The following is a 57015-nucleotide window of genomic DNA, read 5'->3' as shown; positions in this document are numbered from 1 at the left end:
ACGGAAAAATCCCTCGGCGGGTAGAGGTCGGAGGTGGGCTCGCCGGGGGGTACGCTGCTGGCGAACGGCGCTGAGCCGACCAGGTAGGCCAAGGTGTTGAACTGGTGAGCGCGGATGGCTTGCATCACGCCATCCAGCGGCGCCAATTGCAGCTGGTTTTCTTCGGGTTCGATCATCGCCCAGTGGATCGTCAGGCGCACCCAGTCCAGCCCCAGCTCATCGAGGCGCTGCATCTGCTTTTCATACACCGGCTGCGGGAAGTACTGAAACTGCGCGTTGACCCCCAAAAAGTCTTTCCATTCCACCGGGCGTGGCCCGCGCAAGGTCGTGCCCTGGGCTTCAACGGGCGGGCTCCATGGCAACAGGCTGACCCCGATCACGGCGATCAGCAGCGCGGGCAGCCAGAACACAGGTTTACGCCACATGGGTGCGCCCCCAGCAGGCGGATTTGAACATCTGGTGAAAACGCTCGGCGGTTTCGCTCCAGACGCGTTCTTGGCCAATCTGTTGGGCGTGCTCGGCCCAGCGCACCGCCATCATCGGGTCGGCACATAAATGGCCCAGCTCCGCGGCCAGCGCGGCGACGTTGCCTTGGGGGTAAATCACCCCGTTGCCGTGGTCGACTTCCTCGGCAAATGAACGGGCGTCCGAGGTAATCACCCCGCGCCCGCAGGCCGCGGCCCATGACAGCGCCCCGCTGGTGCCGCGCAATTGGCCCAACAGCTTGAGCTTGCTTGACTCGCGGTAGGGCAGGACCATCACGTGATGCTCCTGAATGACCGTCGCAATGTCGCTGGCTGGCAGGTCGAGGCGCCAGGCGATACTGTTTTCCAGGCCCAATTGCTCGATGCGCTGGCGCAACAGGTGCAGGTAACTGCCGCCCGACTCGAAGGCCATTTCGGGTTCACTGCCCCCGGCCAGGGTCAGGGTCAGTTGTTGCTTGAGTTCGGGCTTGTGCATGAAGGTCATGGCCAGGGCTTCGAGCAAATCCTCAATGCCCTTGCCGCGATAAATAAAGCCGAAATACAACAGCTTCAGCGGGTTGAGATCAGGCAGTGGCGCAGGCGGGATCAGCAAGTTGCCATGGGCAATGACCACCATTTGCTCGTTGCGCAGGCCCATGCGCTGTTTCAGGCAGTCGCTGCCCGACTGCGTGAGGGTGACCAGGCGCGTCAGGCTGCGGGCCAGTTGCCGTTCTTCATACAGGCACAACGGGTCGGCCAGTACGGTGGCCATTTGCGGCAGCGGTGACGGCAGGCGGCTGGCCAGTGATAACGGCCATGGCAGCCGGGCGCGACGCCAGACCAGACGCTCCGGGTCATGCACGGTGGCCGTCAGCGGCAGTTTGGGGAAGCGTTCGCGCAAGGCACGCAGGGCGTGGAACTCTGCCAGGCGCCCGCCACCCAGCTCGGCATGTACCAGATCGATGCCGCGCCAGTCAGTGCTGGCCACCCGTTGCAGGGCGCGTTCGGGGTCGTTGCCGATCCCGGCCAGCGGCGTGCTCACTTCAACGCCTTGACTCAACAGGGCGGCCTTGAGGTGCCCTGCGTAGTCGGCAATACCGTTTTGTTCGGGCGCCAAAGGCGCCAGCAGGGCGATGTGCATCAGGCTTTACCCCGTATCCGCGCCAGAAAGTTCAACACCTTTTCCGGGATGTCGAAACGACGGCGGTTGATGATGATGCCGTCCACGCGCTTGAACGCGGTGTTCAAGGTGTTGAGCGCGGTTTGCAGGATCGGCACGGTGGTTTTTTCGGCCTCCACGATCAGGCAAATCAAATCGGCCTGGCGCAGAATCACGAAGGCTTCCTGATTGGAGAAGAACCCCGACGCGTTGAGCAGCAGGATTTCCCCCGGCGCCGCAGGGCCGGTGCCTTCGACGCGCACCTGATGGCCGCGCTCTTGCAGCAACTGGCGCAGGTGCTCAATCACAAAGCTCACGCCTTCGCCCCGGCGCGCCGAGGTCAGGCCGATGCTGAGCCCGCGCTCGGCCACTTGCTCCAGCGGCAGCACGCCATACAGCCGGTACATGCTGGCGGTGAAGGCGCTGCGGCGCTGGGGCTGGTTGTCGCTGAGGTCTTGCAGGCTGGTCCAGACCTTGACCCCGAAGCGCTCTTCGATGTGGTCGCCGTCGTGAATGCGTTGATCCAGCAGGTAGAAGAAATACAGCGCCAGCAGGCCGACCGCGAGGCTGATCGGGAGGGCCAGAAACAGCATCAAGAGGCTCTTGGGAAAGACACGGTTGGGGTTGAGCGTGGCTTGTTCGATCACGGCGATGTTGCTGATGCGGCTTTTGTCCAGTTCACGGTCAATGCGTGCTTTTTCAGTGCTGTCGCTGTAGAGCGCGAAACTTTTTTCGGCGGCGGCCAGCTCGCGTTGCAAGCGCGACAGCTCAGGCTCAAGCGCCAGCGCTTCGCGGCGGTCCTGTTCCAGTTTTTCAAGCTGCACTTTTTGCTGGGCCGCCTGGGTTTTAAGGCGGCTCAGGCTGGCCTGCTGATCGGCGAAGCTGTTTTGCAAGCGCGTAAAGACCGGGTTGGGAGCGAGGTTTTCACTGCGTTGCACCACCGCTTTTTCTTTGTTGAGCAGTGCTTGCAGGTTGGCGATGGCCGCGTCCAGCGCTTTGACCGGCGGGGCAGTCTCCTTGAAGGTGCGGGTCATTTCCTGGCGTTCGATCAGCTTGGCGTTGATGCGTTGGGCCAGGTCCTGGCGGTCCGGGTTAATGCTGATTTGCCGGCCGATGCTGATCTCTTTTTTCATGCTGTCGAGCTGCGCCTGAATCGTCTCCAGGCCGCTTTGGGTAGAGGCCACGGCGCGGGTGGTGTTGAGGTGTTCGCCCTTGAGGTTATTGAGGTTGCGGGCGATGTCGCTCAGGCGTTCATCGATGCTGACGGCGCCCAGTTGGTTAAGGATTTTTTCGATCTGGCGTTGGTAATCGAGAATGCGCGCCTGGGTGGCGGCCGCTTCGGTTTCATAGAAGCCGTAGAGGCTCTTGCGGCCCATGGTCGAGGTGCGTTCCTGCTCGTATTGGTCGATCCACGATTTCACCACCTGCTGGGCGACCTTGGGGTCATTCCAGGTAAAGCTGACCTCCATGACCGACGAGCCGGGGGCGTGGGTGACGCTGAAATTTTTGCTCAACTGGTCCGCCAGACGCTCGACCGGGGTTTGCTTTTCCACCAGCCCGAGCATTTGCAGAAAACCGCGACCGATGTCGACCAGCCCTTGCACAGTGGCTTTCAGGGCGTTTTTGATCGTCGCCATGGGGCCGGTGGGCTGTGGCTGCCGTGAGAGGTCATCGAGGTACTTTTCGGCCACCATCCGCACGATCGGGCGGCCGGTAAGGATGCGTTCTTCGTCGATGATCGGGTCGCGCATGGCGCTGGGGATGACCACCGCCTGGCGGTCGGCAATTTCGATCGGCAGGGTGCTGGTGTCGCGGCCGGGTTTGACCAGCAGTAAAGCCGTGGACTCAAAGCGGTTGGGCAACAGGAACGCGCCGAGCACGATGATGATGAAGGTCACCAGCACGGTGATTTTGACTTCGCGTTTGAAGATGAAGAACAGGCGCAACACATCGCGGAAGGAACGGATATTGATCATGTCTGCAGTCCTTTGGCGATTAGTTATTGTCGTTTTTACGCAGTTCGTAGGACGCCCCGATGCCAATTGACTTGGTGAACGGAATCAATTGGTTGAGGTAAAGGTCGACCCACTCGATGCCATTGCCCACTGACGACTTGGGCACAAACACAACGTCGCCGCGCTGCAGCAAAACCGGTGCCTGCATGCTGTTGCCCCGCGCGATGGAGTTTTTGTAATCGAAGAAATACGTGTTGTAGCGCCCGTCGTCTTCCTGACGCAGCAGCGCCACGTTGTTGCTGTCGCCCACGGGCAGCACGCCCCCGGCGCCGACGATGGCCTGTTCCAGGGTGGTGGCGATGTTGACTTGCAGGGTGGCCGGGTTTTGCACCGCGCCGCCCACGTACACGGTGTTGCTCGGGGTTTGCGAGAAGTTGATGGTCAGCGACGGGTCTTGATAGACGTGGGTCAGCTTCTTCTCCAGCACGGCGGTCAGTTGGTCGGGGGTCAAGCCCGCTGCCTTGACGCTGCCGATGTAGGGGTAAGAAAACGTGCCGTCGGTGCGCACGTTGAACAGGGTCAGTTCGTAGATCGAGTTGGCGGTGAATGCCGAGATCGACGGCGCTTCACCGGTGTTGCGCACAATGCGCAAGGTGTCGCCTGCCCGGATGCGTTCAAGGGGTAGGGGTTTTCCGGCCAGGGCTTGCCCGGCGCGGTGGCCTTCGCGCAGGACGTCATCGTCCGGCAGTGTCACTTTGGACGGCAAGCCGCACGCACTCAACAACACGGCACTCAACAGCAACAGGATTTTTTTCATTGTTCGCGCTTCCTGGCATGCATGATCACAGCTCCCTTGCGGGTGTTGGGCAAATGGAAAACCTGAGTCAGTTTTTGCTGGCGTCGACCGGCACACGTCCGTAGATGTCAGTAAAGCGCACGATGTCGTCTTCCCCCAGGTATTCGCCGCTCTGCACTTCGATCATCACCAGGTCAACCACCCCGGGGTTGACCAGACGGTGGGTCTTGCCGGGTTTGATGAAGGTGGATTCGTTGGTGTCGAGCAGAAATTCATCGTCGCCATTGGTGACCCTGGCCATGCCGCTGACCACGATCCAGTGTTCGCTGCGGTGGTGGTGCATTTGCAGGGACAACGTGCCCTGCGGCTTGACCACGATGCGTTTGATTTTGAAGCGGCGGCCTTCTTCGAGCACGGTGTAGGTGCCCCACGGCCGGGTGACGGTGCGGTGCAAGCGATAAGCGTCATGGCCTTGGCGCTTGAGGGTCTGGGCGATGTATTTCACGTCCTGGCTGCGCTTGGCGTCAGCGATCAGCAGGGCGTCCGGGGTGTCAATGATGATCAGGTCATTGAGCCCGACCCCGCCCACCAGACGCTTGGGCGAATCGATGTAGCAGTTGTGTACGTCATGCAGCACGTTTTCGCCGTTGCACTGATTGCCATTGGCGTCAGCCGGGCTGAGTTCTCGCACCGCTTCCCACGAGCCGATGTCACTCCAGCCCAAATTGCAGGGCACCACGGCGACCTTTTTCGAGCGCTCCATCAACGCGTAATCGATGGAAATGTCCGGCGCTAGGGCGAAGGTGGTGCTGTCCAGTTCGAGGTGGATTTCCTGTTTGCCCTGAAACACCTGGCTGTGTTCCAGGCAATGGCTGACCGCCGCCAGTACGTCGGGGGCGTAGGCTTTGAACTCGCGCAGCACACTGTCGACGCGCATGCAGAACATGCCGCCATTCCACAGGTGCAAACCGCCGTCCAGATACTGCTGTGCGGTGGCGGCATCGGGTTTCTCCACGAAGCGGGCCACTTCATAGGCTTCGCTGCTCAGCGCAGGGCCTTTTTCGATGTAGCCGAAGCCGGTTTCTGCCTTGGTTGGCACGATGCCAAACGTTACCAGCCAGCCTTCATCGGCCAATTGGCGGGCATTGTCGACGGCCTTGGCGAACGCCTCGATGTCTTTAATCAGGTGGTCGGCAGGCAGTACCAGCAACTGCGCGTCTTCGCCATAGCGCTGCGCCACGTGCAGGGCTGCGGCGGCAATGGCGGGGGCGGTGTTGCGGCCAAAGGGTTCGAGGATGAAGTCCAGTTCGACGCCTCCTTTGTTCAGTTGCCGGTAGTCGTCGAGGGTGCGAAAAAACACCTCGCGGTTGGTCACGGTCAGCAGTTGGCCCACATCGCGCAAGCCAGTGGCGCGCCGGAAGGTCTTTTGCAGCAGGCTTTCACCGTCCGGCAGGCGCATAAACGGCTTGGGCATGGCCTCCCGTGAAACAGGCCACAGTCGTGTGCCAGCACCGCCGGCGATAATGCACGGAATGAGTGTGCTCATTCAAAACGCCTCTTTTGTCAGGATGACCGCCGGAACCGTGCGGAACAGAATGTACAGGTCGAACCAGACCGACCAGTTTTCGATGTATTCGAGGTCGAACTCGACACGTTTTTCGATTTTTTCCAGGGTGTCGGTCTCGCCGCGATACCCGTTGATCTGCGCCCAGCCGGTGATGCCGGGCTTGACCCGATGGCGCGCGGTGTATTCCTGCACCGCTTCTTCGAACAAAATGCCGGCGGCCTTGGTGGCCGTGGCGTGCGGGCGCGGACCCACCATGGACATGCTGCCGGCGAAGACGTTGAACAGTTGCGGGAGTTCATCAAGGCTGGTCTTGCGGATGAAACGCCCGACCCGGGTCACGCGCGGGTCGCCCCGGGTGGTTTGTTTGTCGGCGGTGAAGTCTGACTGGTTCTGGTACATCGAGCGAAACTTGAACACTTCGATCAACCGGTTGTTGTAGCCATAACGCTTTTGCCGGAACAGCACCGGGCCCGGAGAATCGAGTTTGATCGCCAGCGCCACCAGCAGCATGACCGGCGACAGCAGGATCAGTGCGACGCTCGACAGCACCATGTCTTCAATGCGCTTGAACACTGGCGACCAACCGCGCAAGGGCACTTCGGAGGCGTTGAACATCGGCAGGTTGGCCACTTCGCTGATGCGGTTGTGGGCATGCCGAAAGGCGATCATGTCCGGCACCAGCAGTACGTTCACCGGGAACTTGCGCAGGTTGCGGATGATGTAATCCAGACGGTTTTCAGCCGACCAGGGCAGCGCCACCAGAATCTGCGTGACGCGCTCTTCGCGGATCATTTTTTCGAGATCCTGGGTATTGCCGAGCACCGGCAGGTGGGCCACGGTGTCGGGCAGGCGGGCCATGCGGTCATCGATAAAACCGATCACCCCGCTGCGGATGTCCTGATGCTGGGCCAGGTATTCGGCCAGGCGCACGCCGTTTTCGGTGGCACCCAAAATGACGGCCTGTTGCAAGAAGATCCCGCGGCTCATCAGGCGTTTGAACAGGGTCAGCAAAATCATCCGCTCGACCCCGAACAGCAGCAGGCTGCCGAGGTACCACACCAGTAATTCGGCGTTGCTGATGTAGTTGAACAGGTCCAGCGCGCGGTGCATGAACAACAGCAGGCAAAACGCCGCCGACCAGGCGAACAAGGTGAGTTGCAGGCGCCAGCGGTTGCTGAAGATGTTTTCGGCGTAGACCCCCAGCGCCTGGAAAAACAGCACGCTCACCACCCCGAAAAATATCAGTACGGCGAAATAGCTTTTGGTGGTTTCCGGGTGCTGCTCACGCAAATAAAACAGCAGTAACAGGCCGGGCAGGATGGCGGTGAGGCCGTGCACCACGCGAATGGCGAACAAGAAGTACTCGACCATGCTCGGGCGGGTGAGGGACAAACTGTCAACGGGCTGCAAGCGCATAAGGATCCCTTCTTAATCGCGCCCCCTGTCGACGGCGCGGACTGCAAAGCAATGCCATTCATCCATGCTGCTTTACGTCAGATAGTCAGCAGACGCTGAATCTGCGGTGGTTTTTTTGATCACTCTTTACTTGGCGTTTTGCGTTTGATCAGGAGTGTAGACGCGATTGTTTTTTGTGTGACAACAAAGCTGAAACCCTTGTATTCCGGCGTTTGGCAGGCGTCCGGCGGGGCTTTATCAGCGAATGAAGAGTAGTAAAGAACATGAAACAGATTGTCGCGAATACAAATTTTTGGATCCGTTTTTTCAATCGTGTTTTGAGCCGTGTAGACCGGGCGGATGCGCTTTTAAAAAAACAACAGGCCGTTTTCATCTGGCTGTTGTCCAACCCACCAGACTCACTGTTTGAGGGACGATGAATGAGCGCAGCAAAGGCTTTTTTAATCTTGCATGGCAAGCAGGCACTCAACGAAGACGTGCGGGCTGCTGTTGAACACCAGCGGGCGCAAGGCTGGGAGCTGGCCGTGCGGCTGACCTGGGAAGCGGGGGATGCGCAGCGTCTGGTGCACGAAGCGCTCGATGCGGGGTATACCCACCTGATTGCCGGAGGGGGAGACGGCACCCTGCGCGATATTGCCGAGGCGATGGCCAAAGCGGATGCGCAGGCGAGTCTGGTGCTGCTGCCCTTGGGCACGGCCAACGATTTTGCGCGGGCTGCCGGAGTACCGCTGGAACCACTGCACGCGCTGGCATTGCTGGATGCCCCGACCCGGCGCATTGACCTGGGCGATGCTGACGGCGAACTGTTCTTGAACATGGCCACGGGCGGCTTTGGCAGTCAGGTGACGGCCAATACGTCCGAGGACTTGAAAAAGGTGCTGGGCGGGGCGGCTTATCTGTTTACCGGCCTGTCACGCTTCAGTGAGTTGCACGCGGCCTACGCTGAATTGCAAGGCCCCGATTTTCACTGGAAAGGCGATCTGCTGGCGCTGGGCATTGGCAACGGTCGTCAGGCCGGGGGCGGCCATGAGTTGTGCCCCTCGGCGGTGGCCGATGATGGCTTGCTGGACATCAGCATCTTGCCTGCACCGCAGGAAGTGGTCGGCACCCTCAAGGGCCTGATGGAAGGGGGCTGGGGCATGGACAACCTGTTTGTCCGGGCACGCCTGCCATGGGTGAAAATCACGTCGGCGCAAGGGCTGTCGATTAACCTCGACGGCGAGCCGATGGCGCAGGAAGCGAGCCGGTTCTCAGTGCGTCAGGGCGCTTTGCAGGTGCATTTGCCCGACGATTCGCCGCTGGTCAGTCATCAAGGCTGATGATTTGCTCGCGTACGGCAAACAGCACCAGCCCGGCCACGTCATGGATCTGCAAACGCTTCATGACCTGGGCGCGGTGGGTTTCGACGGTTTTGATGCTCAGGCCGAGGCCGCAGGCAATTTCGCGGGTGGATTTGCCGCGCACGATCAGGCGCAGGATCTCCAGTTGACGCTCTGTCAGGTTGTGCTGCCGGGCCTGGGTCGCACACGGGTCAGGGCCGCGGTTGAGCGCCTGATTGATCACGGTATGGGCAATGGCCGGGCTCAGGTAGCGCTCATTGTTGCGCAGCGCGCCCAGCGCCTGTTCGAGTTCCACGGCACTGGTGTCCTTGAGCAGGTAGCCGTGGGCGCCGCTTTCCAGGGTTTGCATGATCAGGTGCGGGTCGGTGTGCATCGACAGGATCAGCACGCTGCTGTGTGGCAGAACCGCCTTGAGTTGACGCAGGGCTTCGAGGCCGCCGGTATGGCGCATCGACAAGTCCAGCAGAATGATGTCCGGCTGAAGTCGCTCGGCGGCCTCCACCAGTTGCCCGCCATCCTCGACTTCGCCAATCACCGCGTAGCCCGGCAAGTCGTTGACCAGCGCCTTGACCCCGGCGCGAATCAACAGGTGGTCATCCACCAGCAGCAGATTGCAGGTCATGAGGTTGGGCCCAGCTGTGCCCGTTGCCGCGTGCGCCGGGGCCAGGGCAATAACACGTCAATGTGGGCGCCCGCGCCGGGTTCGCTGATCACGCGCAGGGTGCCACCGAGTTGCTCGACCCGTTCCAGCATCCCGGCCATGCCGCGTTGCCCGGCCGCTGCGGGGTTGCTGGCGGGGACAAAGCCGACGCCATCATCGCGCACGCTCAACTGCAGGCCGTCAGCCTGGCGCCGCAGTTGCACCAGCAGGTTGCTGGCCCTGGCATGGCGCAGCACATTGGTGACGGACTCCTGGGTGACGCGAAAGATGACCACCGCCATCTCCTCCTGAATATCGCTTAAACGCGGGTGGCACTCGAAGGTCCAGCCCAGCGAAGCGTTTTCGAGGGTCTTGATCAAATGTGCCCGCAGGCTGACTTCGATACCGAGACTGGCAATCTGGCGTGGATTGAACGCCGCGGAGACATCGCGCACCTTTGCCAGGGTTTCTTCCAGCAACGTGCACAGGCTCAGGCAGTGCGCTTGCAAGTCGTCGGGAACCCGGCGTTGCAGCCAGCGGGTTTGCAGGGTGGCGGCGGTCAGCAATTGGCCAATGTCGTCATGCAGTTCGCGGCTCAAGTGCTGGCGTTCGTTTTCCTGCACTTCAATCATGCGGGCCGCCAGTTCTTTGGGTTGCAGCTGGATGGCGTTGCGCGAGTCCCGCAGCAGCCACCCGACGCTGGCCAGGGCGGTCAGGTCGAGCAGCATCAACGGGGTGGGCAATGCGTCGCAGGTCCAGTAGACGATGAGGCTTGAAAGTGCAGAGCAAAGACAAAGCGCTGCCGTCAGCCGGCGAGCGGTTTTACCCGTTGGGCACAAAGGCTTGAATGACTTGAGACTGGCGTGCATAGCGTGTGGAGCCAAAGGTGTTCGCTGAAGGACCTGGCAGATGGCTGGCAGGTAAAGAGTTAACGGGATCAACGTTCATGGCTGATGCGAAGCCTGAACGGATCTGCGACACAGACGTCCGGCTCAACGATCGGCGCGCATGGTATCACTTCATTTAAAGCGGGTCGCCTTTGACGCAATTTAAATGGCGCCCTGCGCAGCGGTGTTAGTTGGCGTATTACAGGTTTTGCGTGCGCGCTTAAATAGGAAATAAGTCGATAGCTTAGTTGGCGATTAACTGCAAACACCTGAGCGGCGCCTATAGTCTGATATGCGAATTAACTTACAAGATGATCGACATATGATGTATTCGCCGCACGCTGTCTTTGAACCGGGCATTGAATAAATGGACCGGGAGAAGGCGGGCGGACGAGGCTAGCCGAGGGGCGGCGGAGCCGTTTGCATGGCTTCGATCTGTTCGGTGAAAGAGGTAATCAGCAGCTTTTGTTCACTGTCATCGAGGGTCAGTTGGCCCGTGTGGGGGTCTATCAACTCAACCTGCCAGGCCAGCAGGCTAAAGCAATCCTTCAGGATTTCGACCGCCGGTTCGTGCAGGGCGCCCAGGTTTCTTGCCTGCCTGAGCAAGTTGCGCAGGGTCTGGCAAAAGCCTGCAATGGGCGCGATGGTTAACGCTTTGGCACGCCTCTCCAGCTTGGAGAGGGTCTTGACTATGCAGTCGATCGCGTCTTCGTCGTGGTGAATCAGTCGCAAGTGAGTCAGGCATTCTTCTGCGGTGGTCAATAACACCTGAGCTTCGATTAAAAAGTCGGCTAGCGCTAATGGCCGGTCATTGCCATTGAACATGCTTATTCTCACTCTTCTGGAACGCCTTTTAAGTAAATGTCCGGGCTCATCGTGCAAAAGCCACCCGTGAGCATGGCAACTGGATCAGCGTTTTGGGTGACTTTAAGTGCAACTTTTTGGGTGTAAGCAGTGGATGTGTTCGCTTCGGAAGTTTTAAAAATCACGGTGCGCAGATATGCACCTCACGGCACAAGACAGCGCTGTTTCAGTAATAAAAAGTTCCTGCCGTGATTCATATAATGCGAAGGGGGTCACAATAATGGCAATCGAATAGCACGAATATCAGGGCCTTCCTGAGTGCTGCTCAGGGAATCCCTTAGGAGGGGCCCGCTAGGGAGAAAGGTGAGGGGGCTCGGGTCAAGCGCAGGCAGCAATAATGGCACTAGATGATGTTAAAGTGCCATCACTTTGTGTGGCCGTTTGGCGCAGGGGGTCAAGGTCCTGATTTTGCTGCCGATAAGGCTAGGGTCTGTTCCTGTTTCAATGTAAGCCAGCGTTGCTGGGTCACATTTAGCCAGGCAAGGCGCAGGGCGGGTGTTCGTCGCCGCTGCGAACAAATGCGAACAGACCCTACACACTCAGCCCCCACGCCCAGGAGTTATTCATGGCCGGCATTCTCGACACGGTAGACCAGCGCACCCAGTTGGTCGGTGAAAACCGACTGGAAATTCTCATGTTCCGTCTGGCGGGTCGGCAGCTGTTCGCGATCAACGTGTTCAAGGTGCAAGAGGTTCTGCAATTACCCAAATTGACCCTGATGCCGCAGCGACACCCGTTTGTGTGTGGTGTCGTGAATCTGCGTGGCCAGACCCTGCCCGTGATTGATTTGTCGCAGGCCATCGGCATGCGGCCTCTGGTGCCCGGCCCTGACAGTACGATCATCGTGACCGAGTACAACCGCTCGGTTCAGGCGTTTCTGGTGGGCGGGGTCGACCGCATCGTCAACATGAACTGGGAAGCCATCCTGCCTCCGCCCACCAGCGCCGGGCGTCAGCATTACCTGACCGCCATCAGCAAGGTCGATGAGCAACTGGTCGAGATTATCGACGTTGAAAAAGTGCTGGCCGAAATCGTGCCCTACAGCGCCAAGGTCTCGCGTGAGAAGCTCGAAGACCCGATCCTGGAACATGCGCGGGGCCGCGAAGTGCTGCTGGTCGATGACTCCAAAGTCGCCCTGTCTCAATTGCGCGAAACCCTTTCGCAGTTGGGGGTCAAGATGCACGTGGCCAGCGATGGTCTCAAGGCACTGAACATGCTCAAGGGCTGGGCAGATGCCGGGCAGGTCATGACCGACAAGCTGTTGATGATCTTCACCGATGCGGAAATGCCCGAGATGGATGGCTATCGCCTGACCACTGAAATTCGTAACGATCCGCGCCTGCGCGGTCTATACGTGGTGCTGCACACCTCGCTGTCGGGCAGCTTCAACGAATCCATGGTCAAGAAGGTGGGCTGTGACAATTTCCTGTCCAAATTCCAGCCGGACAAACTGGTGGATGTGGTCCGTCAGCGTCTGATGCTGGATCAAGTGCCCGCCTGATTCTTTGCACGCAGGATCGGCTCGTATACTGTGGCGTTTTTAATCCGCAGGGAGCTGATTCATGCTGCAGCTAAGTTCGATATACCGATTCCCGCTCAAGTCCGGCAAAGGCGAAAGCTTGTCTCAGGTGCGCCTGGACCCGTTGGGCGTAGAGGGTGATCGACGCTGGATGCTGGTGGATGAAGCCTCCGGGCGCTTTTTGACCCAGCGCACCCACCCGCACATGAGCCAGCTGTCTGCCCTGTGGAATGCAAATGGCGGCCTGACCTTGAAGGCCGATGGCTTTGAGGCGCTGGACGTGCCCGTGCCTCAGGCCGACAGCGACCTGCGAGGCGTGACCATTTGGCGCGACACTTTGCGCGTGCCGGACGCGGGGGATGAAGCTGCCGGGTGGTTGAGCCGTTTTATAGACCAGCGCGTGCGCCTGGTGCATGTGCCGTTGGCGCGGGCGCGGACCACTGAGTCCGGTTATGGCCGCGATGACGACAAAGTGGCGTTCGCCGATGGTTACCCGTTGTTGCTCATTGGTCAGGCATCGCTCGACGACATTTCAGACAAGGTCGGTCGACCTTTGGAGATGCTGCGATTTCGTCCCAACCTCGTGGTCTCCGGCAGTGCAGCGTTTGCCGAAGATGGCTGGAAGCGTGTGCGTATTGGCGAGGTGGAGTTTCGCGTGGTGAAGTCATGCTCGCGTTGCATCCTCACCACCATTGATCCGCACACCGGCGAGCGTGATGCGCAGCGTGAACCCTTGAATACCCTGATGAGCTACCGCAAGCAGGAAGGCGGCACGATGTTCGGGCAGAACCTGGTGAACGACAGCCATGGCCTGCTGGAAGTCGGCATGCCGGTGACTGTGTTGGAATAACGCGTTGCCCCTGCAGGTGCGCTCGCCCCTGCAGGGGATTATCCGCGGTCACTGATCGTCAAAATACCGCTCATGCCAATCCACCAGGGGCTGGGGCACGTTGAGTTTCTGACCGTAGATCACCGAGTACGACAACACGTTCTGCACGTACTGGCGGGTTTCGTCGAAGGGAATGCTTTCAATCCACACGTCAAAGCCCAGGTGGTTGGCGCCCCGCAGCCATTGGCGAACGCGGCCCGGGCCTGCGTTATAAGCCGCTGAAGCCAATACCCGGTTGCCGTTGAACTGGCCATGCACCTGACTCAGGTAGGCGGCGCCCAGCTGGATGTTCTTGTCCGGGTTCAACACTTGTTGGGGCGATGCCAGCGGAATGCTGAATTTTCTGGCGGTTTCTTTGGCTGTGGCTGGCATCAATTGCATCAAGCCGCTTGCGCCCACACCGGAACGCGCGTCATCCATAAAGGCACTTTCCTGACGGGTGATGGCGAATACCCAACTGGAATGCAAGCCGCGCACTTTGGCCTCGCGCACCAGAGTGTCGCGGTGCGCCATCGGGAAGCGGATGTCCAGATCGTCCCAATACTGCGCCTGACTGATGGTGCGAATGGCCGGGAAATACCATTTGCGGTCGTAGGCCAATTTGGCTTGCGCCACCATTTCGTCGCGATTGAAGTGGCGGCTGACGTGATACCACTCACGGCGGCCATCGACGATTTGCCCGCGGTCATGAAATTCCAGTGCACGCTGTACGCCGGGGGTGTTGCGCACTTTGTTAATCAATTGCGGGCTGAGCACCAGCGGTTTGTTGTTGAGCTGATACGGGGTCTGCGCCCGATCGGCTGCCAGGAAGCCGTAGAAATCACGCTCGCGGGCCACATTTTTGAACAGCACTTGCGCTTGTGGATTTTTCGGTTCGGCCAGCTCCAGGCTGCGCGCCTGCCAGTAGCGCCAGCGGTTGCTGGTGGCCAGATCCTGCGGCAATTGGCGGGTCAGTTGATAGGCATCTTCCCAGCGAGCCAGGCGCAACAGCAGGCGCAAGCGCCATTCGGTGACGGTGTTGTCGCGCAGCTCGGGGTCATATTTTGTCATGATGTCCAAGCCGCGGCTGTCATAACGGCGGGCAAACGTCAGACCAATCTCACGGGCGATGGCGACCTTTTCATCCCGTGAGAAATGCATGTTGGTGGCGTAGGTGTCGAGCAGTGCTGCCGCTTTCTCAGGGTCCTGTCGCGCTAAACGTCGCAAGCCCAGGCCTACGGCGTCAGACATGGCCTCACTGGCGGGCAGAAAGCGCGATGGTTGGCTGAGCAGATCGGGCTTTTGTGCCACTTCAATCATCACTTTGGCTTGTGGGCCTAGCGTGTTGAGGCCGTTAGCCAGGGTGGTGGCCAGGCCGTAATTGCGGGCTTCAGCCGCCAGCTTTACCCGCTGCCAACGTTTTTGTTCGGTCAGTTGGCCGTCGGCGGCCCACTGGCTGAACAGGGCGTCGCACGCCGCCGGTTGTGCTTTGCCCACCAGCCAGAGTTTTTCCGCGCTGGCGTAACCTTCGGCTTTTTGGTTGTGCGCCAGTTGGTACTGGCCGTTCAGGCAGTCCAGCTCGGTAAAGTTGAGCTTGGGGTCGTAATACTTGGCAAAGGTCGCCCAGTCGCCGCGATCAGCCAGCCAGCGCAACCAGCGCAGTTTCATCCAGTTGGCTTGCGGCAGGTCGCCATGCGCCGCCAAAAACTGCTCAATTTCAGCGTTGCTGGCGCTTTTCAGGCGGGCGGTGAGTTCGTCGTAGGCCAGGTACGGCGTCAGCGGATAGCTGCGCAGGGCATCGGCATTTCGGAAGTAGGGGCCGGAATCGCCTTTGGCCAAGGCGCGTTTGGCCTCGTCGTACAGTTGGCGTTGTTGGGTCAGGTCTGCGGCCTGTGCGGCTTGCACGGCGCAACTGGTGAGAAGCAGGCAGGATAAAAAGTTGAAGAGACGACTGCGCATGGGGCTTCCGTACAGATGAAAAACGCGGTGTGTGCAGGGGGAGCCCGGCACTGATTGAGTCGTAGCTTAGCCTTTTGCCAGCAGCGCGTGAACGCCTTGCAGGCCCAGCGGTGAAACTTGCGACTAAATGGAGGCAAGCGCAGGGCCAACAATAAATAGCCGGCCGCCTGAAGGCGCAAATCAGGTAGAATGCGCGCCCAGTTTTTGGAGAAGCTCATGACCCTGCTCAAATTCAGCGATGTGTCCCTTGCTTTCGGCTCTACGCCGTTGTTGGACAAGGTGTCCTGGCAGATCGCCCGTGGAGAGCGGGTGTGCATCATCGGCCGCAACGGCACCGGCAAGTCCAGCATGATGAAGCTGGTAAAAGGTGATCAAAAGCCCGACGACGGTTCTGTCTGGCGCGCACCCGGCCTCAAGATTGGCGAATTGCCGCAAGAGTTGCCGGTTGCCGACGGACGGACGGTGTTCGACGTGGTGGCCGAAGGCCTCGACGGTGTGGGCGAGCTGCTGGCTCAGTACCACCACCTCAGCCAGAACATCGTCACCGACGCCGATCTGGACAAGCTGATGCACGTCCAGCAAGACCTCGAAGCCCGTGACGGCTGGCGCTTGCAGCAACTGGTCGACAGCACCCTGAGCCGCTTGCAATTGCCGGCGGACAAAACCCTGGCCGAATTGTCCGGCGGCTGGCGTCGTCGTGTTCTGTTGGCGCAAGCGCTGGTGTCCGAGCCGGACCTGCTGCTGCTCGACGAACCGACCAACCACCTGGACATCGGTGCCATTGCCTGGCTCGAAGAAGCCCTCAAGGACTTCCAGGGGGCCGTGCTGTTCATTACCCACGACCGTTCATTCCTGCAAAATCTGGCGACCCGGATTCTGGAGCTGGACCGTGGCGGCCTGATTGACTGGAACGGCGACTACGCCAGTTTCCTGGTCCACAAGGAAGCCAGCCTGGCAGCGGAAGAAACCGCGAACGCGCTGTTCGACAAGCGCCTGGCCCAGGAAGAAGTGTGGATTCGCCAGGGCATCAAGGCGCGCCGCACCCGTAACGAAGGCCGTGTGCGTGCGCTCAAGGCCCTGCGTGTTGAACGCAGCGAGCGCCGTGAGCGCACCGGCAAAGCCAATATCCAGCTCGACACCGCTGACAAGTCCGGCAAGCAAGTGATGGTGCTGGAAAACGTCAGCTTCGCGCACCCGGAAGGTCCGTTCCTGATCAAGGACTTCTCGATGGTGTTGCAGCGCGGCGACCGTATCGGTCTGCTGGGCGCCAACGGTACGGGCAAAACGACCCTGCTCAAGTTGATGCTGGGCGGTTTGCAGCCTACCAACGGCAAGGTGGAAGAGGGGACGCGCATCGACGTGGCGTACTTCGACCAGTTGCGTCATCAGTTGGACCTGGAAAAAACCGTTATCGATAACGTGGCTGAAGGCCGTGACTTTATCGATATCGATGGCCAAAGCCGCCACGTCCTCAGCTACCTGGGTGATTTCCTGTTCAGTCCGCAGCGTGCCCGCACGCCGGTCAAGGCGCTGTCAGGGGGCGAGCGTGCGCGCTTGCTGCTGGCCAAGTTGTTCAGCAAGCCTGCCAACCTGCTGGTCCTCGACGAACCGACCAACGACCTCGACGTCGAAACCCTCGAGTTGCTGGAAGAGGTCTTGCTGACCTTCAAGGGCACCGTATTGATGGTCAGTCACGACCGGGCATTTCTCGACAACGTGGTCACCAGCACGTTGGTCTTTGAAGGCGAAGGCAAGGTGCGTGAATACGTGGGCGGTTATCAGGACTGGCTGCGCCAGGGCGGCTCGCCGCGCTTGCTCGGCGTGACTGAAAGCAAATCCGGCAAGGCGGACCTCACCTCGGCCGTGGTCACAGCAGCTCCCGCGCAAGCGCCGGCGGCGGCGCCTGTTGCGGCAAAAAAGAAGCTGAGCTACAAGCTGCAGCGCGAACTGGAAGCGCTCCCGGGCGAGATTGATGCCAAGGAGCAGGCGATTGCCGCAGTCGAAGCTGAAATGGCTGACGCGGGCTTCTATCAGCGTCCTGCTGCACAAACGGCTGAAGTGATTGCCAAGCTTGAAGCGTTGCAAGCGGAACTTGAGCAACTGGTGGAGCGTTGGGCTGAGCTGGATGCCTGATTGAGCAGTTGCTGAACTGAAAAAGCCCGGCCTTTTTAATCAAAAGGTCGGGCTTTTTTGCTCGCGGGGGGGGGGCTCAGTCGGGCTTTTTGAGGCTGACCGCCAGTACGTCGCAAGGCGCGCCATGCAGCACGTCGTTGGCGGTGGAGCCCAGTAGCAGGGCAAGGCCGTGGCGGCCGTGGCTGCCGACGACGATCAGGTCGCAGTGATGCTCCTTGGCAAAACTGTGAATTTCTTGTCGGGGCTGGCCATAGGCTAGCTTGCAATTTTCTTTTGTGAGTTGCGGATAGATATCGATCAGCCGATCAAGGCACTTTTTGGCCTGATCAAACTGTTGTTGTTGCACCTGTGACAGGTCTATCGGCACATCCCCGCCAAAGGCCATGGCCATGGGTTCGACGATGTGGATCAAAGACAGCTTGGCGCCATTGGCTTCTGCGCTGGCGCTGGCGCGATAAATCACCGGGTCGCACTCTTCAGTCAGGTCTACGGCAACCAAAATATGCGTGTAGGGTTTGGGGGTGGACATGTGAGGCGCTCCTGTAAACGGTCATGGGCGTGAGTATGGCTCTTTTGCAGAGCCTTGGTTCAAGTCAGGGTCAATGCATTAATTTGAAGGCAGTGAGAGTACACATATGACGGTATGGATAGTGGTGTCAATCCTGGCGCTGATTTTGAGTCCGCTTGCCTGGCTGCGTCCTTCGCGTCGTCAAAGCGGGCGTATGGCGCTGCGCATGGAAGCACGGCGGATGGGTTTGGCCATGCAATTGACGCCTCAGGAATGGCCGCATTGGCTGGAGCCGGAGCCGCCCGGCTCATGTGCGCAGTTTCATCGTCCGCGGCGCGGCAACGACCCGCAGGTGTGGTGTTATTGGCAATCCGCGCCGGGGATATGGGTCAATCAATGGCGTGAAGTCTGCACCGATGAGCGCTTGTTGGCGCAGTTTCGCAAGCTGCCGGCGAACGTATACAAAGTGGAAGCAGGCAAGCAGATGATCGCCCTGTACTGGGGCGAGAAAGGCGAATCGCAGGTCTTGGTGGCGATCGATGAAGTCCTCAAAGCCCTCGCGTGAGCGGGCTGCCACCGTCTCGCGGCGGCGTGCGCAGGCGAGCAAGAACTGACTGATGGGTCGTTTTGTCATCGTTGTTTCGGACAATTGACAAGCGCACGCTTTTCCGTGAAGGTGTGACACCCAAATCAAACGGGCGTATGAATCGAGTGTTTGCCGTGCAGGCAACGTTCGCATAACCCCGAATATCGCGTTGGCGGGTGTGCCTGGTGGATTGGCGTTAGCATTGACGGTGTCGTCATTGCCAGCCAGACGCTAGCGTCCGACGTGTACTGTTCAGCTTCCATATCCTGGAGATCAGTTGATGATTTACGAAGGTAAAGCCATCACGGTTACGGCTCTTGAAAGTGGCATCGTCGAACTGAAGTTCGACCTCAAGGGTGAGTCCGTCAACAAGTTCAACCGTCTAACCCTGAACGAACTGCGTCAGGCAGTCGATGCGATCAAGGCAGATGCTTCGGTCAAGGGCGTTATTGTTTCCAGCGGCAAAGACGTCTTCATCGTCGGCGCGGACATCACCGAATTCGTCGAAAACTTCAAGTTGCCGGATGCCGAGCTGATTGCTGGCAACCTCGAAGCCAACAAGATCTTCAGTGACTTCGAAGACCTCAATGTCCCAACCGTAGCAGCCATCAACGGAATTGCACTGGGCGGTGGTCTGGAAATGTGCCTGGCGGCGGATTTCCGTGTCATGGCCGACAGCGCCAAAATCGGTCTGCCCGAAGTCAAGCTCGGCATCTATCCGGGCTTTGGCGGCACGGTTCGCCTGCCGCGCCTGATTGGTGTGGACAACGCGGTTGAGTGGATCGCCTCCGGCAAAGAAAACCGTGCTGAAGATGCGCTGAAAGTCAGCGCCGTTGACGCTGTAGTGACGGCCGACAAGCTGGGCGCTGCGGCCTTGGACCTGATCAAGCGTGCCATTAGCGGCGAGCTGGACTACAAGGCCAAGCGTCAGCCAAAACTTGAGAAGCTCAAGCTGAACGCCATCGAACAAATGATGGCATTCGAAACCGCCAAAGGTTTCGTGGCCGGTCAAGCCGGTCCGAACTACCCGGCGCCGGTTGAAGCGATCAAAACCATCCAGAAGGCTGCGAACTTCGGTCGCGATAAAGCACTGGAAGTTGAAGCGGCAGGTTTTGCCAAGCTGGCCAAGACCTCTGCCTCGCAATGCCTGATCGGGTTGTTCCTGAACGATCAGGAACTGAAGAAAAAAGCCAAGATCCACGACAAGATCGCCAAAGACGTGAAGCAGGCTGCCGTTCTGGGCGCGGGCATCATGGGTGGCGGCATTGCCTATCAGTCGGCCTCCAAAGGCACGCCGATCCTGATGAAAGACATCAACGAGCACGGCATCGAGCAGGGTCTGGCTGAAGCCGCCAAGTTGCTGGTGGGGCGCGTTGATAAAGGTCGTATGACCCCCGCCAAAATGGCTGAAGTGCTCAATGGTATTCGTCCTACTTTGTCCTACGGTGATTTCGGTCACGTGGACCTGGTGGTCGAAGCGGTCGTTGAAAACCCGAAGGTCAAGCAGGCAGTACTCGCTGAAGTTGAAGACCACGTCAAGGAAGATGCCATTCTGGCCTCGAACACCTCGACCATTTCCATCAGCCTGTTGGCAAAAGCCCTCAAGCGTCCGGAAAACTTCGTCGGCATGCACTTCTTCAACCCGGTGCACATGATGCCGCTGGTTGAAGTGATTCGTGGCGAGAAATCCAGCGACCTGGCTGTGGCCACCACGGTTGCCTACGCCAAGAAAATGGGTAAAAACCCGATCGTCGTCAATGATTGCCCGGGCTTCCTGGTCAACCGTGTGCTGTTCCCGTACTTCGGCGGTTTCGCCAAGTTGGTCAGCGCTGGCGTCGACTTCGTGCGCATTGACAAGGTCATGGAAAAATTCGGCTGGCCAATGGGCCCGGCGTACCTGATGGACGTGGTCGGCATCGACACTGGCCACCATGGTCGAGACGTGATGGCGGAAGGTTTCCCTGACCGCATGAAAGATGACCGTCGTTCAGCGATCGATGCGCTCTACGAAGCCAAGCGTCTGGGTCAGAAAAACGGCAAGGGTTTCTACGCTTACGAGGCGGACAAGCGCGGCAAGCAGAAGAAAGTCGTCGACTCAAGCGTGCTTGAGGTGCTCAAGCCGATCGTTTACGAGCAGCGTGACGTCACCGACGAAGACATCATCAACTGGATGATGATCCCGCTGTGCCTTGAAACCGTGCGTTGCCTGGAAGACGGCATCGTTGAAACCGCCGCCGAGGCCGATATGGGCCTGGTGTACGGCATCGGTTTCCCTCCATTCCGTGGCGGCGCCCTGCGCTACATCGACTCGGTCGGTGTTGCAGAGTTCGTGGCCCTGGCTGATCAGTACGCTGAACTGGGCGCGCTGTACCACCCGACGGCGAAGCTGCGTGAAATGGCCAAAAACGGCCAGAGCTTCTTCGGTTAAGCGCCCCATTAGAGTGAGAGTGAAATTATGAGCTTGAATCCTAGAGACGTGGTGATTGTAGACTTCGGTCGCACCCCGATGGGCCGCTCCAAGGGTGGCATGCACCGCAACACCCGTGCTGAAGACATGTCTGCGCACCTGATCAGCAAAGTGCTGGAGCGCAACAGCAAGGTTGACCCGAACGAAGTGGAAGATGTGATTTGGGGTTGTGTTAACCAGACCCTGGAGCAGGGCTGGAACATCGCGCGCATGGCGTCGTTGATGACCCAAATCCCGCACACCTCCGCAGCCCAGACCGTGAGCCGCCTGTGCGGTTCATCCATGAGCGCGTTGCACACCGCGGCGCAAGCGATCATGACCGGCAACGGTGACGTATTCGTGGTAGGCGGCGTCGAGCATATGGGTCATGTGAGCATGATGCATGGCGTCGACCCTAACCCGCACATGTCGCTGTATGCGGCCAAGGCGTCGGGCATGATGGGCCTGACCGCTGAAATGCTGGGCAAGATGCACGGTATCACCCGTGAGCAACAGGATGCTTTCGGCGTTCGTTCGCACCAGTTGGCCCACAAGGCGACGATTGAAGGCAAGTTCAAAGACGAAATTATTCCGATGCAGGGATATGACGAAAATGGCTTCCTGAAAACCTTCGACTACGATGAGACCATTCGTCCGGAAACGACAATGGAAAGCCTGGCGGCGTTGAAACCTGCGTTCAACCCTAAAGGCGGTACGGTAACCGCCGGTACGTCGTCGCAAATCACTGATGGTGCATCGTGCATGATCGTGATGTCCGCTCAGCGTGCAAAAGACCTGGGTCTGGAGCCTCTGGCTGTGATTCGTTCGATGGCTGTTGCAGGTGTAGACCCTGCAATTATGGGTTATGGTCCGGTTCCGGCGACGCAGAAAGCCTTGAAGCGCGCGGGCTTGAGCATGGCCGATATAGACTTCATCGAACTCAACGAAGCGTTCGCTGCACAGGCGCTTCCGGTGCTGAAAGATTTGAAAGTGCTCGACAAGATGAATGAGAAGGTTAACCTGCACGGCGGCGCCATTGCTCTGGGTCATCCATTTGGATGCTCGGGTGCGCGTATCTCCGGCACCTTGCTCAATGTGATGAAACAAAATGGCGGCACCTTCGGGTTGTCCACCATGTGCATTGGTCTTGGCCAGGGCATTGCAACTGTCTTCGAACGCGTCTAAGCGTTGCGTTGACAGAAGCCGGGGCCAAGTGCCCCGGTTTTTGTTTTTATGACTTTTTAATCGTCATGAGCTTTAATTTTTTTATGTGTAAAGAGGGTGTCGCAACATGCCGCTACAACCGGGCCTCTATCAGCATTACAAAGGGCCGCAATATCGGGTATTCAATGTGGCTCGCCATTCTGAAACCGAAGAGGAAGTGGTGTTCTACCAAGCCCTGTATGGGGATTTCGGTTTTTGGGTGCGCCCATTGAGCATGTTTTTGGAAACGGTCGAGGTAGATGGCGAGCAAGTACCGCGCTTTGCACTGATCGAGGCCGAACCCAGTCTTTTTTCCCGGCCATAAGCGGGCGTCGCGCAGCACCCTGCGCTTGACCTCACCTTGTTGCCACTATATATAGCGGTGCCGCGTCAGGCGCGAACCGCCTTTCACTTCTAGAATTCAGGAATTTTCTGATCCATGGGCAAATCGCTGGTCATTGTGGAATCCCCGGCTAAGGCCAAGACCATCAACAAGTACTTGGGTAACGAGTACGTGGTGAAGTCGAGTATCGGCCATATCCGAGACCTGCCCACCAGCGGTTCGGCTAGCGCCAGCAAAGAACCGGCTGCCAAGCGTGGCAAGGCCGCGGCGGGCGAAGCGCCTGCTTTGTCGCCGAAAGAGAAAGCTCAAAAGCAGCTGATCTCGCGCATGGGCGTCGATCCGGAGCACGGCTGGAAAGCCAAGTACGAGATCCTTCCCGGCAAGGAAAAGGTCATCGAAGAGCTGCGCCGGCTCGCCAAGGATGCTGACACCATCTATCTCGCAACCGACTTGGATCGCGAGGGGGAGGCCATTGCATGGCACCTGCGCGAAGCCATCGGTGGGGATGACAGTCGCTACAAGCGCGTGGTGTTCAACGAGATCACCAAAAAAGCCATTCAGGAAGCGTTCTCCAAACCGGGCGAGCTGGACATCAACCGCGTCAATGCCCAGCAAGCGCGCCGTTTCCTCGATCGCGTGGTGGGCTACATGGTTTCGCCATTGCTGTGGGCAAAAATTGCCCGTGGTTTGTCGGCAGGTCGCGTGCAATCGGTGGCCGTGAAGCTGGTGGTTGAGCGTGAGCGCGAAATTCGCGCGTTCAACCCTGAAGAGTATTGGGAAGTTCATGCGGACCTGGGCACGGCCAAAGGCGCAAAAGTGCGCTTCGATGTGGCCCGCGAAAAAGGCGAGGCCTTCAAGCCGCTGAATGAAGCCCAGGCCATGGCAGCGCTGGAGAAGCTCAAGGCGTCCAGCTACACCATCGCCAAGCGTGAAGACAAACCGACCAGCAGCAAGCCGTCGGCACCGTTCATCACCTCCACCCTGCAACAGGCCGCGAGCAATCGCTTGGGCTTCGGGGTGAAGAAAACCATGATGATGGCTCAACGCTTGTACGAAGCGGGCTACATCACCTATATGCGTACCGACTCCACCAACCTGTCGGCGGATGCGGTTGAAATGGCCCGCACCTACATTGAAGGTGAGTTCGGCGCGTCGTATCTGCCGCCAGCGCCTAACGTCTACAGCAGCAAGGAAGGCGCACAAGAGGCTCACGAAGCGATTCGTCCTTCAGACGTGAACATGCATCCGAGCAAGCTGTCGGGCATGGAGCGCGACGCTGAGCGCCTTTACGAGCTGATCTGGCGCCAGTTTGTGGCGTGCCAGATGCTGCCGGCCAAATATTTGTCCACCACCGTGAGTGTGGCGGCTGGTGATTTTGAGCTGCGCGCCAAAGGCCGCATTCTCAAGTTCGACGGTTACACCCGCGTCATGCCGCAAATTGCCAAGCCGGGCGACGACGATGTGTTGCCGGACATGGCTCAGGGCGATGTGTTGAAACTGATCAACCTTGATCCGACCCAGCACTTCACCAAGCCACCGGCACGTTACTCCGAAGCCAGCCTGGTCAAAGAGATGGAAAAGCGTGGCATCGGTCGTCCATCGACCTATGCAGCCATCATTTCGACCATTCAGGATCGCGGCTATGTGGCCTTGCACAACCGCCGTTTCTACTCCGAAAAAATGGGCGACATCGTTACCGAGCGTTTGTCCGAGAGTTTCTCCGACCTGATGGACTACGGCTTCACCGCCGGAATGGAAGAAAACCTCGATGACGTGGCGCACGGTGAGCGTGACTGGAAGAACGTGCTGGACGAGTTCTACGGCAGCTTCAAGAAAAAACTTGAAGTGGCGGCGGACCCGGACAGTGGCATGCGTGCCAACCAGCCGGTGATGACTGATATTGCGTGCAAGGAATGCGGGCGCCCGATGCAGATCCGTACGGCATCGACCGGTGTATTCCTTGGTTGCTCGGGCTATAGCCTGCCGCCCAAAGAGCGTTGCAAGGCCACCGTCAACCTGGTGCCGGGCGACGAGATCGCAGCGGACGATGAGGGTGAGTCTGAGTCGCGGGTTTTGCTGGGCAAGCACCGTTGCCCGATTTGCAGCACCGCCATGGATGCTTACCTGCTGGATGAGAAGCACAAGCTGCACATCTGTGGTAACAACCCGGACTGCGCTGGCTACGAAATCGAAGAGGGCAGCTACCGCATCAAAGGGTATGAAGGCCCGAGCCTGGAATGTGATAAGTGCGGCAGCGAGATGCAGCTCAAGACCGGCCGGTTCGGCAAGTTCTTCGGCTGCACCAATGCGGAATGTAAAAACACACGCAAGTTGCTGAAAAGCGGTGAAGCGGCCCCGCCGAAAATGGACCCGGTGAAAATGCCGGAGCTCAAGTGCGAGAAGGTCAACGACACCTACATTCTGCGTGACGGTGCGTCGGGGCTGTTCCTGGCAGCCAGTCAGTTCCCGAAAAACCGTGAAACCCGCGCACCGCTGGTGATTGAAATCATTCCGCATAAGGATGAAATCGATCCGAAGTACCACTTCTTGTGTGAAGCGCCGAAGAAAGACCCGGAGGGTCGACCTGCTGTGATCCGTTACAGCCGTAAAACCAAGGAGCAATACGTGCAAACTGAAGTGGACGGCAAGCCGACAGGCTGGCGCGCGTTCTACGACGGTTCCAGCTGGAAAGTTGAAGACAAGCGCAAAGACAAAGACGCTTGATCCGTTGCTGAACGGCTAAAAACCGCGCGAGGGCTGCATGCCCCGCGCGGTTTTTTTTGACCTGTGGTTGAGGTCTCGGCCAGGCAAGAGGCTGATGCTTTCGTGCGACGACTTCGTCGCCGGACGCCGCGCTAGGCGTCAAAGGCTATAGAGGCAACAGTCCGGTTGCCGCAGATTCAGGGCGCGAAGAGTGAAGCCCCTTGCGCCTGTCACCTCATTTCCTTGAGACTGCTCGACCTGCCCTAACCCTTTTGCTGTGGAGCGCCTGTATGGCTCACGAACTCTATACCCGCACCAATCAGAAAATTTATTTTGCGGGCTTGGCGCTGGAAGCCATGAATAAGGCATCACACGGCGGGGCCATGAACGCGCAAGCATTGCGACAGGCAGAGTGCGAGTCGGCAGTGTTTCACTTGTATGGCGCGCTGCTGGGTTTGTGTCATGAAATTACGGGTTTCTATCGGTTACCGCAGGCTCACGCTAATCGTGTGGAGTTGTTGCTGACGCAAGACGTGTTGGACGCCAACGCTATTCCGGAACTGGCCGAAATGGTGGAGCTGGTACGGGCTCCGGGCACTTGGCTGGCGCAGTTAGTGGCCGCGCATGCAGCCCTGTATCAACCCTTGCAGGCGCCTAAAAAGGTCAAGGCCGATGTGTTTCAACCCTTGATTGACGTGGTCAGTCTGGAGGATGACGTGCAGGAAACACTCAGCCACGAAACCCTTGAACAATGGCGTCAAAGCCTTAAGAAAATGGCCCTGCGCTTTCGCGATGCACTCAATGAGTGCTAAAAGTCGGGTTCGAAACTGTACGGTCATTCATCAGGACGTCATTAAAGCGCCACAGAACGTGGCAAATTCCTGAGGGATGACTGATATAATCCCGCGCTTTCGTGGAGAACCAACTTTTATGCCAACGTCCTTTCTAGAAATTGTCGAATTGCCTGACGGCCGTATCGAATTGCGCCGGGCTGAGGACGAGGGGTCTTTGGTGACGCTGAACTTCTCTGAAGACGCCAAGGCCTTTCTTCAGGGGCAGCATGTTGAAGTGGCAAAAGCCATGTTGAGTGTTGGGGTGCAAATGGCGGGGCGGCTGGCCGAGGGCGAGCTTGATAAAGAGGATGAAGGACCGCGCATCCTTCACTGAGTGTTTCGGTTGAACCGTTCAACGGCTGGCTTCTGTGTTCTATAGAAGCCCCGTGCTGGAGCTGTTTAGCCCAATCGAATATTCAGGCTTTGCCCTTGACCCATCAGGGCTGCGCCAATCAATTGTTGACGTGCGGTGCTGTTGAGCGGGTTTATCCAGCTCACCACCGTGTGGCTGCGGCCCAGGCGCAGCGCTTCACAGGTCAATTGCAAAGCGCTCTTGTTGCCGTTGGGCTGGAGCAGCAAAATGCGTTCGCGGTTCAGGCCAGCATCGCGCAGCCAGCTTTGCGTCAGGCTGGCGGGTGGAGCGATCAGTGTCAGCCAGCGCTCATCTTGTTGCTCGCTGAGTTCGCGAAGCATGGGGGCCAACAGGCTCAAGCAGTTCTCGGCAGCGCCGCGTAGCGACAGTTCACTGAAAACTTCAGGTTCTGCGCGCCAGGGTGAATCAAGCACGGTCTTGATCGTGGCGGGCATGGGTTGAGCCATGAATGCCTCGAATAAAGGAAGTTGTGCGGGTAGCGATGTGTGCGGGAACTGCATGACGCCTCCTTATTAACGGCGAATAACGCCGACACTCAGGCCTTCGATAACCAGTTCCTGCTCTTTGAGGTTGACCTCAATCGGCGCGAAATCGGGGTTCTCGGCGATCAGCCAGACTTTGCTGCCTTCTCGCTTGAATCGTTTGACCGTTACTTCGTCATCAATACGGGCTACCACGATTTGCCCGTTTCTTGCCTCGCGGCACGTGTGGACGGCAAGCAGGTCGCCATCAAAGATGCCAACGTCCTTCATGCTCATGCCCTGGACGCGCAACAGGTAGTCGGCGCGCGGGTGGAAGAAGGTCGGGTTGATGTTGCAGGACTCTTCAACGTGTTCCTGCGCCAGTATGGGAGCGCCAGCGGCCACTCGACCGATGATGGGCAGGGTGGACTCGTCGGCACTGGCCTCGAAACCGGGGATCCGGATGCCGCGGGAGGCGCCCGGCGTCATTTCGATGGCGCCCTTGCGGGCCAGGGCTTTGAGGTGTTCTTCGGCGGCATTGGGTGACTTGAAGCCCAGCTCCTGTGCGATTTCGGCACGGGTGGGCGGGTAGCCGTTGTCATCCAGGCAGCGTTTGATAAAGGCCAGGATCTCAGCTTGGCGTGGCGTCAGTTTTAGCATGTTGATCGCTCTGTCTTTTTATACAGTGACTGGGATTATATACAGTGAAGGCGCATTGGCAATGCTCCATTTTTAACCGTCCGCTGGACGGTCGTCGATGAGCAGTGAGGCGGCTACTTTATCAGCACCGGCCGCGTCCTCCGAGGCTGTGGTTAAATGCCGGACTGGCCGGTCGCAAAAAGAATGCCCACCTTGACTTTTTACAAACTGAAACGTATGTTTCAAACAACTGTTTAAGTGTTTGTCAGCCGGAGTAGACATGGCCCAGTCGGAAACCGTTGAACGTATCCTTGATGCTGCTGAGCAGCTGTTCGCGGAAAAAGGTTTTGCCGAGACTTCATTGCGGCTGATCACCAGCAAAGCCGGGGTCAACCTGGCGGCTGTGAATTACCATTTCGGGTCTAAAAAAGCGCTGATCCAGGCCGTCTTTTCGCGCTTCCTCGGGCCTTTCTGCGCCAACCTCGACCGTGAGCTGGAACGGCGCCAGGCCAGGCCGGACAGCCGTCCCGAGCTTGAAGAGCTGCTGGAAATGCTGGTGGAGCAAGCGTTGGTGATTCAGCCGCGCAGTGGCAACGACCTGTCCATCTTTATGCGATTGCTGGGGTTGGCGTTCAGTCAGAGCCAGGGGCATTTGCGCCGCTATCTTGAAGACATGTATGGCAAAGTGTTTCGCCGTTACATGCTGCTGGTCAATGAGGCTGCGCCGCAAATCCCGCCGATTGAACTGTTCTGGCGCGTGCACTTCATGCTGGGGGCGGCTGCGTTCAGCATGTCCGGGATCAAGGCGCTGCGCGCAATTGCCGAAACCGATTTCGGGGTTAACACCTCGATCGAGCAAGTCATGCGTTTGATGGTGCCTTTTCTGGCCGCTGGCATGCGTGCCGAAAGCGGCGTGGTCGATCCTGCGATGGCGGCGGCACAAATGCGCCCGCGCAACAAAACGTCTCAAGCCAACCCCAAGCTTTGACCTGACGCGGGTGGGCGTGGCTGCGCAGTTCCGCTAAGCTTGCCGCCATGCTCATTCCCGCCTTGCTCCCCTGTCCCCACTTCACGGCTGCTGCCCACACCGCAGGCGCGCACGCCGCTGCCTGCATTCGGGGCCGGGGAGCACGCGCACTTTCTTTTAAGGATTACCCATGAGTTCTGCCTTGCAAGGCTCCTTGATGGTGGACGTCGCCGGCACCTGGCTGACGGCTGACGATCGACACCTGCTGCGCCAGCCTGAAGTGGGCGGCCTGATTATTTTCGCGCGAAATATTGAGCACCCGCGTCAGGTGCGTGAACTGTGCGCTTCGATTCGCGCCATTCGCCCCGACCTGCTGCTGGCGGTGGATCAGGAGGGCGGGCGGGTTCAACGCCTGCGCCAGGGGTTCGTCCGCTTGCCTGCCATGCGTGCCATCGCTGATAACCCCAATGCCGAGTACCTTGCCGAGCAATGCGGCTGGATCATGGCGACTGAGGTTTTGGCAGTGGGGCTGGACTTGAGTTTCGCGCCCGTACTGGATCTCGACTACCAGCGCAGTGCCGTGGTCGGTAGCCGCTCATTTGAGGGCGATCCGCAGCGGGCTGCAACCCTGGCTGGTGCGTTCATCCGCGGGATGAATGACGCTGGAATGGCCGCCACGGGTAAGCATTTTCCGGGGCACGGGTGGGCTGAAGCTGATTCTCATGTGGCCATTCCCGTCGATGAGCGCAGCCTTGAACAGATTCGCAGCCACGATCTGGTGCCGTTCGCGCGTCTGAGTCAGCAGTTGGCGGCCGTCATGCCGGCCCATGTGATTTATCCCAAGGTCGACAGCCAGCCCGCTGGCTTTTCCCGTCGCTGGTTGCAGGACATCCTGCGCGGTGAGCTGGGGTTCGATGGCGTCATTTTCAGTGATGACCTGTCGATGGCCGGCGCCCATGTCGTGGGTGACGCGGCCAGTCGCATCGAAGCGGCCTTGACGGCCGGCTGCGACATGGGCCTGGTGTGCAATGACCGCGCGGCGGCGGAGCTGGCCCTCACGGCGGCCCAGCGCCTGAAGGTCACGCCTTCAGCCCGCATTGCACGCATGCGCAGTCAGGCCTTCGCCAGCACCGACTACCGCCAGGACCCGCGTTGGCAGGTGGCGATCGGTGCGCTCAAAGATGCTCAGTTGATTGATTAAGGGATCGCTCTGATGACGGTTTACGCAATTATGGGTGGCACGGGCCTGACCCAGCTTGAAGGCTTGACCATTACGCGCTCGCTGGCGCTGGATACCCCGTATGGCCCGACCTCGGCCGACATTCAGGTCGGTGAGTTCGCCGGGCGTGAAGTGTTGTTTTTGGCGCGCCACGGACACCCGCATCGGGTCCCGCCCCATCAGGTGAACTACCGCGCCAACATTTGGGCGCTGAAACAGGCAGGTGCTCAGGCGATTTTGGCGGTCAATGCCGTAGGCGGCATCCATATGGCCATGGGCACCGGGCATTTCTGCGTACCGCACCAATTGATCGATTACACCAGTGGCCGGGAGCACACGTTTTTTGCGGGGGATCTGGAGCATGTCACGCACATTGACTTCAGCCATCCCTACACCGAATCCCTGCGCGAGCAGTTGATTGGCGCATTGGCTGCCGAGGGGTGTTCCTACAGCTCCCATGGTGTGTATGCGGCGACCCAAGGACCACGCCTTGAAACAGTGGCTGAAATTGCTCGCCTTGAGCGTGACGGCTGCGACATTGTCGGCATGACCGGAATGCCCGAGGCGGCACTGGCCCGTGAGCTGGAACTGGAGTATGCCTGTCTGGCGTTGGTGGTGAACCCGGCAGCGGGCAAGTCCACGGCAATCATTACCATGGCCGAAATCGAACAGGCCCTGCGCGACGGCATGGGCAAGGTCAAATCGACGCTGGCACGTGTGCTGGCAGGGTAAGCCCTTTACCTGCTGTAGCCGCCAGACGAAGCCTGGCGCTGCTGGTCAGCGGCTACAGGATCGGGATTAACGCTTTTCGGTTTTGGGTGGCAGGGGCGCGAACAGCGCCTCAATGTCGTCGTCCTGCAACTTCCAGTCTCCCGCACTACGGCCGTCCAGAACCCCTGCCGCCAGATCTGACTTTTCCTGCTGCAAGTGCTGGATTTTCTCTTCCACGGTGCCGCGGGCAATCATCTTGTACACAAATACCGGTTTTTCTTGCCCGATGCGGTAGGCACGGTCGGTGGCCTGGTTCTCGGCGGCCGGATTCCACCACGGGTCGTAGTGAATCACGGTGTCCGCTTCGGTCAGGTTCAAACCCACGCCACCGGCCTTGAGGCTGATCAGGAAAATCTGCAGTTTGCCACTCTGGAAGTCTTTGACGGGGGTGCGCCGGTCCCGCGTTTGCCCCGTGAGCAGGGCGTAGGCAATGTTGCGCTTCTTCAATTCAGCTTCGATGAGCCCGAGCATTGAGGTGAATTGCGAAAACAGAAGAATGCGCCGGCCCTCGGCGAACAACGCTTCAAGCATCACCATCAAGCTGTCGAGCTTGCCCGACGTGCTGCCTTTCTTCGGCGGGTTATCGCTCACAAGCCGCAAGTCGCAGCACACCTGGCGCAGCTTGAGCAGCGCTTCAAGAATGATGATCTGGCTGCGCCCGACGCCTTTGCGGGTGATTTCATCGCGCACTTTCTTGTCCATCGCCAGGCGCATGGTTTCGTAAACGTCCCGCTGCGCTTCGTTCAGGTCCACCCAGTGGATGATCTCGGTCTTGGGTGGCAGCTCGGTGGCGACCTGCTCTTTGGTGCGGCGCAGCAGAAACGGTTTGATACGTGCGTTCAAGTGTTGCAGGCGCTCATCGTTGCCTTGGCGCTCAATCGGCACCCGATAGTCGCGGTTGAAGGTTTTGACGTCCCCCAGCCACCCGGGCAGCAAAAAGTGAAACAGCGCCCACAGTTCCCCCAGATGGTTCTCCAACGGCGTTCCGCTCAGGCACAGGCGCTGGCGTGCCGACAGTTCGCGCGCGGCCTGTGAGGCTTTGCTGTTCGGGTTTTTGATGTACTGCGCTTCGTCGAGAATCAGAATGTGCAGCGGCACCTTGGCCAACCGCTCAATGTCTTTGGGCAGCAAGGCATAGGTGGTCAGGATCAGGTCGTATTCGGTGAGGTGTTCGTAGTGTTTTTTGCGACTGGCCCCATACAGCGCCAGCACCTTGAGCTGCGGGGTGAAGTGCGCGGCTTCGTCCATCCAGTTCGGAATCAGGCTGGTGGGCATCACCACCATGGCCGGGCGGTCCAGTCTGCCAGCGTTTTTTTCGCACAGAATGTGCGCCAGGGTTTGCAGGGTTTTGCCCAGTCCCATGTCATCCGCCAGAATCCCGCCCACTTCAAGCTGGCGCAATGACTGCATCCAGCTCAATCCTTCAAGCTGATAGGGGCGCAACGTGGCATTGAGCCCCTGTGGCGGCGCCACGCTGAAATCCTTGATGTCGCGCAAGCGTTGGGCGAACCCGCGAATCTGTTCACCGCCCTCCCAGCGCAGGGGGATAGCGTCCAGGGCATTGAGCCGTGGCGCGTCGGCGCTCTTGATGCGCAAGGTCGTGGCGCTCGGTTCGCCCAGGTAAAACTCACCCAGGGTGGCCAGCACGGGTTTCAGGCGTCCGTAGGGCAAGGCCACTTGCAACGGCACGTGGGTGCTGTTGGGAATGGCCGGGATGTTCACCAGAATCAGTTCATCGTCACGGCGTTTGGCCAGTTTTTCGGGGCTGAGAATCTCGGTGTGCGAGCGCATCAGGTTCAGCAAGATGGGCAGCAAACTCAGGCGTTGGCCATTGACGATGATCCCCAGTTCCAGGTCGAACCAGTCACGTTCCGGCGCTTCGTCGACGTTGGCATACCAGTCTTCGACAGGGCTCAGGTCAAAGCCGAAATGCTCGTCGATCTGTAACTCCCAGCCCTGGTCTCGCAAGCTGTTCATCTGATTGAGGGTGAAATTCAGCCAGGCACTGTCGTTGACCATTTCAAACAGTTCACCGGCGCTTTCAGGCAGGGCTTTGCTCTGGCGGGTAGCGATTTTGAATCCCAGGGCACGCAGTTGCTCGCGGTAGGCGTTTTCTGTTTCGGGGTGGCGCTTGATGCGCAACACGTGGTCATCCTGGCGAATCAGCACGTCGGCGTTTTTCTGCCCCGAGACGTAATGCTCCCGGTAGTTGAAAGACAGCGCCGCGCGGTGCTGGATGTAACGCTGCATTTTGCCGTTGCGCGGCTCGAACGCACTGAACTCGGCACTGGCCAGCCACAAGCGCGGCACCGGTTGCACGTCGTCGATCAGTTGTTCGGGCAGGTTGGCAGGGCGGCGCGCGTCGAGCACCGCTTGCAGTTTTTCCAGAAGCTCGGCGTCCTGGGCAGCAGCAGGGTAATTCAAAGTGTCTTCAATCTTCAGTAGTACGGCCGCTATGTGTTTGCAGTGGATGCGCACAGGGCAGGTGCACGTCGCGCCCACCAGTAGCAACGAGCCTTTGGCAGACTCGCGCAACTCAATGGTTTGGCGGTAGGGGTTTTCGCCTGAACCCTGACAGCTGGACGTGATCTGGCTGTCACCGATCCGGGCGATTCTGACGCGATTTTCCCTGGCGTAGCGACGGCCACGCTCAAGGGTTTGCTCTTTGAACCGGCTGACCCACGTTGGCGCCAGCGGTTTGGTCAGTCGGGGTGTCGGGTTCAGGGGCATGGGGACTTCATTGTGCGGGCCCCATCAAGAAGGCTTCGGTGTCAGGCGCTCAAACAGCGCCTCGATGGTATTGAAGCGCTCATCCGGGCGTTCCATGGGCACCATGAACTTGAACAGCGTCGCGCCTTCAAACTTGTAGCGATTGGGCTGGCCCTGAATCAGTTTGATCAGCACCAGCGGATCGACCGGGGTGTCCGCGGCAAACTCGATGCGCCCGCCTTGCGGCCCGGCATCGACTTTTTTGATGCCCAGTTGTTCGGCGTGCAGCTTGAGCAAGGTAATGCGCACCAGGTTTTTGGTCGGTTCCGGCAGCAGGCCGAAGCGGTCGATCATCTCGACCTGCAAGTCCTTCAAGCCTTCTTCGTCGGTCGCTGAGGCGATGCGCTTGTACAGAATCAGTCGCGCATGCACATCGGGCAGGTACGACTCGGGAATCAGCGCGGGCACCCGCAGGTTGATCTCCGGGCCACCGCCCAACGGCTGGTCGAGGTTCGGTTGTTCGCCCTTGCGGATCGACTTGACGGCGCGTTCGAGCATTTCCATGTACAGGGTGAAACCCACGGCCTGGATCTGGCCACTTTGGCCGTCGCCCAGAAGCTCGCCAGCGCCACGGATTTCCAGGTCGTTGGTGGCCAGTACAAAGCCTGCACCCAAATCTTGGGTATTGGCGATGGCCTCCAGGCGCTTTTGCGCGTCCCCGGTGATTTGCTGGCGTGGAGGCGTCAGCAGGTAGGCGTAGGCCTGGTGGTGACTGCGGCCCACGCGGCCGCGCAACTGGTGCAATTGCGCCAGGCCGAACTTGTCGGCGCGTTCGATGATGATGGTGTTCGCACTCGGCACGTCGATACCGGTCTCGATGATGGTCGAGGCGATCAGCACGTTGAAGCGCTTGTGATAGAAGTCGCTCATCACTTGTTCGAGTTCGCGCTCGCGCATCTGGCCGTGGCCAATGCCGATACGGGCTTCGGGGACGAGTTCGGCCAGATCGGCCGCGCATTTCTCAATGGTCTTCACATCGTTGTGCAGGTAGTAAACCTGCCCACCACGCAGCAGTTCACGCAGCAGGGCTTCTTTGACCGTGCTGTTGTTCTGCTCCATGACGAAGGTGCGCACTGACAGGCGGCGGGCGGGCGGCGTGGCGATGATCGACAAGTCGCGCATGCCCGAAACCGCCATGTTCAGCGTGCGCGGGATCGGCGTGGCGGTGAGGGTCAGAATGTCGACTTCGCTGCGCAGGGCCTTGAGCTGTTCTTTCTGGCGCACGCCGAACCGGTGTTCCTCATCGATGATGACCAGCCCGAGGTTTTTGATTTTGACGTCGTCTTGCAACAGTTTGTGGGTGCCAATCACGATGTCGATCTTGCCTTCGGCCAGATCGGCGACCGCCGCATTGATCTCTTTGGCCGATTTGAAGCGGCTCATGACTTCTACCCGCACTGGCCAGTCGGCGAATCGGTCGCGGAAGCTGTTGTAATGTTGCTGTGCCAGCAGAGTAGTGGGAACCAAAATGGCGACCTGACGCCCGCCATGCACAGCGATGAACGCCGCGCGCATGGCCACCTCGGTCTTGCCGAAGCCCACGTCACCGCACACCAGGCGATCCATGGGCTTTGGCGCGAGCATGTCGGCGCGCACTGCTTCGATGGCGGTCTGCTGATCCGGGGTCTCTTCAAACGGGAAGCCCGCGCTGAAGGTTGCGTAGTCGGCTTTCGGGTCGTCGAACGCGTAACCTTCGCGGGCGGCGCGACGGGCATAAATGTCGAGCAGTTCGGCAGCCACATCGCGAACCTGTTCAGCCGCTTTGCGTTTGGCCTTTTGCCAGGTTTCAGAGCCCAGGCGGTGCAGGGGCGCCAGCTCGTCATCGCTGCCGGTGTAGCGGGCAATGAGGTGAAGGTTGGCCACGGGCACATAGAGCTTGGCGCCTTCGGCGTATTCGAGGGTCAGGAATTCAGCCACCTGATTGTCGACTTCCAGGGTCGCCAGGCCTTGATAGCGGCCAACACCGTGGTCGATGTGCACCACCGGCGCACCTTCGCGCAGCTCGGTCAGGTTTTTGATTACGGCGTCATTGTTGGCGTCGGCGCGCTTTTCGCGGCGTCGGCGCTGCATCACTCGCTGACCGAACAGCGGGCTCTCGGCGATCAGGGCCAGCGCCGGATCGTCCAGCAACAAGCCTTCATCGAGCGGGGCAATGGTGATTGCCAGGCGATGCTTGCTGGACACGAAGTCCGGCCAGCTGTCGACGGTTTTGGGGCGTAGCTTCAATCGCTCAAGCAGCTCCAGCAAGACTTCGCGGCGACCGGCGGACTCGGCGGTAAACAGCACGCGGCCTTCAAATTGCTCAAGAAACCCCGAGAGGGCGGCCAGCGGCTGATTGGCCTTGGCCTCGATCGCAAGATTGGGCAATGGCTGCGCCGGGAAGCGTTCGCGGCTGCTGCCGGTGTCCAGGTCATCCTGACTGGCGACCACCCGCGGCCAGCTTTTCAGGCGGGCGAAGCAGTCTTCGACCGGCAGGAACAGTTCGGCGGGCGGCAATAAAGGACGGGAGGGGTCAACCCGGCGTTCTTCGTAGCGGTTGCGCACGTCGGACCAGAAGTTCTCGGCGGCCTGTTCGATGCCGGGCAACGAGAACACCTGGGTGTCGCCGGGCAGGTAATCGAACAGGGTGGAGGTTTCGTCGAAGAACAGCGGCAGGTAGTACTCGATACCTGCTGGCGTAATCCCGCTGCTCAAATCCTGAAAGATCGGGCAGCGTCGAAAGTCGACGTCAAACCGTTCGCGGAACCGTGCCTTGAAGCGTGTCACGGCATCCTTCTGCAGGGGGAATTCCCGTGCGGGAAGCAAGCGAACCGAATCGACTTTGTCGATGGAGCGCTGATTCTCCGGGTCGAAGGTGCGCAGGGTTTCGATTTCGTCGTCGAACAGGTCGATCCGGTAAGGCAGCTTGCTGCCCATGGGGAACAGGTCGATCAGCGCGCCACGTACGGCGAACTCGCCGTGCTCGTACACCGTGTCGACACAGCGATAACCGCTGGCCTCCAGGCGGGTGCGCATCTGCTCGACATCCAGTTTTTGGCCGATATCCAGCACCAGGCTGCTGCCGAGCAGAAACTTGGTCGGTGCCAGGCGGTGTAGGGCCGTGGTGATCGGCACTACCAAAACGCCATGATCCAGCTCGGGCAACCGGTACAGGCTGGCGATGCGCTGGGAAATGATGTCCTGATGCGGCGAAAACAGGTCGTAGGGCAGGGTTTCCCAGTCCGGGAAATGCAAGACGGGCAGCTCGGGTGCAAAGAACCTCAACTCCTGCTCAAGGCGTTCGGCGCTTTGGCTGTCGGCGGTCAGGAGCAGAGTGAAGCGCTTGGCGGCGCTGGCGGCCTCGGCAATGGCGAGGCTCAGGGCGGCACCGGGCAGGTTGCCCCAGTGCTGTTTGCCTGCCGTAGCAGGAAGTTTGGGTAGTCGCAGGACGGGCACGGAAGGTTGAGCTCCAAGCGTTGCGGCAAAGAGGCCGATTGTAACGGGCCTGGGGGTTGGCTGTCAGTCGCCGTCTTTAATGGCGCGCCAAATCCTTCGGGGAAACGGTAAAACGCCGTCCGTCCCCCCTTGGCAAGCCCTTAAAAGGCAAGGGGAAACCGCGCATGGCGATTTTTTTCACCTGTAAATATTGGGGCTTAATCGTTTCAGTCAACCCGCATGACAGGCGCACATTGCCCATGGCCAGAGGCGGCGGCATAATGTAGCCCCTTTTTTCAGCCCCTACATGTGGAAGGTTCCCGTGACTCAGAAGCCCGACCAGTGTCTTGGTGAATGGATCGACCGTGAAGCACTCGCAGAAGCGATGATTCCGCTGATTGGTCAGCTTTACCGCAATAACAACGTGGTGAGCTCGATCTATGGCCGCAGCCTGATCAACCGTTCAGTCATTGCGATTCTCAAAGCTCACCGCTTTGCGCGTCATCGTCAGTCCGATGACATCGAATTGTCCGTGCACGAAACTTTCCCGCTGCTCAAAGCGATGAGCGAACTCAAGCTGGGTGCTGCTTCGGTAGACCTGGGCAAGCTGGCCGTCAAGTTCAAGACCGAAGGCAATGGCCGTACCGCCGAGCAGTTCGTGCGTGAAGAACTGGCCGACGTCGTGGGTCAGCAAAACGCTGACGCCCGTAAAGGCACCGACGTTGTGCTGTACGGTTTTGGCCGTATCGGCCGCCTGCTGGCGCGCATCCTGATCGAAAAAACCGGCGGCGGCGACGGCCTGCGCTTGCGTGCGATCGTGGTGCGCAAAGGCGCCGATAACGATCTGGTCAAGCGTGCCAGTCTGTTGCGTCGTGACTCCGTGCATGGCCCGTTTGACGGCACCATCGTGGTTGACGAAGAAAACAACACCATCACCGCCAACGGCAACCTGATTCAGGTGATCTACGCGAAGAATCCGACCGAGGTGGACTACACCCAGTACGGCATTCAAAACGCATTGCTGGTGGACAACACCGGTGTATGGCGTGACGCCGACGGTCTTGGCCAGCACCTGGCGTGCCCTGGCGTTGATCGTGTGGTTCTGACCGCGCCTGGCAAAGGCAAGCTCAAGAACATCGTTCACGGCATCAACCACGGTGAGATCACCGCTGACGACAAAATCATCTCGGCTGCTTCCTGCACCACCAACGCCATCGTGCCGGTGCTCAAAGCCGTCAATGACAAGTTCGGCATTGTGAACGGTCACGTTGAAACGGTTCACTCGTACACCAACGACCAGAACCTGATCGACAACTTCCACAAAGGCGATCGCCGTGGCCGTTCGGCTGCGCTGAACATGGTTATCACCGAGACCGGCGCTGCTACTGCTGCGGCCAAGGCGCTGCCTGAGCTGGCTGGCAAGCTGACCGGTAACGCGATCCGTGTGCCTACGCCTAACGTGTCGATGGCCATCCTCAACCTGAACCTTGAGAAGCCGGCTACCCGTGAAGAAATGAACGAGTACCTGCGTCACATGGCGCTGCACTCCGAACTGCACAAGCAGATCGACTTCGTCAGCTCGCAGGAAGTGGTTTCCACTGACTTCGTTGGCTCGCGTCATGCGGGTGTGGTTGATGCGGAAGCAACAATCTGCAACGACAACCGCGTTGTGCTGTACGTGTGGTACGACAACGAGTTCGGTTACAGCTGCCAGGTGGTTCGCGTGATGGAAGACATGGCCGGGGTTAACCCGCCAGCGTTCCCGCGTTAAGCGACTGCCGCACTTGAAAACGCCCCGACTGGTTCGGGGCGTTTTTGTAGGTGCGTTATGGCGTCAGTGCCGCGATATCACGCGTGACTGGCCACGGCCGATTTGGCTGTACGCCGTTCATGTGTGTTGCCACGGAACAGCACCACGGTGGCAATCAGTCCCAGCACGGCGGCGCCGGTCAGCCACAGACCAGGGGCCGCCTTGTTGTCCAGCACGTGGATCAAGTAGGTGCACGCCGCCGGGGTAAAGCCACCGAACGTTGCGGTCGCCAGGCTATACGCCAGCGAGAAGCCCGTGGTCCGCACCTCGACCGGCATGATTTCGGTGAGCGCCACCACCATCGCGCCGTTGTACGAGCTGTACAGGAAGGACAGCCACAGTTCGACGATCAGCAAGTGGCTGAAGCTCGGGTTGGCCACCAACCAGGACAACGCCGGATAGGCGGTCAGGATCGCGAGAATGGTCGCGCCCAGCAGCAAGGGTTTGCGCCCGACCTTGTCAGACAGTGAGCCCATCACCGGTAACCAAAAGAAATTGGAGGCGCCGATGCAGACCGTCACCAGCAGTGCATCAAAATCCGACAGGTTCAGTTCTGCTTTACCGAAGGTCGGGGTGTAGGCCGTGATCAGGTAAAACGACACGGTGGTCATGACCACCAGCGCCATGCCGCCAAGGACGAGTCCAAAGTTCTGACTGATCGAACGAATGATTTCTCGCAGGGTAGGGCGATGTTCGCGCGCTTCAAACTCGGGTGTTTCTTCCATTGAGCGGCGAATGACAAAAATCACCGGGACAATCAGGCAGCCCAGCAAAAACGGAATGCGCCAGCCCCACTCACCCATGTCCTGTGGGCTGAGCCAGTGATTCAAGCCGACGCCGAGCAGCCCGGCAAAGACCACCGCGGCCTGCTGGCTTGCGGACTGCCAGCTGACAAAAAAGCCTTTGCGGCCCGGCGTGGCGATTTCTGACAAGTAAACCGAGACGCCACCCAGCTCCACACCGGCGGAGAACCCTTGCAACAAACGCCCCAGTAGCACCAGCAGCGGCGCCGCCACGCCCAGCGTGGCATAACCCGGCACACAGGCAATCAGCACAGTGCCCATGGCCATCAGGGCGAGGGTGATGATCAGCCCTTTGCGTCGGCCATGGCGGTCAATGTAGGCGCCGAGGAAGATTGCACCCAGCGGGCGCATCAAGAAGCCGGCACCGAACGTGGCCAGCGCGAGCATCAGGGAAGCGAAGGCGTTATTGCTTGGAAAGAAGGTGTTGGCGATGGCTGTGGCGTAAAAGCCGAAGACCATGAAGTCGAACATTTCGAGGAAGTTACCGCTGACAACGCGAAAAATCGCCTTGCCTTTACCTGCACTGGAGGCCATCAGAAATCACCCGCTGTTATCTGTTTTATGCGTATCCATGTTTTTAGTCGTCCACACTGTCTGGTCCGGGCCTGCGCCAGTCAGACAAACAGTTTTGTAACCATATGTGTATCAAGATGTGTAGGCAACTAATGAAGTGACTACCGAGTGCTCAGGGGGTTTGCGCCAAGAGGGTTTGACGCAGTGGCTCGGGCAAGCCTTCGGGCGCGAGCCAAATGCCCAGGTACGCTTTGGCGAGCGCTTTGTCAGTGCTGGTGAAGATGACCTGGCCATTGCGTTCCAGGTTCAGGCCGCGCGCGGGGTCGTAATCCAGGGCATAGCGGTCACCGCGCTGGATGTTGGCAAAACTGCCCTGCAGCTTTTTTAATCCCGCTTCGAGGGTCCTCAGCGTGGCAGGCGAGTGTTGACGCTTGAGGATGGTGGCAGAGGCGGTGGTGATGTCGCTGTGATCAAGGTCGCGCAGATAAAACAGCTCTAGGCGCAGGTCGCGCAACTGCTCAAAGGCGTCCCGGGGGCTGACGTTGGCAGGTGCAAACAGGGCCGCGGCATAGACATCGGCCCACAGGTACGTCAGCACGATTTGGCCTTTGCGCTGTAGGGTTTGAGAACCATCTTTTAATTGAGTAGGAAAGTTCGCCTCCTTGATCGGTTTTGCCTCGTCGGCCAGACAGGAAAGGCTGTTCATCAGCAACAGAGCGATCAATAAATGGCGCATAAGGGGCTCTCTGAAAGGGTGAGTGGGCGCGGCGGCTCGGGGCCGCGATCAAGGTTGAGACGGCTGCGGATTCTACATCCCGCGCAACCCGTCACTGCCTCTTGAAGAGAGTTAAGGTCAGTTCTGGATGTAGTGAACACAAAATTAGCCTACGACGAGACCAAGGGTTAATGTTCGCCGCGTTCAGGCTTCTATAGACTGTGCCCCACGTTTTGATCCTTCATGGCGCCGGCCGCGTCATGATTTAGCCGCAGGCGCCTGAAAATGCGCCGCGGCCCGTTCTGAGGAGTACGCATGGCTGTCTACAACTACGACGTAGTGGTACTGGGTTCCGGCCCGGCAGGAGAAGGTGCGGCAATGAACGCCGCAAAAGCAGGGCGCAAGGTGGCGATGGTCGACAGCCGGCGTCAGGTCGGCGGTAACTGCACGCACTTGGGCACCATCCCGTCCAAGGCTCTGCGTCACTCGGTCCGGCAGATCATGCAGTTCAACACCAACCCGATGTTTCGGGCCATCGGTGAACCCCGCTGGTTTTCTTTCCCGGATGTGCTCAAAAGCGCCGAGAAAGTGATTTCCAAGCAAGTGACCTCGCGCACCGGTTACTACGCCCGCAACCGTGTTGACCTGTTCTTCGGCACCGGCAGTTTTACCGACGAGCAAACCATCGAAGTGGTCTGCGCCAACGGCGTGGTCGAAACGCTGATGGCCAAGCAGATCATCATTGCTACCGGTTCGCGCCCGTACCGCCCGGCCGATATCGATTTCACCCACTCGCGCATCTACGACAGCGACACCATCCTCAGCCTGGGCCACACCCCGCGCAAGCTGATCGTCTACGGCGCGGGTGTAATCGGTTGCGAATACGCGTCGATATTCAGTGGTCTGGGCGTGCTGGTTGAGCTGGTGGACAACCGCGAGCAACTGCTGAGCTTCCTCGACTCCGAAATCTCGCAGGCGCTGAGCTACCACTTCAGCAACAACAACATCACCGTGCGCCACAACGAAGAGTACGAGCGTGTTGAAGGCGTCGAAAATGGCGTGATCCTGCACCTCAAGTCCGGCAAGAAGATCAAGGCCGATGCCTTGCTCTGGTGCAACGGCCGTACCGGCAACACTGACCAGCTGGGGCTGGAGAACATTGGCATCAAGCCCAATGGTCGCGGCCAGATCAGCGTGGATGAGAACTACTGCACTGCAGTGCCCAACATCTACGCGGCAGGCGACGTAATTGGCTGGCCGAGCCTGGCCAGTGCAGCGCACGACCAGGGTCGCTCGGCTGCCGGCAGCATCGTGGACAACGGCAGCTGGCGTTTCGTGAATGACGTGCCGACCGGCATTTACACCATTCCGGAGATCAGCTCGATCGGCAAGAACGAGCAAGAACTGACCCAGGCTAAAGTGCCCTACGAAGTGGGCAAGGCGTTCTTCAAGGGCATGGCGCGTGCGCAGATTGCCGGCGAGCCGCAAGGCATGCTGAAAATCCTGTTCCACCGTGAAACCCTGCAAGTACTGGGCGTACATTGCTTCGGCTATCAGGCCTCGGAGATCGTGCACATCGGTCAGGCGATCATGAACCAGCCGGGTGAGCTCAATACCCTGAAGTATTTCGTCAACACCACGTTTAACTACCCGACCATGGCTGAAGCCTATCGGGTAGCGGCTTACGACGGCCTTAACCGGCTTTTTTAAGCGGCTCCGGCCGGTGGCCTGAGCCGGCCGGGGAGACCGATTTCAGCTATTCCCGAGGGTGGCAGTGGCCAAACCGGGAAAGTCTGTAATCAGGCTATCTACGCCGAAATCAGCGAGTCTGCGCATCAGTGCAGGCTCGTTGACTGTCCATACCGACACATGCAAACCCTGACGCTGGGCTTTTTCCAGGCGCTCCGGGGTGCAGAGTGTCCAGTTCAATGCCAGCATCTCGCAGCCATAGCTTTGCGCGACCTTCAGCGGGTCGAGCCAGGCGTATTCGGCAACCAGTCCGCGAGACAGGTCCGGTGTCAGTTCGATAGCTGCCTTAAGTACTTCACGGGAACTTGAGGTCACGGTGACCTTGTCCATCAGGCCGTGGCGCTGGGCCATTTCGCGAATCGCCAACACGGTGGTCGCTGCCCGCGTACGGGACGCGCTTTTGACTTCCAGCTGCCAATGCTCGAAGTCGCACTTTTCAAACAATTCTTCGAGTCGTGGAATCGGACACGGATGCACCCAGCCCGGGCCGCCCTTGCGTGCGTCATAGGTCGCGAGATCGGCTGCGGTGTGTTCGATCACCTTGCCGCGTCGGTCGGTGGTGCGCTTGAGCGTCGGATCGTGAATCACCATCAGCTCACCGTCCTTGGACAGGTGCAGGTCGAGTTCGCAGCGGCGCACGCCGTGCTTGAGGCATTGCTCGAAGCTGGCGAGGGTGTTTTCGGGTGCTTCGCCTTTGGCGCCGCGATGGCCATAAATCAGGGTCACAATTGCTCCTTAATACACAATTCACAGCGCCGGGACGCGCTTACTCTTCTTCGGCTGCTTCGTTTTGTTCACGGGCCAGACGGCGTGCCTGGGCCTGTTTTTGCAAGATGTAACGGGCCAGCAACTGACGCTGTGCGTCGGTGATGGCTTCAAACTCGGTGCCAATCTCGAACTGGCCGTTGCGTGGGGTGCAATGGGTGACCTTGGCGCGCAACAGAAGCCCCAGCGCTTGGGGCATCAGCACCAGTTTGATCGAGAGGTGGGTGCCCGGCGAATAGGCGTTTGCATGCTCGAATTCAATGCCGCCTTCGGACAGCTTGACCGGTTGCAGCTCGCCAATCTTGCCCAGTACGGTTTGTGCGACCACTTGGCTGAGCAGGTCGACCCGTTTGTTCAGGGTTTTGAGGTAGCTGGACAGGGTGCGGTCGCGTTCGCTGATCTGGCGCAGCAGGTGCTGCGACTCGAATTCGCTCAGGTGTAACTCACTGAGTAAATTGAATAAAGGCGAAGCATCCTGCAACACTTCAGTGCTCGCGGCTTGAGGTGCCGACAGCGGGGTTATTTCCAGTGCGATCACATCATCGATACGGTAGTATTCGCGGCGATCTGCTTCATCTAATGTCGACATGGCGAACCCATGGTGGCGGCTGTGGTCTGAGTGTAAAGCTGCTTATCAGGCCCCGCCACAAGGACGTCTTCTTTTCCCTCGAACAAGCCCCGACATGTTCAGACCTCTCTTCGTATTTATCGGCACGCGTTATACCCGTGCAAAGCGTCGCAATCATTTTGTGTCGTTCATTTCTCTGACTTCAATGATCGGACTCGCCCTCGGCGTGGTCGTGATGATTGTGGTGTTGTCGGTGATGAACGGCTTCGATCATGAGATGCGCACCCGTGTGCTGGGCATGGTGCCCCACGCGACCATCGTCGGCGACCAGCCGATCAGTGACTGGCAAACGCTGGCCGCCCAGGTCAGGCAGAACCCGAAGGTGGAGGCGGTGGCGCCGTACACCCAGATGCAGGGCCTGCTGACCCATGACGGCAACGTGCAAAAAGTCCTGCTCAATGCCATCGACCCCGCGCAAGAGCGCAAGGTGTCGATCATTGACCGGTTCATGTTGCAAGGTCAGCTCGATTCACTGACGCCCGGCGGCTTCGGCATCATCATTGGCGACAAGGCGGCGAAAAAGCTCGGCGTGGCCGTTGGCGACAAGCTGACGTTCGTGGCCCCGGAAGTCACGGTGACCCCGGCGGGCATGTTTCCGCGCATGAAACGCTTCACGGTGCAGGGCATTTTCCATGTCGGCGCCGGTGAAATCGACGGCTATCTGGGCATTACCCATTTGCAGGACCTGGCGCGTTTGCAGCGCTGGAAACCCGATCAGGTCCAGGGGTTGCGCCTGAAGTTCGACGACCTGTTCCAGGCGCCTCGCACAGCGTGGGAAATCGCCCAAAAGCTGGGGGATGACCGTTATTACGCCCGTGACTGGACCCGCACCCACGGCAACCTGTATCAGGCCATCCGCATGGAGAAAGCCATGATCGGCCTGCTCCTGTTGCTGATCGTGGCCGTGGCGGCCTTCAACATCATTTCCACGCTGGTCATGGTGGTGAACGACAAGAAGGGCGATATCGCGATCCTGCGGACGCTGGGCGCCACACCGGGCACGATCATGGCCATTTTCATGGTGCAGGGCACCGTGATCGGCGTGGTCGGCACTGCCATTGGTGCGGTGCTGGGCATGCTGGCGGCCTTGAATGTCAGCGCGGCGATCTCGGCCCTTGAAGGGCTGATCGGCCACAAGTTTCTCAACGCCGACGTGTACTTCATCGACTACCTGCCGTCGCAATTGCAGACGCAGGACGTGTTGATGGTCTGTGGCGCGGCATTGGTTCTGAGTTTCCTCGCGACCTTGTACCCGGCCTGGCGTGCTGCGCGCACCCAGCCTGCGCAGGCGCTTCGTTATGAGTGAGTTGGGCATGAAAGAACAAGCAGTGTTGAGTTGCCGCGACCTGGGCAAGTCCTACGAGGAAGGCCCGGAGTCAGTGGTGGTGTTGTCGGGCCTGCAACTGGAGTTGCACCCGGGTGAGCGTGTGGCCATCGTCGGCACCTCGGGCTCGGGCAAAAGTACCTTGCTTAATTTGCTCGGTGGCCTCGACACGCCGACTACCGGCAGTGTGTGGCTGGCGGGTGAAGAACTGTCGGCGCTGGGCGAGAAGGCCCGTGGCCAGTTGCGTAACCGTTCACTGGGTTTCGTGTACCAGTTTCACCACTTGTTGCCCGAGTTCACGGCGCTGGAAAACGTGTGCATGCCGCTGTTGATCGGCAAGACATCGATTCCCGAAGCGCGGGAGCGGGCCACGGCACTGTTGACCCGTGTCGGCCTGAGCCACCGTCTGGAGCACAAGCCGGCCGAGTTGTCCGGTGGCGAGCGCCAGCGCGTGGCCATCGCCCGTGCGTTGGTGAACAACCCCGGGCTGGTGATGCTCGATGAGCCTACCGGCAACCTTGACGCCCATACCGCGCAAGGCATTCAGGACCTGATGCTCGAACTCAGCACCTCGATGCGTACCGCGTTCCTGGTGGTCACGCATGACATGAACCTGGCCCGCCAGATGGATCGCGTGCTGCACCTTCAAGAAGGTCGCCTGACCACGATTTGATCGGCCAAAACCCGCCACCCTGACCGGTGCCGGGTCTTTTATTTTTTTACGGTGCCCGCGAATGTTCAGACCGTTATCGATTTTTATCGGCACGCGCTATACCCGCGCCAAGCGCCGCAATCGTTTTGTTTCGTTCATCTCCATGACCTCGATGATCGGCCTCGCCCTGGGCGTATTGGCCATGATTGTGGTGCTCTCGGTGATGAACGGTTTTCAGCGTGAAATGAGTAACCGCATCCTTGGCATGGTGCCCCATGCCACGGTCGTGGGCGTAAAGCCCATCGATGACTGGCGCCCGGTGGCTGAAGCCGCCATGAAACACCCCGAGGTCACGGCCGCAGTGCCGTTCACCGAGATGGAAGGGATGCTCTCCTACAAGGGGTCGATGCAGCCGATTCAGATCAGCGGCGTTGATCCGGCACTCGAAGGCCAGGTGTCCATCGTGACCCGGCACATCGTGCAGGGGCGCATGGAAGACCTTAAGCCCGGCGAATTTGGCGTGGTATTGGGTGATATCACGGCGCGGCGTTTCCGGTTGGGCGTCGGCGACAAGATTACCCTGATCGTGCCCGAAGCCAGCACCGCGCCGGGTGGCATCACCCCGCGTCTGCAACGCTTGAACGTGGTCGGGATCTTCAAAGTGGGGGCCGAGCTGGATGGTTCCATGGGGCTGATCCACGTTGAGGATGCAGCAACCATGCAGCGCTGGGCGCCGAATCAGGTCCAAAGCGTGCGGCTGGCCGTCAAGGACCTGTATGCCGCGCCCAAGGTCTCGGCCGAGGTGGTCGCCGGGTTGGGTGATGCCTACCGCGCTGACGACTGGACGCACACCCAGGGCAGCCTGTTCAGTGCCATGAAAATGGAAAAAACCATGATTGGTCTGCTGCTGCTGATGATCGTGGCCGTGGCGGCATTCAACATCATCGCCACCTTGATCATGGTGGTGAACGACAAGGGGGCTGACATCGCGATCTTGCGCACCATCGGCGCCACGCCGCGTCAGATCATGGCCATATTCATGGTGCAGGGCACGGTGATCGGGATTGTCGGCACCTTGATCGGTGGCGTGCTGGGCGTGATTGCCGCGTTGAATGTCAGCGCGCTGGTGGGCTGGATGGAGCGGGTGAGCGGGCAACACATCTTCAGTTCAGACGTCTACTTCGTCAGCAACCTGCCGTCCGAGTTGCAAGGCGGTGACGTGCTGCTGATTTGCACGGCGGGTTTTGTGCTGAGCTTCCTGGCAACGCTGTACCCGGCGTACCGCGCGGCGAAAATCCAGCCGGCTCACGCATTGCGTTACTCCTGATCCCTCGCATGTGCGCACAGGCTGCAGGCTTGATGATCGACGGCATGCAGCCTGCGCCAGTTCCTACATTGACTGCGCCCTTGTAGGCAGTTCAATCACAAACCGCGTCATCCCGGCCTGTGACTCACAGGTGATCTGCCCGCCATGGGCGCGAATGATCGATTGGGTGATTGCCAGCCCCAAGCCTGCGTGTTCACTGCTGCCTTCCCGGCGTGCCGGGTCCGCCCGGTAAAACCGGTCGAACAGGCGCGGCAGTAACGCTGCAGGGATGCCAGGCCCGCTGTTTTCAACGGTGATGCGCAAGCGGTCTGCTGCGGGCACCATGCGCACCTTGATCTCGCCACCGGCGGGCGTGTAGCGCAAGGCGTTATCCAGCAGGTTGGAAAGGGCGCGGCGCAGCATGCTGCGGTCGCCCGCCAACTGGCCGCTGCCTTCATGGGTCAATTGAATCTGCGATTCTTCTGCCAGCAACGCATAAAACTCCAGCAGGGCCTCCACCTCGTGTGCCAGGTCCAGCGGCTCGCGTCTGGGTGTCAGCAGGCCGTGGTCGGCCTTGGCCAGGTACAGCATGTCGTTAACCAGCTGTGCCATCCATTGCAGTTCTTCGAGGTTGCTGTGCAGGGCCTCGCGGTATGCATCAATGTCCCGTGGCCGGGTTAGCGTCACCTGAGTGTGGGTCAGCAAGTTGGAGAGCGGGGTGCGCAGCTCATGGGCGATATCGGCGGAGAACGCTGAAAGGCGCTGAAATGACGCGTCAAGGCGCTCCAGCATGGCGTTGAAGGCGTGCGCCAAGTCCGCAAGCTCCGTAGGCATTTGCGCTTCAGGTAAGCGCGCAGTGAGCGAATCGGCCGAGACACTGGCCGCAATCGCGCTCATGCGGCGTAACGGGCGCAAGCCACTGCGCGCCGCCCACGCCCCCAAAATGGCGGTGGCCAACGCCGAGAGGCCGACGGTCATCCAGATCAAGCGTTGCATGCGCTGCAAGAAATGCTGGTGATGGGTGATGTCCAGGAGCAAGGTCAAGCGGGGTGCATCCGGCGTTTCGGGCTGGGGATTGAGCACGCGATAATCGGTGCCCTTTATTTGCAGGCTGCCCAGGCCGGGGGTGGTCGGCAAATCGTTGGGCAGGCTGGTTGAGCTGTCAAACCACGGGTGACCGTCGGGGCCGCGCACGCGAATGCTCAGATCGGGCTGATGACTCAAATCTTGCAGCAACACCGGCAGGCGCCGGGAGAACTGCTCGAGGGTGCTTACGCCGTTCAGCGTGCTGCGCAACCCTGCCAGCCGGGCTTCCATCAGTTGCTGATCCAGTTCGACGAAATGCACTTCGCTGGCGCGTCCGAACAGCACCCCGGCGAACAGCGAAACCACTGCCGTACACCCCGCAAACAGCAACGCCAGACGACTGCTCAGCGACAGGCGACGCATCACGGCGTGCGCTCTTCAAGCACGTAGCCCATGCCGCGTACGGTGTGGATCAGCTTTTGGTCGTGGCTGTCATCGATTTTCAGGCGCAGGCGGCGGATGGCGACTTCGATAACATTGGTGTCGCTGTCGAAATTCATGTCCCACACCTGAGAGGCAATCAGCGATTTGGGCAGCACTTCCCCCTGACGCCTGAGCAGCAACTCCAGCAACGAGAATTCCTTGGCGGTCAGGTCGATGCGCTGGCCATTGCGTTCTACGCGGCGGCGGATCAGGTCCAGGCGCAGGTCGGCCAGTTGCAGGCTGGTTTCCTGGGTGGTACTGCTGCCGCGCCGCAACAGGCTGCGCACGCGCGCCAGCAGCTCGGAGAAAGCAAAGGGCTTGACCAGGTAATCGTCGGCCCCCAGCTCCAGGCCGTGAACGCGGTCTTCAACGGCATCGCGGGCAGTGAGAAACAGCACCGGCATGTCCAGCCCGGCGCTGCGCACCGCTTGCAGGATTTGCCAGCCATCGCGACCGGGGAGCATCACATCGAGGATTAACAGCGCATAGTCGCCGGTCAGGGCGAGGTGCTGGCCAGTGATGCCGTCAGCAGCCAGTTCGGTGATGAAACCCGCTTCGCTCAGGCCCTGTCGCAGGTATTGCCCGGTTTTGGGCTGGTCTTCAACAATCAGCAGTTTCATGGGCGACCTATCAAAAAAATACCTCAGCCTTATACAGCGGCGCGTGTGGCGAAGGGTAATCCTGACAAAGTTGTAATCTTTCGGTCAGTTGACTGCCAGTACCGAGGTTTAAAGTCAGGGAATGTTCGAATAGTAGCCTTCTGGAGTACCTATGACCCTACGTAATCGTTTGGCCCTTGCGGCGTGTGTGTTGGCATTCAGTGTGTCGGCCGTTGCCTCGCCGGGCAGTCATGCGGAGATTGGCCACCCGGCAGCGGCTGCCAGCGCTACGCGCACGGTTAACATCGAAATGACCGATCTGGCGTTCTCGCCCAAGACCCTTGAGGTGAAAGCCGGTGAAACCGTGCGCTTTGTGCTGGTCAACAAGGGCCAACTGCTGCATGAGTTCAACTTGGGCGATGCCGCGATGCACGCCGAACATCAGAAAGAAATGCTCAAGATGCAGCAAAGCGGGGCGATGACCACCACAGGCATGCACCACGCCGGCATGGACCATGGTGCGATGGGGCAGGGTTCTATGCCCATGGCCGGGATGACCCACGATGACCCCAACAGCGTGCTGGTCGAACCGGGCAAAACCGCTGAGCTGACCTGGACGTTCAGCGGTACTCGCGACCTCGAATTTGCCTGCAATGTGCCCGGCCACTACCAGGCAGGCATGGTCGGGACGCTCAAAGTAGCGCCTTAAATCGTGAAGTTCGTCTGCGGGCGCTGAAAGCCGGGCGTAAACCCGATAGAATTGCGGGGTTTTTCTAGCCAGGTTTTTGTCATGCATCCCGCAGCCGAACATTCGCCGCTGGGCAAGTCCAGTGAATACATCAGCACCTACACCCCGTCCTTGCTGTTCCCCATCCCGCGTGCCGCAAAATGGGCAGAGTTGGGTCTGAGCGCCGAGACGCTGCCCTATGTCGGGGTGGATTTTTGGACCTGCTTTGAACTGTCGTGGCTGTTGCCGTCGGGTAAACCGGTCGTTGCCATCGGCGAGTTTTGTTTCGCTGCCGATTCGCCCAATATCGTGGAATCCAAGTCGTTCAAGTTGTACTTGAACTCCCTGAACCAGACCGTATTCCCGGATACATCGAGCCTGCTTGAGACCCTGACTTCTGACTTGTCAGAAGCATCGGGCAAGCCTGTCACCGTTCGCGTACGGACGCTGGATGAAGTGCAAGCTGATGGCGTAGGTGTTTTGCCGGGTGTGTGCATTGACGGTCTGGACATCACGGTCAGCGACTATGCGCAGCCTCGTCCGGAGCTTTTGAAGTGCGATGCTTCGCACGTGGTTGAAGAAAGCGTTTACAGCCATTTGCTCAAATCTAACTGCCCGGTGACCAGTCAACCCGATTGGGGCACGGTGGTGGTGCAATACCGCGGCGCGGCGCTGGATCACGCCAGTCTGTTGGCGTATCTGGTGAGCTTCCGGCAGCACTCTGATTTTCACGAGCAGTGCGTCGAGCGGATTTTTCTCGACCTGCAACGCCTGCTCAAGCCCGAGGCCTTGACCGTGTATGCGCGCTATGTGCGTCGCGGCGGGCTGGACATCAACCCGTACCGTTCCACTGAAACGGCCGAGTTCAAAAACCTGCGCCTGGTGCGTCAGTAACCGTATTGCCTTGCAGGCGCGGGGGACGCGCCTGCAAGTGATGCGGCATCAGGCGTTATTCAGCGCCTTGGCCTGTTCCAGCACGGCTTCAACGTGACCGGGCACTTTGACCCCGCGCCATTCGTGACGCAGCACACCATCCTTGTCGATCAGGAAGGTGCTGCGGTCCACGCCAAGGTATTCCTTGCCATACAGCTTTTTCAGCTTGATCACATCAAACAACTGGCACAGGGCTTCGTCCTTGTCGCTCAGCAGTTCGAACGGGAAACCTTGCTTGGCCTTGAAGTTTTCGTGTGATTTGAGGCTGTCACGTGAAACGCCAAAGATTTCGGTGTTGGCCGCCTGGAAGTCCGCGTAGTGATCTCGAAACCCTTGGCCTTCAGTGGTGCAGCCCGGCGTGCTGTCCTTGGGGTAGAAGTAAATCACCACCTGCTTGCCTTTAAGGTCGGACAGCTTGACGGTTTTCTCGCTGGTGGCAGCGATCTGGAAATCGCTGACGGGTTGATCGATTGCTACAGCCATGGGGCGCTCCTTACATCGGGTTTTGTGGACGCCAAGGTTCAATCAGCGCATCCAGGTTCAGGGCGTCGGCAAAATCAAGGAACTGGTCACGCAGCCAGCTGATTTGTACGCCTGCCGGCAAGGTCACGGTAAACGTGGCGTTGAGCATGGTGCCGCCGGTTTGCGGAGCCTGATAGGTGTCGCAGGTCAGGTTTTCGAGTTCGACGTTGTGGTCGATGAAGAACTGGCACAGCTCATTGATGATGTCCGGACGATACGCCGAACTGACATACGCCACGTAAGGCAAGGCTTGCGGACGGGTTTCGAGGGCCGCGCTGCGGATCACATTGACCGTGAATGCGTGTTTTTTGGCCAGTGATGGCAAGCCGGCCTCTAGGCGCGCCAGCGCATCCCAGCTGCCAGTGACTTCCAGTACCAGTGCGCTGCACTCGCCGTGGCGCGTCAGGCGCGAGGTCACGACCGCGCAGCGGTTCTCATGGCTGGCACGGCACAGGACGTTGGTCAGCTCCATTGGGTTGGCGCCAAGGGCACTGATGACAAGGAATTGTTCGCGAACTGTGGGGGTGGACATTCAGCCTTCCTAAAACGATGAGTGGTCGGTACGGACGGTGCACGGGTTGCCCGTGGCGCACTTTATGGCGCGAAACCCTCGCACGCAGCAGCCATCACACAAGGTTGGCAAAGGGTGCGAACCCGGCACGGCGGCGTTTGGGTGGGGCTTTGGGCGCGATATAAAGAGCCATAAAACAGGCCCGCGTGCACATCAGTACCAATCAAAGGCTGAAGGGTAGCGAAAAGCAGCGCGAAGGGGAATGCTCATCGGGCGCGCTGTTGCTTGTGCAAGGGTCAAGGCGCCAGTACCATTACGGCTCTCTTTTTCCGGCAGGAGCGGTTGCATGATTGCGGGCAGTATGGTGGCACTGGTCACACCTATGGATGCACAAGGTCGCCTGGACTGGGACGCTCTGAGCAAACTGGTGGACTTTCACCTGCAAGAGGGCACCAACGCCATTGTTGCCGTTGGCACTACAGGTGAATCGGCAACGCTGGATGTGAACGAACACATCGAAGTGATTCGTCACGTTGTCAAACAAGTCGCAGGGCGTATCCCTGTCATCGCCGGCACGGGCGCCAACTCGACCCGTGAAGCGATCGAGCTGACTGCCAATGCAAAAAAGGCAGGTGCAGATGCTTGTCTGCTGGTCACGCCTTACTACAACAAGCCAACGCAAGAAGGCTTGTATCAGCATTTCAAGACCATCGCTGAAGCGGTCCACATCCCGCAGATCCTCTACAACGTGCCGGGCCGTACGGCCTGCGACATGCTGCCTGCCACGGTGGTGCGCCTGTCGACGGTGCCAAACATCATCGGCATCAAGGAAGCCACCGGCGACCTGCAGCGGGCCAAAGACATCCTGGCCGGCGTGAGCAAAGACTTCCTGGTGTACTCCGGGGATGACGCCACAGCCGTTGAGCTGATGCTGCTGGGCGGCAAGGGCAATATTTCGGTGACGGCCAACGTTGCGCCACGTGCCATGAGCAATCTGTGCGCTGCCGCGATCGCGGGCGATGCCGTCAAGGCGCGTGCCATTCACGAACAGTTGATGCCGCTCAATAAAACCCTGTTTATCGAATCCAACCCTATCCCCGTGAAGTGGGCGCTGCATGAGATGGGCATGATGCCGGACGGTATCCGTCTGCCGCTCACCTGGCTCAGCGAAGCCTGCCACGAACCGCTGCGTCAGGCCCTGCGCCAGTCCGGCGTATTGGTTTAATTGAGGAAGCACTACGCATGAAGCGATTGGCCGGACTTTCCGCACTAGCCGTGATTATTTCCAGCACCAGCGGTTGCGGTTGGCTGTGGGGTCCAGAGGGTTATTTCCGGGACCGTGGCAGCGACTATCTGGAGGCGCAACAAACGGCGCCAATGCAATTGCCGCCGGGTGTGCAGACTGACAAGCGCCTTGTGCCGCTGTTGCCGATCCCGAGCAACGTGCCGGATGACAACGTCAAGGGCGAATTTGAAGTGCCGCGTCCGCAACCTTTGGTGGCGACCACCAGTGCGAGCGATTTCAGCCTGCAAAAAAGCGGCGACAGCCGCTGGTTGATGGCGCAGCGTTCTCCGTCTGAAGTCTGGCCGCTGGCCCTTCAGTTCTTCCAGGACAACGGCTTCCGTATCGACGAGCAGCGCCCGCAAACCGGTGAGTTCACCACCACGTGGCAGGGCGCCAGCGAATTGTCCTCCTCGATGGTCCGTCACCTGGGCAGCAGCGGTCTGGCCGCCGACAGCGAAACTCGCCTGCGAGTCCGTATCGAGCCAGGCGTGCAGCGCAATACCAGCGAAATCTACGTGGTCAGCGCCAACCGCCCTGCGGGCAGCACTGCCAACGTCGACTTCACCAACCGTTCGGTCAACGCCGGGCTGGATGCGGCACTGGTCAATGAAATGCTGGTCAGCATGAGCCGCAGCGCCGACAAGGGCGGTACGGTGTCGTTGCTCGCGGCCCGCGACTTTGACACGCCGACTCGCGTAACCCTGAACGAAGACGGCAGCGGCAACCCGGTGCTGACGCTCAACGAAGACCTCGACCGTGCGTGGTCCAGCGTGGGTCGTGCGCTGGAACAGGGCGAATGGCGCGTTGAAGACATCAACCGCACGTTGGGCCTGTACTACATCAACCTCGCTGAAAAAGCCCAGAAAAAAGACGACAAGCCTGGCTTCTTCGCCGGTATGTTCGGCAGCAAGCCGGACAAGGAAGAAGTTGAAGCCCGTGCCGAGCGTTATCAGGTTCGCCTGAGCAAAGTGGGCGACGCGGTGCAAGTGACGGTCGAAGAGAACATCAACACCGTAGCGTCGCCAGAAGTGGCGCGCAAAGTGTTGGGCGTGATCCAGGACAACTTGGGCTGATTCTATGCGTTTTGCCGTTCTCGGCAGTGGTAGCCAAGGGAATGGCACGCTGATAGCCAGCGACAGCACTTATGTTTTGGTCGATTGCGGTTTCTCCCTGCGGGAAACCGAACGCCGTTTGGTTCGGTTGGGCATCAGTCCACACCAGCTGAGCGCGATTCTGGTAACCCACGAACATGCCGATCACGTGCATGGCGTGGGTTTACTGTCTCGGCGTTACAATTTGCCGGTCTATATGAGCCGTGGCACCCAGCGCGGGATGCGCAAACCCCTTGAGCCTGCCGGTTACGTGGCGGGTGGCGAGACATTACAGATTGGCGCGTTGAGCATCAGCGTCACACGGGTCGCCCATGATGCGCAGGAGCCCACGCAATACGTATTCAGTGACGGTCAGCGACGTTTTGGTCTGCTGACTGACCTGGGTTCCTATTGCGACGGTGTGCTGCACAGCTATCGCGATCTGGATGCGTTGATGATCGAGTCCAACCACTGTCGCGACATGCTTGCCCGTGGCCACTACCCGTACTTTCTCAAGCAACGGGTGGGCGGTCAGGAAGGACATTTGAACAACCATCAGGCTGCAAACCTGGTGGCCGAGTTGGGCTGGAAAGACCTGCAACACCTGGTGCTGGCCCACCTGAGCAGCAAGAACAACCTGCCGCAGCTGGCCCGGCAATGTTTTGTCGACACCCTTGGGTGCGACCCGGACTGGCTGCAACTGGCCGATCAAGATTCAGGGCTAGACTGGCGCACAATCGCCTAGCCCACCTACTTAGCATGCGGAGCCCATCATGGAAAAACGTGAAGAACTCTATCGCGGTAAAGCGAAATCGGTTTACAAGACTGACGACGCCAACCGCTTGATCCTGCTGTTCCGCAACGACACCTCGGCGTTCGACGGCAAGCGCATCGAACAGCTCGATCGCAAAGGCATGGTGAACAACAAGTTCAACGCCTTCATCATGCAAAAACTCGAAGAAGCCGGCGTGCCGACCCAATTCGACAAGCTGTTGGGCGACAACGAATGCCTGGTGAAAAAACTCGACATGATCCCGGTTGAGTGCGTCGTGCGTAACTATGCGGCGGGCAGCCTGGTCAAGCGCCTGGGCGTAGAAGAGGGCATGAAGCTCAACCCTTACACCTTCGAACTGTTCCTCAAAGACGACGCCAAAGGCGACCCGTTCATCAACGAATCCCACGTGGTGGCGTTTGGCTGGGGCACGGCCGAGCAATTGGTACGCATGAAAGAGCTGTCGCTCAAAGTCAACGAGGTGCTGAGCAAGCTGTTCGACGACGCAGGCCTGATGCTGGTCGACTTCAAACTCGAATTCGGCGTCTTCCATGACGGCTCGATCGTACTGGGCGACGAATTCAGCCCGGACGGCTGCCGCCTGTGGGACAAGGCCACTGGCAAGAAGATGGATAAAGACCGCTTCCGTCAGGGGTTGGGCGACGTCATCGAAGCCTACGAAGAAGTGGCAAACCGACTGGGCGTTCCGCTTTAAGCCGTAAAAACGCGCAAGCATCTGATAGCACGCAGTTTTTTTGAAAATAAGGTTTGCCTGAATCAAAAGTGCTGTTATGATGCGCGCCGTTGGAGAGATGCCAGAGTGGCCGAATGGGACGGATTCGAAATCCGTTGTACTGGCGACAGTACCTAGGGTTCGAATCCCTATCTCTCCGCCATTATTGAATACGACTAAGCCCCTGAAATGGTTGAACATTTCAGGGGCTTTTTCGTTTTCGGGATGTGATGAAAGGCCATTCTCGACACCCGCTGATCCAGGGCCGAGTCGATCCGTTCGACGGTGCGCAACCTGGAGCGCGCTTTCGGTGCTTTCTATTCTCGAACCACTGGCGGCCTGCGCGCCTGCACCGTACGCCTCTCCACGTCTTCGACGACGAGTGCAATCACGTCAGATAACCACAGCTCCGTCCAGCCGTTGAGCATGCTCATGCGGGCGTCGGGTATGCGCGCAGGTTCTACTTTGTCTATTCCCTCGATCTCTTCCCGGCTAAATGGATCGGCCTGCTGAAGGGCGGCATCAGTACCCACATGACTGATGCTGCCCACAGGGGGCGGATCTGAGTGTCCTGTCTCCAAAAGCGTAGGCCCCGATGTGCCTGACAATCGTAAAAATGTCATTCACGGTCTTTTGGCCGCGCCCTTGTTTTAGTCGCGGGGCCGGGAACAGTCCAATGCCACGTGTGCTGATGTCTGCGATCCACGATCCACCGAGTTTTTTCTCGACGTTAAGCGCTGTGCTTGTGTCGCGGGTCGCTGTGCTTGTGTCTTGCTGGCCTTCCGTCCAATCGTTGAAGTCGGTTCTGCCCAGTAGCACAAGAGCCTGTGCGAAGGGGGGTGAATTTTTGGCGTTATGCCTACCCAAATGCCCCGGGTTTTTTGCTCTGTTCAAAGACTATTTTGAGGACTAAGCACAGCCTGTTTTTAAACTAACCCGACTTTTAAAAGTCGCGTTTCTGAAGTTTCCCATTTTTCGCAACTGCGCAAGAAGTTGCGCACTCAAATGTGGATAACTGTGTGGGTACATGGCCACGATCCATATAAACCGTGAGCTGTAGACGAGTGCGCAAGAAGTTGCACAGTACTGCGCAACTTCTTGCGCACTTTTGAGAGGTTTTTGTTTAAAAAATAACCAGCAAATTTCCTTACTTCGAGTAACTCCTTGTTTTTACATAACTTGATAAAAGCTGGCACGAACTTTGGTTACTCCATTCAGCACTTGAGTGGCATTTGGGCCTTTCAAGTCCTCATTTTTGAGCAAGGA

General features: G+C 59.1%; 49 protein-coding genes and 1 tRNA gene (1 of these 50 only partly in view). 26 read left to right on the top strand and 24 right to left on the bottom strand.

The features are described from left to right. From BKD70_RS00330 to BKD70_RS00305, 6 genes are all read right to left on the bottom strand, one after another. A protein-coding gene (locus tag BKD70_RS00330; RefSeq protein ID WP_047273995.1) for a cellulase family glycosylhydrolase crosses the window boundary here: on the bottom strand, positions 1–425 show its 5' portion. Its footprint begins 904 nt before the window's first position; 425 of the gene's 1329 nt are visible here — the first part of the coding sequence; its start codon is at positions 423–425; its stop codon lies off the left edge, out of view. After that, positions 415–1605 carry a glycosyltransferase gene (locus tag BKD70_RS00325; protein WP_047273997.1) on the bottom strand — a complete coding sequence of 397 codons (1191 nt, stop codon included), beginning with the start codon at positions 1603–1605 and terminating at the stop codon, positions 415–417. Before BKD70_RS00325 ends, BKD70_RS00330 begins: the two co-directional genes overlap by 11 nt. Next, on the bottom strand, positions 1605–3599 hold the full coding sequence (locus BKD70_RS00320) for a GumC family protein (RefSeq protein ID WP_047273999.1): 1995 nt from the start codon (positions 3597–3599) through the stop codon (positions 1605–1607). Before BKD70_RS00320 ends, BKD70_RS00325 begins: the two co-directional genes overlap by 1 nt. A 19-nt stretch (positions 3600–3618) precedes the next feature. Continuing rightward, positions 3619–4395, bottom strand: coding sequence for a polysaccharide biosynthesis/export family protein (locus BKD70_RS00315; RefSeq protein ID WP_047274001.1), 777 nt, complete (start codon positions 4393–4395; stop codon positions 3619–3621). A 67-nt stretch (positions 4396–4462) separates the two neighbouring features. Next, positions 4463–5920, bottom strand: a complete 1458-nt coding sequence (locus tag BKD70_RS00310) for a mannose-1-phosphate guanylyltransferase/mannose-6-phosphate isomerase (protein WP_047274003.1) — start codon at positions 5918–5920, stop codon at positions 4463–4465. Continuing rightward, entirely contained in the window at positions 5921–7357 is a 1437-nt protein-coding gene (locus BKD70_RS00305) for an undecaprenyl-phosphate glucose phosphotransferase (protein ID WP_047274005.1), read from the bottom strand. Between the two features lie 419 nt (positions 7358–7776). Here BKD70_RS00305 and yegS point away from each other — a divergent pair, with 419 nt between their 5' ends. Further along, complete coding sequence (gene yegS / locus BKD70_RS00300) at positions 7777–8676, top strand: lipid kinase YegS (RefSeq protein ID WP_047274007.1); 900 nt, start codon at positions 7777–7779, stop codon at positions 8674–8676. On the opposite strand, the gene BKD70_RS00295 is transcribed toward yegS, so the two are convergent. The 3 genes from BKD70_RS00295 to BKD70_RS00285 form a co-directional block, all read right to left on the bottom strand. Next, on the bottom strand, positions 8660–9319 hold the full coding sequence (locus tag BKD70_RS00295) for a response regulator transcription factor (RefSeq protein ID WP_047274009.1): 660 nt from the start codon (positions 9317–9319) through the stop codon (positions 8660–8662). The genes yegS and BKD70_RS00295 overlap by 17 nt on opposite strands. After that, on the bottom strand, positions 9316–10206 hold the full coding sequence (locus tag BKD70_RS00290; RefSeq protein ID WP_047274011.1) for a sensor histidine kinase: 891 nt from the start codon (positions 10204–10206) through the stop codon (positions 9316–9318). Before BKD70_RS00290 ends, BKD70_RS00295 begins: the two co-directional genes overlap by 4 nt. A 414-nt stretch (positions 10207–10620) precedes the next feature. Beyond that, positions 10621–11049 (bottom strand): hypothetical protein, encoded by a 429-nt coding sequence (locus BKD70_RS00285; RefSeq protein ID WP_047274013.1) that lies wholly within the window; start codon positions 11047–11049, stop codon positions 10621–10623. Positions 11050–11653: 604 nt separating this feature from the next. Here BKD70_RS00285 and BKD70_RS00280 point away from each other — a divergent pair. Next, the gene (locus BKD70_RS00280; protein ID WP_047274015.1) at positions 11654–12589 is read left to right on the top strand and encodes a chemotaxis protein CheV; all 936 of its coding nucleotides are present in this window, start codon (positions 11654–11656) and stop codon (positions 12587–12589) included. A 61-nt stretch (positions 12590–12650) separates the two neighbouring features. After that, a complete protein-coding gene (locus BKD70_RS00275) occupies positions 12651–13457 on the top strand; it encodes an MOSC domain-containing protein (RefSeq protein WP_047274017.1) in 807 nt (268 codons plus the stop codon). A 48-nt stretch (positions 13458–13505) separates the two neighbouring features. On the opposite strand, the gene BKD70_RS00270 is transcribed toward BKD70_RS00275, so the two are convergent. Continuing rightward, positions 13506–15434, bottom strand: coding sequence for a transglycosylase SLT domain-containing protein (locus BKD70_RS00270; RefSeq protein WP_047274019.1), 1929 nt, complete (start codon positions 15432–15434; stop codon positions 13506–13508). A gap of 216 nt (positions 15435–15650) precedes the next feature. On the opposite strand from BKD70_RS00270, the gene BKD70_RS00265 reads away from it, so the two are divergent. Continuing rightward, complete coding sequence (locus BKD70_RS00265) at positions 15651–17567, top strand: ATP-binding cassette domain-containing protein (RefSeq protein WP_047274090.1); 1917 nt, start codon at positions 15651–15653, stop codon at positions 17565–17567. A gap of 76 nt (positions 17568–17643) precedes the next feature. Here the strand turns inward: BKD70_RS00265 and BKD70_RS00260 are convergent, their stop codons facing one another. Beyond that, complete coding sequence (locus BKD70_RS00260; protein WP_047274021.1) at positions 17644–18096, bottom strand: universal stress protein; 453 nt, start codon at positions 18094–18096, stop codon at positions 17644–17646. A 106-nt stretch (positions 18097–18202) separates the two neighbouring features. On the opposite strand from BKD70_RS00260, the gene BKD70_RS00255 reads away from it, so the two are divergent. The 7 genes from BKD70_RS00255 (at position 18203) to BKD70_RS00225 (ending at position 26523) form a co-directional block, all read left to right on the top strand. Continuing rightward, entirely contained in the window at positions 18203–18640 is a 438-nt protein-coding gene (locus BKD70_RS00255; protein WP_047274023.1) for a hypothetical protein, read from the top strand. Positions 18641–18941: 301 nt separating this feature from the next. Beyond that, a complete protein-coding gene (gene fadB / locus BKD70_RS00250) occupies positions 18942–21089 on the top strand; it encodes a fatty acid oxidation complex subunit alpha FadB (RefSeq protein WP_047274025.1) in 2148 nt (715 codons plus the stop codon). Between the two features lie 27 nt (positions 21090–21116). Then, a complete protein-coding gene (gene fadA / locus BKD70_RS00245; RefSeq protein WP_047274026.1) occupies positions 21117–22292 on the top strand; it encodes an acetyl-CoA C-acyltransferase FadA in 1176 nt (391 codons plus the stop codon). A 106-nt stretch (positions 22293–22398) separates the two neighbouring features. Further along, on the top strand, positions 22399–22635 hold the full coding sequence (locus BKD70_RS00240) for a DUF1653 domain-containing protein (RefSeq protein WP_047274027.1): 237 nt from the start codon (positions 22399–22401) through the stop codon (positions 22633–22635). Between the two features lie 114 nt (positions 22636–22749). Beyond that, complete coding sequence (gene topA / locus BKD70_RS00235) at positions 22750–25377, top strand: type I DNA topoisomerase (RefSeq protein ID WP_047274029.1); 2628 nt, start codon at positions 22750–22752, stop codon at positions 25375–25377. A gap of 269 nt (positions 25378–25646) precedes the next feature. Beyond that, complete coding sequence (locus tag BKD70_RS00230) at positions 25647–26168, top strand: DUF6586 family protein (RefSeq protein WP_047274031.1); 522 nt, start codon at positions 25647–25649, stop codon at positions 26166–26168. Positions 26169–26286: 118 nt separating this feature from the next. Further along, positions 26287–26523 carry a hypothetical protein gene (locus tag BKD70_RS00225; protein ID WP_047274033.1) on the top strand — a complete coding sequence of 79 codons (237 nt, stop codon included), beginning with the start codon at positions 26287–26289 and terminating at the stop codon, positions 26521–26523. A gap of 65 nt (positions 26524–26588) precedes the next feature. Here BKD70_RS00225 and sulA read toward each other — a convergent pair whose 3' ends face one another. After that, positions 26589–27062, bottom strand: a complete 474-nt coding sequence (gene sulA / locus BKD70_RS00220) for an SOS-induced cell division inhibitor SulA (protein ID WP_047274035.1) — start codon at positions 27060–27062, stop codon at positions 26589–26591. Positions 27063–27074: 12 nt separating this feature from the next. Next, the gene (gene lexA, locus BKD70_RS00215) at positions 27075–27683 is read right to left on the bottom strand and encodes a transcriptional repressor LexA (RefSeq protein WP_047274037.1); all 609 of its coding nucleotides are present in this window, start codon (positions 27681–27683) and stop codon (positions 27075–27077) included. A 259-nt stretch (positions 27684–27942) separates the two neighbouring features. Between lexA and BKD70_RS00210 the strand changes: the two genes are divergently transcribed. From BKD70_RS00210 to BKD70_RS00200, 3 genes are all read left to right on the top strand, one after another. Further along, positions 27943–28650: a TetR/AcrR family transcriptional regulator gene (locus BKD70_RS00210; protein ID WP_047274039.1), complete on the top strand. Its 708-nt coding sequence runs from the start codon at positions 27943–27945 to the stop codon at positions 28648–28650. A gap of 181 nt (positions 28651–28831) precedes the next feature. After that, entirely contained in the window at positions 28832–29830 is a 999-nt protein-coding gene (gene nagZ / locus BKD70_RS00205) for a beta-N-acetylhexosaminidase (protein WP_169835869.1), read from the top strand. A gap of 12 nt (positions 29831–29842) precedes the next feature. Then, complete coding sequence (locus BKD70_RS00200; protein WP_047274042.1) at positions 29843–30580, top strand: S-methyl-5'-thioinosine phosphorylase; 738 nt, start codon at positions 29843–29845, stop codon at positions 30578–30580. 66 nt (positions 30581–30646) lie between these two features. Here the strand turns inward: BKD70_RS00200 and BKD70_RS00195 are convergent, their stop codons facing one another. From BKD70_RS00195 to BKD70_RS24610, 3 genes are all read right to left on the bottom strand, one after another. After that, positions 30647–33349: a DEAD/DEAH box helicase gene (locus BKD70_RS00195; RefSeq protein ID WP_047274044.1), complete on the bottom strand. Its 2703-nt coding sequence runs from the start codon at positions 33347–33349 to the stop codon at positions 30647–30649. 24 nt (positions 33350–33373) lie between these two features. After that, positions 33374–36823, bottom strand: coding sequence for a transcription-repair coupling factor (gene mfd, locus BKD70_RS00190; RefSeq protein ID WP_047274045.1), 3450 nt, complete (start codon positions 36821–36823; stop codon positions 33374–33376). A gap of 76 nt (positions 36824–36899) precedes the next feature. After that, entirely contained in the window at positions 36900–37082 is a 183-nt protein-coding gene (locus tag BKD70_RS24610) for a hypothetical protein (RefSeq protein ID WP_139047495.1), read from the bottom strand. A 27-nt stretch (positions 37083–37109) separates the two neighbouring features. Here BKD70_RS24610 and BKD70_RS00185 point away from each other — a divergent pair, with 27 nt between their 5' ends. Beyond that, complete coding sequence (locus BKD70_RS00185; RefSeq protein ID WP_047274047.1) at positions 37110–38573, top strand: glyceraldehyde-3-phosphate dehydrogenase; 1464 nt, start codon at positions 37110–37112, stop codon at positions 38571–38573. A gap of 77 nt (positions 38574–38650) precedes the next feature. Here BKD70_RS00185 and BKD70_RS00180 read toward each other — a convergent pair whose 3' ends face one another. Both BKD70_RS00180 and BKD70_RS00175 read right to left on the bottom strand, forming a co-directional pair. Further along, positions 38651–39949 (bottom strand): MFS transporter, encoded by a 1299-nt coding sequence (locus BKD70_RS00180; protein WP_047274049.1) that lies wholly within the window; start codon positions 39947–39949, stop codon positions 38651–38653. A 151-nt stretch (positions 39950–40100) separates the two neighbouring features. Then, positions 40101–40664, bottom strand: coding sequence for a chalcone isomerase family protein (locus BKD70_RS00175; protein ID WP_047274051.1), 564 nt, complete (start codon positions 40662–40664; stop codon positions 40101–40103). 294 nt (positions 40665–40958) lie between these two features. On the opposite strand from BKD70_RS00175, the gene sthA reads away from it, so the two are divergent. Beyond that, positions 40959–42353, top strand: coding sequence for a Si-specific NAD(P)(+) transhydrogenase (gene sthA, locus BKD70_RS00170; RefSeq protein WP_047274053.1), 1395 nt, complete (start codon positions 40959–40961; stop codon positions 42351–42353). 42 nt (positions 42354–42395) lie between these two features. On the opposite strand, the gene BKD70_RS00165 is transcribed toward sthA, so the two are convergent. Further along, positions 42396–43118 carry a glycerophosphodiester phosphodiesterase family protein gene (locus BKD70_RS00165; RefSeq protein WP_047274055.1) on the bottom strand — a complete coding sequence of 241 codons (723 nt, stop codon included), beginning with the start codon at positions 43116–43118 and terminating at the stop codon, positions 42396–42398. A gap of 40 nt (positions 43119–43158) precedes the next feature. After that, positions 43159–43746 (bottom strand): PilZ domain-containing protein, encoded by a 588-nt coding sequence (locus BKD70_RS00160; protein WP_047274058.1) that lies wholly within the window; start codon positions 43744–43746, stop codon positions 43159–43161. A 94-nt stretch (positions 43747–43840) separates the two neighbouring features. Here BKD70_RS00160 and BKD70_RS00155 point away from each other — a divergent pair, with 94 nt between their 5' ends. The 3 genes from BKD70_RS00155 (at position 43841) to BKD70_RS00145 (ending at position 47088) form a co-directional block, all read left to right on the top strand. After that, positions 43841–45091 carry a lipoprotein-releasing ABC transporter permease subunit gene (locus BKD70_RS00155; RefSeq protein ID WP_047274060.1) on the top strand — a complete coding sequence of 417 codons (1251 nt, stop codon included), beginning with the start codon at positions 43841–43843 and terminating at the stop codon, positions 45089–45091. A 7-nt stretch (positions 45092–45098) separates the two neighbouring features. Further along, positions 45099–45782, top strand: coding sequence for a lipoprotein-releasing ABC transporter ATP-binding protein LolD (lolD, locus tag BKD70_RS00150; protein WP_169835868.1), 684 nt, complete (start codon positions 45099–45101; stop codon positions 45780–45782). Positions 45783–45843: 61 nt separating this feature from the next. Continuing rightward, positions 45844–47088: a lipoprotein-releasing ABC transporter permease subunit gene (locus tag BKD70_RS00145; protein ID WP_047274064.1), complete on the top strand. Its 1245-nt coding sequence runs from the start codon at positions 45844–45846 to the stop codon at positions 47086–47088. A gap of 63 nt (positions 47089–47151) precedes the next feature. Here BKD70_RS00145 and BKD70_RS00140 read toward each other — a convergent pair whose 3' ends face one another. Together BKD70_RS00140 and BKD70_RS00135 are read right to left on the bottom strand one after the other, a co-directional pair. Further along, on the bottom strand, positions 47152–48516 hold the full coding sequence (locus BKD70_RS00140) for a heavy metal sensor histidine kinase (RefSeq protein WP_047274066.1): 1365 nt from the start codon (positions 48514–48516) through the stop codon (positions 47152–47154). Continuing rightward, the gene (locus BKD70_RS00135) at positions 48516–49196 is read right to left on the bottom strand and encodes a heavy metal response regulator transcription factor (RefSeq protein ID WP_047274069.1); all 681 of its coding nucleotides are present in this window, start codon (positions 49194–49196) and stop codon (positions 48516–48518) included. The genes BKD70_RS00140 and BKD70_RS00135 overlap by 1 nt, the downstream gene beginning before the upstream one ends. Before the next feature lie 151 nt (positions 49197–49347). On the opposite strand from BKD70_RS00135, the gene BKD70_RS00130 reads away from it, so the two are divergent. Further along, complete coding sequence (locus tag BKD70_RS00130; RefSeq protein WP_047274070.1) at positions 49348–49884, top strand: plastocyanin/azurin family copper-binding protein; 537 nt, start codon at positions 49348–49350, stop codon at positions 49882–49884. An 81-nt stretch (positions 49885–49965) separates the two neighbouring features. Further along, entirely contained in the window at positions 49966–50796 is an 831-nt protein-coding gene (gene queF, locus BKD70_RS00125) for an NADPH-dependent 7-cyano-7-deazaguanine reductase QueF (protein ID WP_047274073.1), read from the top strand. 48 nt (positions 50797–50844) lie between these two features. Here the strand turns inward: queF and BKD70_RS00120 are convergent, their stop codons facing one another. Both BKD70_RS00120 and BKD70_RS00115 read right to left on the bottom strand, forming a co-directional pair. Beyond that, complete coding sequence (locus tag BKD70_RS00120) at positions 50845–51318, bottom strand: peroxiredoxin (RefSeq protein ID WP_047274075.1); 474 nt, start codon at positions 51316–51318, stop codon at positions 50845–50847. A 10-nt stretch (positions 51319–51328) separates the two neighbouring features. Beyond that, positions 51329–51889: a glycine cleavage system protein R gene (locus tag BKD70_RS00115; protein WP_047274076.1), complete on the bottom strand. Its 561-nt coding sequence runs from the start codon at positions 51887–51889 to the stop codon at positions 51329–51331. 325 nt (positions 51890–52214) lie between these two features. Here BKD70_RS00115 and dapA point away from each other — a divergent pair, with 325 nt between their 5' ends. The 5 genes from dapA (at position 52215) to BKD70_RS00090 (ending at position 55912) form a co-directional block, all read left to right on the top strand. After that, entirely contained in the window at positions 52215–53093 is an 879-nt protein-coding gene (gene dapA, locus BKD70_RS00110; RefSeq protein ID WP_047274078.1) for a 4-hydroxy-tetrahydrodipicolinate synthase, read from the top strand. A 17-nt stretch (positions 53094–53110) separates the two neighbouring features. Next, a complete protein-coding gene (bamC, locus tag BKD70_RS00105; protein WP_047274080.1) occupies positions 53111–54226 on the top strand; it encodes an outer membrane protein assembly factor BamC in 1116 nt (371 codons plus the stop codon). A gap of 4 nt (positions 54227–54230) precedes the next feature. Beyond that, positions 54231–54989: an MBL fold metallo-hydrolase gene (locus BKD70_RS00100; protein WP_047274082.1), complete on the top strand. Its 759-nt coding sequence runs from the start codon at positions 54231–54233 to the stop codon at positions 54987–54989. 28 nt (positions 54990–55017) lie between these two features. Then, a complete protein-coding gene (purC, locus tag BKD70_RS00095; RefSeq protein WP_047274084.1) occupies positions 55018–55731 on the top strand; it encodes a phosphoribosylaminoimidazolesuccinocarboxamide synthase in 714 nt (237 codons plus the stop codon). A 91-nt stretch (positions 55732–55822) separates the two neighbouring features. Continuing rightward, positions 55823–55912, top strand: a tRNA-Ser gene (locus BKD70_RS00090). Positions 55913–57015 lie beyond the last annotated feature (1103 nt).

The sequence above is a fragment of the Pseudomonas sp. BS-2016 genome, assembly GCF_001806145.1.
GTDB classification, from domain to species: domain Bacteria; phylum Pseudomonadota; class Gammaproteobacteria; order Pseudomonadales; family Pseudomonadaceae; genus Aquipseudomonas; species Aquipseudomonas lundensis.
Note: the sequence above shows the minus strand (reverse complement) of the source record. Positions and strands in the feature narration are given on the sequence as shown.

Excerpts from the sequence above, each read along its gene's own strand:
- BKD70_RS00325 (WP_047273997.1), bottom strand. The coding sequence starts at position 1,605 with ATGCACATCGCCCTGCTGGCGCCTTTGGCGCCCGAACAAAACGGTATT.
- BKD70_RS00320 (WP_047273999.1), bottom strand. The coding sequence starts at position 3,599 with ATGATCAATATCCGTTCCTTCCGCGATGTGTTGCGCCTGTTCTTCATC.
- BKD70_RS00315 (WP_047274001.1), bottom strand. The coding sequence starts at position 4,395 with ATGAAAAAAATCCTGTTGCTGTTGAGTGCCGTGTTGTTGAGTGCGTGC.
- BKD70_RS00310 (WP_047274003.1), bottom strand. The coding sequence starts at position 5,920 with ATGAGCACACTCATTCCGTGCATTATCGCCGGCGGTGCTGGCACACGA.
- BKD70_RS00305 (WP_047274005.1), bottom strand. The coding sequence starts at position 7,357 with ATGCGCTTGCAGCCCGTTGACAGTTTGTCCCTCACCCGCCCGAGCATG.
- yegS (WP_047274007.1), top strand. The coding sequence starts at position 7,777 with ATGAGCGCAGCAAAGGCTTTTTTAATCTTGCATGGCAAGCAGGCACTC.
- BKD70_RS00295 (WP_047274009.1), bottom strand. The coding sequence starts at position 9,319 with ATGACCTGCAATCTGCTGCTGGTGGATGACCACCTGTTGATTCGCGCC.
- BKD70_RS00290 (WP_047274011.1), bottom strand. The coding sequence starts at position 10,206 with ATGCACGCCAGTCTCAAGTCATTCAAGCCTTTGTGCCCAACGGGTAAA.
- BKD70_RS00285 (WP_047274013.1), bottom strand. The coding sequence starts at position 11,049 with ATGTTCAATGGCAATGACCGGCCATTAGCGCTAGCCGACTTTTTAATC.
- BKD70_RS00280 (WP_047274015.1), top strand. The coding sequence starts at position 11,654 with ATGGCCGGCATTCTCGACACGGTAGACCAGCGCACCCAGTTGGTCGGT.
- BKD70_RS00275 (WP_047274017.1), top strand. The coding sequence starts at position 12,651 with ATGCTGCAGCTAAGTTCGATATACCGATTCCCGCTCAAGTCCGGCAAA.
- BKD70_RS00270 (WP_047274019.1), bottom strand. The coding sequence starts at position 15,434 with ATGCGCAGTCGTCTCTTCAACTTTTTATCCTGCCTGCTTCTCACCAGT.
- BKD70_RS00265 (WP_047274090.1), top strand. The coding sequence starts at position 15,651 with ATGACCCTGCTCAAATTCAGCGATGTGTCCCTTGCTTTCGGCTCTACG.
- BKD70_RS00260 (WP_047274021.1), bottom strand. The coding sequence starts at position 18,096 with ATGTCCACCCCCAAACCCTACACGCATATTTTGGTTGCCGTAGACCTG.
- BKD70_RS00255 (WP_047274023.1), top strand. The coding sequence starts at position 18,203 with ATGACGGTATGGATAGTGGTGTCAATCCTGGCGCTGATTTTGAGTCCG.
- fadB (WP_047274025.1), top strand. The coding sequence starts at position 18,942 with ATGATTTACGAAGGTAAAGCCATCACGGTTACGGCTCTTGAAAGTGGC.
- fadA (WP_047274026.1), top strand. The coding sequence starts at position 21,117 with ATGAGCTTGAATCCTAGAGACGTGGTGATTGTAGACTTCGGTCGCACC.
- BKD70_RS00240 (WP_047274027.1), top strand. The coding sequence starts at position 22,399 with ATGCCGCTACAACCGGGCCTCTATCAGCATTACAAAGGGCCGCAATAT.
- topA (WP_047274029.1), top strand. The coding sequence starts at position 22,750 with ATGGGCAAATCGCTGGTCATTGTGGAATCCCCGGCTAAGGCCAAGACC.
- BKD70_RS00230 (WP_047274031.1), top strand. The coding sequence starts at position 25,647 with ATGGCTCACGAACTCTATACCCGCACCAATCAGAAAATTTATTTTGCG.
- BKD70_RS00225 (WP_047274033.1), top strand. The coding sequence starts at position 26,287 with ATGCCAACGTCCTTTCTAGAAATTGTCGAATTGCCTGACGGCCGTATC.
- sulA (WP_047274035.1), bottom strand. The coding sequence starts at position 27,062 with ATGCAGTTCCCGCACACATCGCTACCCGCACAACTTCCTTTATTCGAG.
- lexA (WP_047274037.1), bottom strand. The coding sequence starts at position 27,683 with ATGCTAAAACTGACGCCACGCCAAGCTGAGATCCTGGCCTTTATCAAA.
- BKD70_RS00210 (WP_047274039.1), top strand. The coding sequence starts at position 27,943 with ATGGCCCAGTCGGAAACCGTTGAACGTATCCTTGATGCTGCTGAGCAG.
- BKD70_RS00200 (WP_047274042.1), top strand. The coding sequence starts at position 29,843 with ATGACGGTTTACGCAATTATGGGTGGCACGGGCCTGACCCAGCTTGAA.
- BKD70_RS00195 (WP_047274044.1), bottom strand. The coding sequence starts at position 33,349 with ATGCCCCTGAACCCGACACCCCGACTGACCAAACCGCTGGCGCCAACG.
- BKD70_RS24610 (WP_139047495.1), bottom strand. The coding sequence starts at position 37,082 with ATGCCGCCGCCTCTGGCCATGGGCAATGTGCGCCTGTCATGCGGGTTG.
- BKD70_RS00185 (WP_047274047.1), top strand. The coding sequence starts at position 37,110 with ATGTGGAAGGTTCCCGTGACTCAGAAGCCCGACCAGTGTCTTGGTGAA.
- BKD70_RS00180 (WP_047274049.1), bottom strand. The coding sequence starts at position 39,949 with ATGGCCTCCAGTGCAGGTAAAGGCAAGGCGATTTTTCGCGTTGTCAGC.
- BKD70_RS00175 (WP_047274051.1), bottom strand. The coding sequence starts at position 40,664 with ATGCGCCATTTATTGATCGCTCTGTTGCTGATGAACAGCCTTTCCTGT.
- sthA (WP_047274053.1), top strand. The coding sequence starts at position 40,959 with ATGGCTGTCTACAACTACGACGTAGTGGTACTGGGTTCCGGCCCGGCA.
- BKD70_RS00160 (WP_047274058.1), bottom strand. The coding sequence starts at position 43,746 with ATGTCGACATTAGATGAAGCAGATCGCCGCGAATACTACCGTATCGAT.
- BKD70_RS00155 (WP_047274060.1), top strand. The coding sequence starts at position 43,841 with ATGTTCAGACCTCTCTTCGTATTTATCGGCACGCGTTATACCCGTGCA.
- lolD (WP_169835868.1), top strand. The coding sequence starts at position 45,099 with ATGAAAGAACAAGCAGTGTTGAGTTGCCGCGACCTGGGCAAGTCCTAC.
- BKD70_RS00145 (WP_047274064.1), top strand. The coding sequence starts at position 45,844 with ATGTTCAGACCGTTATCGATTTTTATCGGCACGCGCTATACCCGCGCC.
- BKD70_RS00140 (WP_047274066.1), bottom strand. The coding sequence starts at position 48,516 with ATGCGTCGCCTGTCGCTGAGCAGTCGTCTGGCGTTGCTGTTTGCGGGG.
- BKD70_RS00135 (WP_047274069.1), bottom strand. The coding sequence starts at position 49,196 with ATGAAACTGCTGATTGTTGAAGACCAGCCCAAAACCGGGCAATACCTG.
- BKD70_RS00130 (WP_047274070.1), top strand. The coding sequence starts at position 49,348 with ATGACCCTACGTAATCGTTTGGCCCTTGCGGCGTGTGTGTTGGCATTC.
- queF (WP_047274073.1), top strand. The coding sequence starts at position 49,966 with ATGCATCCCGCAGCCGAACATTCGCCGCTGGGCAAGTCCAGTGAATAC.
- BKD70_RS00120 (WP_047274075.1), bottom strand. The coding sequence starts at position 51,318 with ATGGCTGTAGCAATCGATCAACCCGTCAGCGATTTCCAGATCGCTGCC.
- BKD70_RS00115 (WP_047274076.1), bottom strand. The coding sequence starts at position 51,889 with ATGTCCACCCCCACAGTTCGCGAACAATTCCTTGTCATCAGTGCCCTT.
- dapA (WP_047274078.1), top strand. The coding sequence starts at position 52,215 with ATGATTGCGGGCAGTATGGTGGCACTGGTCACACCTATGGATGCACAA.
- bamC (WP_047274080.1), top strand. The coding sequence starts at position 53,111 with ATGAAGCGATTGGCCGGACTTTCCGCACTAGCCGTGATTATTTCCAGC.
- BKD70_RS00100 (WP_047274082.1), top strand. The coding sequence starts at position 54,231 with ATGCGTTTTGCCGTTCTCGGCAGTGGTAGCCAAGGGAATGGCACGCTG.
- purC (WP_047274084.1), top strand. The coding sequence starts at position 55,018 with ATGGAAAAACGTGAAGAACTCTATCGCGGTAAAGCGAAATCGGTTTAC.